This window comes from Agromyces chromiiresistens, from assembly GCF_029167465.1.
Classification (GTDB): Bacteria; Actinomycetota; Actinomycetes; order Actinomycetales; family Microbacteriaceae; genus Agromyces; species Agromyces chromiiresistens.
The window spans coordinates 283877-341547 of record NZ_JARFNL010000001.1; the positions used below are offsets into that span (position 1 = coordinate 283877).

Annotated in this window: 49 protein-coding genes (1 of these 49 cut by a window edge); 27 read left to right on the top strand and 22 right to left on the bottom strand. The window is 72.7% G+C overall.

Features of this window, described 5'->3' with window-relative positions; all coding sequences use genetic code 11:
* Nucleotides 1–40: 40 nt before the first annotated feature.
* On the bottom strand, nt 41–1264 hold the full coding sequence (locus PX701_RS01275) for a sensor histidine kinase (protein ID WP_275505243.1): 1224 nt from the start codon (nt 1262–1264) through the stop codon (nt 41–43).
* A complete protein-coding gene (locus tag PX701_RS01280) occupies nt 1261–1917 on the bottom strand; it encodes a response regulator transcription factor (RefSeq protein WP_231429754.1) in 657 nt (218 codons plus the stop codon). The genes PX701_RS01275 and PX701_RS01280 overlap by 4 nt, the downstream gene beginning before the upstream one ends.
* Nucleotides 1918–2045: 128 nt before the next feature.
* Here PX701_RS01280 and PX701_RS01285 point away from each other — a divergent pair, with 128 nt between their 5' ends.
* The 5 genes from PX701_RS01285 to PX701_RS01305 are packed head-to-tail and all read left to right on the top strand — an operon-like array spanning nt 2046 to nt 6173.
* Nucleotides 2046–2582, top strand: a complete 537-nt coding sequence (locus PX701_RS01285) for a hypothetical protein (RefSeq protein WP_231429755.1) — start codon at nt 2046–2048, stop codon at nt 2580–2582.
* 24 nt (nt 2583–2606) lie between these two features.
* Nucleotides 2607–3197, top strand: a complete 591-nt coding sequence (locus tag PX701_RS01290) for a hypothetical protein (RefSeq protein ID WP_231429756.1) — start codon at nt 2607–2609, stop codon at nt 3195–3197.
* A complete protein-coding gene (locus PX701_RS01295; protein ID WP_275505244.1) occupies nt 3194–4255 on the top strand; it encodes a peptidoglycan-binding protein in 1062 nt (353 codons plus the stop codon). The genes PX701_RS01290 and PX701_RS01295 overlap by 4 nt, the downstream gene beginning before the upstream one ends.
* On the top strand, nt 4252–4911 hold the full coding sequence (locus PX701_RS01300) for an ABC transporter ATP-binding protein (protein WP_231429758.1): 660 nt from the start codon (nt 4252–4254) through the stop codon (nt 4909–4911). Before PX701_RS01295 ends, PX701_RS01300 begins: the two co-directional genes overlap by 4 nt.
* Nucleotides 4908–6173 carry an ABC transporter permease gene (locus PX701_RS01305; RefSeq protein ID WP_275505245.1) on the top strand — a complete coding sequence of 422 codons (1266 nt, stop codon included), beginning with the start codon at nt 4908–4910 and terminating at the stop codon, nt 6171–6173. Before PX701_RS01300 ends, PX701_RS01305 begins: the two co-directional genes overlap by 4 nt.
* 122 nt (nt 6174–6295) lie before the next feature.
* Here the strand turns inward: PX701_RS01305 and PX701_RS01310 are convergent, their stop codons facing one another.
* Both PX701_RS01310 and PX701_RS01315 read right to left on the bottom strand, forming a co-directional pair.
* Nucleotides 6296–7132: a CPBP family intramembrane glutamic endopeptidase gene (locus PX701_RS01310; protein ID WP_275505246.1), complete on the bottom strand. Its 837-nt coding sequence runs from the start codon at nt 7130–7132 to the stop codon at nt 6296–6298.
* Complete coding sequence (locus PX701_RS01315; protein WP_275505247.1) at nt 7129–7929, bottom strand: CPBP family intramembrane glutamic endopeptidase; 801 nt, start codon at nt 7927–7929, stop codon at nt 7129–7131. Before PX701_RS01315 ends, PX701_RS01310 begins: the two co-directional genes overlap by 4 nt.
* A 98-nt stretch (nt 7930–8027) precedes the next feature.
* Between PX701_RS01315 and PX701_RS01320 the strand changes: the two genes are divergently transcribed.
* A complete protein-coding gene (locus tag PX701_RS01320; RefSeq protein ID WP_275505248.1) occupies nt 8028–10256 on the top strand; it encodes a LuxR C-terminal-related transcriptional regulator in 2229 nt (742 codons plus the stop codon).
* 130 nt (nt 10257–10386) lie between these two features.
* On the opposite strand, the gene PX701_RS01325 is transcribed toward PX701_RS01320, so the two are convergent.
* Together PX701_RS01325 and hutH are read right to left on the bottom strand one after the other, a co-directional pair.
* On the bottom strand, nt 10387–11904 hold the full coding sequence (locus tag PX701_RS01325; RefSeq protein ID WP_275505250.1) for a M23 family metallopeptidase: 1518 nt from the start codon (nt 11902–11904) through the stop codon (nt 10387–10389).
* Between the two features lie 432 nt (nt 11905–12336).
* Complete coding sequence (gene hutH / locus PX701_RS01330) at nt 12337–13899, bottom strand: histidine ammonia-lyase (RefSeq protein ID WP_231429761.1); 1563 nt, start codon at nt 13897–13899, stop codon at nt 12337–12339.
* Between the two features lie 84 nt (nt 13900–13983).
* On the opposite strand from hutH, the gene PX701_RS01335 reads away from it, so the two are divergent.
* Entirely contained in the window at nt 13984–14760 is a 777-nt protein-coding gene (locus tag PX701_RS01335; RefSeq protein WP_231429762.1) for an IclR family transcriptional regulator, read from the top strand.
* Between the two features lie 107 nt (nt 14761–14867).
* Here PX701_RS01335 and PX701_RS01340 read toward each other — a convergent pair whose 3' ends face one another.
* Nucleotides 14868–16808: a LuxR C-terminal-related transcriptional regulator gene (locus tag PX701_RS01340; protein WP_231429763.1), complete on the bottom strand. Its 1941-nt coding sequence runs from the start codon at nt 16806–16808 to the stop codon at nt 14868–14870.
* A 74-nt stretch (nt 16809–16882) separates the two neighbouring features.
* On the opposite strand from PX701_RS01340, the gene PX701_RS01345 reads away from it, so the two are divergent.
* Nucleotides 16883–20713 carry a putative Ig domain-containing protein gene (locus PX701_RS01345; RefSeq protein WP_275505252.1) on the top strand — a complete coding sequence of 1277 codons (3831 nt, stop codon included), beginning with the start codon at nt 16883–16885 and terminating at the stop codon, nt 20711–20713.
* 19 nt (nt 20714–20732) lie between these two features.
* Entirely contained in the window at nt 20733–21167 is a 435-nt protein-coding gene (locus tag PX701_RS01350) for a cupin domain-containing protein (protein ID WP_231429765.1), read from the top strand.
* 72 nt (nt 21168–21239) lie between these two features.
* Here PX701_RS01350 and PX701_RS01355 read toward each other — a convergent pair whose 3' ends face one another.
* Complete coding sequence (locus PX701_RS01355; RefSeq protein ID WP_231429766.1) at nt 21240–21845, bottom strand: antibiotic biosynthesis monooxygenase; 606 nt, start codon at nt 21843–21845, stop codon at nt 21240–21242.
* A 153-nt stretch (nt 21846–21998) separates the two neighbouring features.
* On the opposite strand from PX701_RS01355, the gene PX701_RS01360 reads away from it, so the two are divergent.
* Nucleotides 21999–23297, top strand: coding sequence for a hypothetical protein (locus tag PX701_RS01360; RefSeq protein WP_275505253.1), 1299 nt, complete (start codon nt 21999–22001; stop codon nt 23295–23297).
* Here PX701_RS01360 and PX701_RS01365 read toward each other — a convergent pair.
* On the bottom strand, nt 23270–23845 hold the full coding sequence (locus PX701_RS01365; RefSeq protein WP_231429768.1) for a helix-turn-helix domain-containing protein: 576 nt from the start codon (nt 23843–23845) through the stop codon (nt 23270–23272). The two genes, PX701_RS01360 and PX701_RS01365, sit on opposite strands and share 28 nt — an antisense overlap.
* A 94-nt stretch (nt 23846–23939) precedes the next feature.
* Here PX701_RS01365 and PX701_RS01370 point away from each other — a divergent pair, with 94 nt between their 5' ends.
* Nucleotides 23940–24656 (top strand): ABC transporter ATP-binding protein, encoded by a 717-nt coding sequence (locus tag PX701_RS01370; protein ID WP_231429769.1) that lies wholly within the window; start codon nt 23940–23942, stop codon nt 24654–24656.
* Complete coding sequence (locus tag PX701_RS01375; RefSeq protein WP_231429770.1) at nt 24653–25450, top strand: ABC transporter permease; 798 nt, start codon at nt 24653–24655, stop codon at nt 25448–25450. Before PX701_RS01370 ends, PX701_RS01375 begins: the two co-directional genes overlap by 4 nt.
* Nucleotides 25451–25486: 36 nt before the next feature.
* On the opposite strand, the gene PX701_RS01380 is transcribed toward PX701_RS01375, so the two are convergent.
* Nucleotides 25487–26398 carry a LysR family transcriptional regulator gene (locus PX701_RS01380; protein ID WP_275505254.1) on the bottom strand — a complete coding sequence of 304 codons (912 nt, stop codon included), beginning with the start codon at nt 26396–26398 and terminating at the stop codon, nt 25487–25489.
* A 107-nt stretch (nt 26399–26505) separates the two neighbouring features.
* Between PX701_RS01380 and PX701_RS01385 the strand changes: the two genes are divergently transcribed.
* Entirely contained in the window at nt 26506–27540 is a 1035-nt protein-coding gene (locus PX701_RS01385) for a YeiH family protein (protein ID WP_275505255.1), read from the top strand.
* Nucleotides 27541–27645: 105 nt separating this feature from the next.
* On the opposite strand, the gene PX701_RS01390 is transcribed toward PX701_RS01385, so the two are convergent.
* The 8 genes from PX701_RS01390 to PX701_RS01425 all read right to left on the bottom strand — a co-directional run bounded on the left by PX701_RS01390 (nt 27646) and on the right by PX701_RS01425 (nt 38004).
* Nucleotides 27646–28998 carry an acyltransferase family protein gene (locus tag PX701_RS01390; protein WP_275505256.1) on the bottom strand — a complete coding sequence of 451 codons (1353 nt, stop codon included), beginning with the start codon at nt 28996–28998 and terminating at the stop codon, nt 27646–27648.
* Between the two features lie 82 nt (nt 28999–29080).
* On the bottom strand, nt 29081–29755 hold the full coding sequence (locus tag PX701_RS01395) for a response regulator (protein ID WP_231429774.1): 675 nt from the start codon (nt 29753–29755) through the stop codon (nt 29081–29083).
* The gene (locus PX701_RS01400; protein ID WP_231429775.1) at nt 29752–31014 is read right to left on the bottom strand and encodes a sensor histidine kinase; all 1263 of its coding nucleotides are present in this window, start codon (nt 31012–31014) and stop codon (nt 29752–29754) included. Before PX701_RS01400 ends, PX701_RS01395 begins: the two co-directional genes overlap by 4 nt.
* A 148-nt stretch (nt 31015–31162) precedes the next feature.
* Complete coding sequence (locus PX701_RS01405; protein WP_231429776.1) at nt 31163–32143, bottom strand: YihY/virulence factor BrkB family protein; 981 nt, start codon at nt 32141–32143, stop codon at nt 31163–31165.
* 72 nt (nt 32144–32215) lie between these two features.
* Nucleotides 32216–33259, bottom strand: a complete 1044-nt coding sequence (locus PX701_RS01410) for an alpha/beta hydrolase (RefSeq protein WP_275505257.1) — start codon at nt 33257–33259, stop codon at nt 32216–32218.
* A 66-nt stretch (nt 33260–33325) separates the two neighbouring features.
* Nucleotides 33326–34459: a hypothetical protein gene (locus PX701_RS01415; RefSeq protein WP_275505258.1), complete on the bottom strand. Its 1134-nt coding sequence runs from the start codon at nt 34457–34459 to the stop codon at nt 33326–33328.
* Nucleotides 34460–34554: 95 nt separating this feature from the next.
* Nucleotides 34555–35064, bottom strand: a complete 510-nt coding sequence (locus PX701_RS01420) for a GNAT family N-acetyltransferase (protein WP_275505259.1) — start codon at nt 35062–35064, stop codon at nt 34555–34557.
* Nucleotides 35065–35184: 120 nt separating this feature from the next.
* Entirely contained in the window at nt 35185–38004 is a 2820-nt protein-coding gene (locus PX701_RS01425; RefSeq protein WP_275505260.1) for a M14 family zinc carboxypeptidase, read from the bottom strand.
* Between the two features lie 360 nt (nt 38005–38364).
* Here PX701_RS01425 and PX701_RS01430 point away from each other — a divergent pair, with 360 nt between their 5' ends.
* From PX701_RS01430 to PX701_RS01440, 3 genes are all read left to right on the top strand, one after another.
* Nucleotides 38365–40824, top strand: coding sequence for a DEAD/DEAH box helicase (locus PX701_RS01430; protein ID WP_275505261.1), 2460 nt, complete (start codon nt 38365–38367; stop codon nt 40822–40824).
* Between the two features lie 95 nt (nt 40825–40919).
* Nucleotides 40920–41687, top strand: coding sequence for a hypothetical protein (locus tag PX701_RS01435; RefSeq protein WP_275505262.1), 768 nt, complete (start codon nt 40920–40922; stop codon nt 41685–41687).
* A 106-nt stretch (nt 41688–41793) separates the two neighbouring features.
* On the top strand, nt 41794–42918 hold the full coding sequence (locus PX701_RS01440; protein WP_275505263.1) for a hypothetical protein: 1125 nt from the start codon (nt 41794–41796) through the stop codon (nt 42916–42918).
* A 13-nt stretch (nt 42919–42931) separates the two neighbouring features.
* On the opposite strand, the gene PX701_RS01445 is transcribed toward PX701_RS01440, so the two are convergent.
* The gene (locus tag PX701_RS01445) at nt 42932–45064 is read right to left on the bottom strand and encodes a RecQ family ATP-dependent DNA helicase (RefSeq protein WP_275505264.1); all 2133 of its coding nucleotides are present in this window, start codon (nt 45062–45064) and stop codon (nt 42932–42934) included.
* 169 nt (nt 45065–45233) lie between these two features.
* Between PX701_RS01445 and PX701_RS01450 the strand changes: the two genes are divergently transcribed.
* The 7 genes from PX701_RS01450 (at nt 45234) to PX701_RS01480 (ending at nt 52623) form a co-directional block, all read left to right on the top strand.
* Nucleotides 45234–46550 (top strand): MFS transporter, encoded by a 1317-nt coding sequence (locus tag PX701_RS01450; RefSeq protein WP_231429785.1) that lies wholly within the window; start codon nt 45234–45236, stop codon nt 46548–46550.
* Nucleotides 46551–46748: 198 nt separating this feature from the next.
* Nucleotides 46749–47942, top strand: coding sequence for an acetyl-CoA C-acyltransferase (locus tag PX701_RS01455; RefSeq protein WP_231429786.1), 1194 nt, complete (start codon nt 46749–46751; stop codon nt 47940–47942).
* A complete protein-coding gene (locus tag PX701_RS01460) occupies nt 47942–48700 on the top strand; it encodes an enoyl-CoA hydratase/isomerase family protein (protein WP_231429787.1) in 759 nt (252 codons plus the stop codon). Before PX701_RS01455 ends, PX701_RS01460 begins: the two co-directional genes overlap by 1 nt.
* Nucleotides 48697–49602 (top strand): 3-hydroxyacyl-CoA dehydrogenase family protein, encoded by a 906-nt coding sequence (locus PX701_RS01465; protein WP_420831036.1) that lies wholly within the window; start codon nt 48697–48699, stop codon nt 49600–49602. The genes PX701_RS01460 and PX701_RS01465 overlap by 4 nt, the downstream gene beginning before the upstream one ends.
* A gap of 52 nt (nt 49603–49654) precedes the next feature.
* Entirely contained in the window at nt 49655–51751 is a 2097-nt protein-coding gene (paaZ, locus tag PX701_RS01470) for a phenylacetic acid degradation bifunctional protein PaaZ (protein ID WP_275505265.1), read from the top strand.
* A 103-nt stretch (nt 51752–51854) separates the two neighbouring features.
* A complete protein-coding gene (locus PX701_RS01475) occupies nt 51855–52304 on the top strand; it encodes a DUF2871 domain-containing protein (RefSeq protein ID WP_275505266.1) in 450 nt (149 codons plus the stop codon).
* Nucleotides 52305–52395: 91 nt separating this feature from the next.
* Entirely contained in the window at nt 52396–52623 is a 228-nt protein-coding gene (locus tag PX701_RS01480) for a hypothetical protein (RefSeq protein WP_231429790.1), read from the top strand.
* Between the two features lie 38 nt (nt 52624–52661).
* Here PX701_RS01480 and PX701_RS01485 read toward each other — a convergent pair whose 3' ends face one another.
* The 3 genes from PX701_RS01485 to paaI form a co-directional block, all read right to left on the bottom strand.
* A complete protein-coding gene (locus PX701_RS01485; protein ID WP_231429791.1) occupies nt 52662–53291 on the bottom strand; it encodes a TetR/AcrR family transcriptional regulator in 630 nt (209 codons plus the stop codon).
* Nucleotides 53292–53361: 70 nt separating this feature from the next.
* Nucleotides 53362–54711 (bottom strand): phenylacetate--CoA ligase PaaK, encoded by a 1350-nt coding sequence (gene paaK / locus PX701_RS01490; RefSeq protein WP_374201087.1) that lies wholly within the window; start codon nt 54709–54711, stop codon nt 53362–53364.
* 20 nt (nt 54712–54731) lie between these two features.
* The gene (gene paaI / locus PX701_RS01495; RefSeq protein ID WP_231429792.1) at nt 54732–55145 is read right to left on the bottom strand and encodes a hydroxyphenylacetyl-CoA thioesterase PaaI; all 414 of its coding nucleotides are present in this window, start codon (nt 55143–55145) and stop codon (nt 54732–54734) included.
* A 149-nt stretch (nt 55146–55294) separates the two neighbouring features.
* On the opposite strand from paaI, the gene paaA reads away from it, so the two are divergent.
* The 4 genes in view from paaA to paaD are tightly spaced (each overlapping or abutting the next) and all read left to right on the top strand, a layout consistent with a single transcriptional unit that may run on beyond the window.
* Nucleotides 55295–56278: a 1,2-phenylacetyl-CoA epoxidase subunit PaaA gene (gene paaA, locus PX701_RS01500; RefSeq protein ID WP_231429793.1), complete on the top strand. Its 984-nt coding sequence runs from the start codon at nt 55295–55297 to the stop codon at nt 56276–56278.
* Nucleotides 56278–56583, top strand: a complete 306-nt coding sequence (gene paaB / locus PX701_RS01505; RefSeq protein WP_275505267.1) for a 1,2-phenylacetyl-CoA epoxidase subunit PaaB — start codon at nt 56278–56280, stop codon at nt 56581–56583. The genes paaA and paaB overlap by 1 nt, the downstream gene beginning before the upstream one ends.
* Complete coding sequence (gene paaC, locus PX701_RS01510) at nt 56580–57428, top strand: 1,2-phenylacetyl-CoA epoxidase subunit PaaC (protein ID WP_275505268.1); 849 nt, start codon at nt 56580–56582, stop codon at nt 57426–57428. The genes paaB and paaC overlap by 4 nt, the downstream gene beginning before the upstream one ends.
* On the top strand, nt 57425–57671 hold the beginning of the coding sequence (gene paaD, locus PX701_RS01515) for a 1,2-phenylacetyl-CoA epoxidase subunit PaaD (protein WP_420831042.1). Its footprint extends 302 nt past the window's final position; 247 of the gene's 549 nt are visible here — the first part of the coding sequence; its start codon is at nt 57425–57427; the stop codon falls past the right edge of the window. Before paaC ends, paaD begins: the two co-directional genes overlap by 4 nt.

Sequence of the window (57671 nt, forward strand, 5' to 3'; positions counted from 1 at the left end):
GACAACGGATGCCGCGGGGCGGGCGTCTGGGATCCCAGAACTAGCCCGTGGTGGCGTACGACTCGCCGGGAAGGCGCACGGTCACGACGAGCCCGCCGCCCGGCCGGGTCACGAGGGCGAGTTCGCCGTCGTGGGCCTCGACGATCGCCCGCACGATCGAGAGGCCGAGCCCGGCGCCCGAGCCGTTGCCCGTGCGCTCGCCGTCGAGCCGGCGGAAGGGCTCGACCAGGCGGTCGAGCTCGTACGGGGCGATCGGCCGGCCGGTGTTCGTCACCTCGAGCAGGGCCCTGCCCGAGGCATCCGTGCGCGTCGTCACCCGCACCCACCCGTCGGCGGCGAGGTTGTGCCGCACCGCGTTGTCGACGAGGTTGCGCACGAGCTGCTCGAGCAGCACCGGGTCGCCCGCCGTCGGGGCCTCGTCGGCGATGAGCTCGATCGGCGGGGCCGCGGGGTCGCCCGTCGTGCGAGCCCGCGCCTCGTCGACCACGTGCTCGGCGACGTCGGCGAGATCGACGAACCGCCGTTCGCCGAGCTCGCGCTCGGAGCGGGCGAGCAGCAGCAGCCCGTCGATGAGCCGTTCGTGCCGCGCGTTCACCTCGAGCAGGGTCTCGCCGAGGAGCTTCAGGTCGGGCGAGGCGTCGGGCCGCTCGGCGGCGACCTCGATGAGGGCCCGATTGAGGGTCAGCGGCGTGCGCAGCTCGTGCGAGGCGTTCGCGATGAACCGCCGCTGCGCGTCGAACGCGGTGTCGAGGCGCGCGAGCATGCCGTCGAACGTCTCGGCGAGCTCGGTGACCTCGTCGCGCGGACCCGTGAGGTTGATGCGCTCGTGCATGCGGCGGTCGGCGTCGGGCGCGTCGGCGATGCGGCGCGCGGTCTCGGTGATCGTCGAGAGCGGGCGCAGCATGCGCCCGGCGACGAGCCAGCCCATCCATGCCGCGATCGCGCCGACCACGACGACCGCGATCGCGCCCTGGGTGATGAGGGCGCCGAGCGCCTCGTCGCGCGCCGCGCCCACGATCTTCACCGTGTACAGGTAGTTCTGCTCGGCGCCGGCGGGCGGCGTCGGCGCGGCCGGGTCGAACGAGGGCGCCTCCTCGCCCGGTGCGGTGCAGCAGTAGGAACTGCTCACGATCGACGCGTCGCCGATGAGCCGTTGCTGCACGAGCGCCCAGGTGAGCACGAGCATCACGAGGCCCGCGACGAGGAACAGCAGGCCGTAGACGACCGTCAGCCGGGCGCGCAGGGTGAGCCGGAACCGTCTCATCGGATGCGATACCCCACGCCGGCCTCGGTCTCGATGATCGAGGCATCGCCGAGCTTGCGGCGCAGCTTCAGGATGGTGATGCGCACGACGCCCGTGAACGGGTCGATGTTCTCGTCCCACGCCTTCTCGAGCAGCTGCTCGGCGGACACGTATGCGCCGTCGGCGCGCAGCAGCTCGACGAGCACCGCGAACTCCTTCTTCGACAGTGGCACGTACCGGCCGTGGCACACGACCTCGCGGTGGTGGGTGTCGACCCGCACGCCGGCGCGCTCGAGCACGGGCGGCGCGGCGGGTCGCGAACGCCGGCCGAGCGCCTCGACGCGCGCGCCGAGCTCGGCGAACGCGAACGGCTTCGGCAGGTAGTCGTCGGCGCCCATCGCGAGGCCCGCCACCCGGTCGTCGACCGTGCCGGCCGCGGTGAGCATGAGCACGCGCGTCGGCATCTCGGCGGCGGCGATGTGGCGGCACACGTCGTCGCCGTGCACGACGGGCAGGTCGCGGTCGAGCACGACGAGGTCGTAGTCGTTGACGTCGACCCGTTCGAGCGCGCTGCCGCCGTCGCCGACCACGTCGACCGCGTGCGCCGCGTTCCGCAGCCACTCGGCGACGGCACCGGCGAGCAGCGGCTCGTCCTCCGCGACCAGGATGCGCATCTGCCCATTGTCGCCGGTCGGCGCGTTACCGGGGCGTTAGCGCGCACGGTCACGACCGGGAAACGGCGGCTGGGGTGTGCTGGGCAGACCCGGGGCCGCGGCGGCCCCGCTCGACGGAAGGACCTCGGATGCCTCGCCCCAGCCGGCTCGCGACCCCGATGCTCGGCGTGCTCGTCGTCACCGCGGCACTCCTGCTCGCCGGGTGCACGGCCGACGCGCCGCCGTCGGTCGCGTCGCTCGACGACCCGGATGCCCCGGGCATCGCCGGCCTCGCGTCGACGACCGAACCGGCGCTCGATCTCGACGGCGACCCACGCGGCCTCAGCGAGTGCATGGCCGAGCAGGGGGTGCCGATCCCGATGCCGACGCAGGACGGACATTCGTTCACGTACCGGTACCCCGAGGGCGTGCCCATCGAGGAGGTCGACGAGGCGCTCGCCGCCTGCGCCCGCTTCATGCCGGGCGCCGGCGCCCCGCCCGAGCACGACCCCGAGCAGCTCGCACGGCTGCGGGAGCTCGCCGAGTGCATGCGCGAGCACGGGGTCGACGACTACCCAGATCCGCGTCCCGACGGCGTCATCGACATCCCGCCCGGGAGCCCGATCGATCCGACCGCCCCCGACTACCTCGCCGCCCAGGCGGCCTGCGTGCACAGCGACCGCTGACACGCCCACACGAAAGGACTCGACATGTTCCGCACACATCGGCGGGAGGCATCCCTCTCGGTCGTCATCGCCCTCGCGGCCGCGCTGGCACTGGCCGGCTGCACACCCGCGGCGTCGGGGGTCGCCTCGCTCGACGGCGACCCGCAGGCGCAGCAGTCGTCGCCACCGGGCGGCGACGACGGTGACGGCGGCGGCGGGGGCGACGGCGACCAGGTGGCGTTCGCCGAGTGCATGCGCGAGCACGGCATCGACATGCCCGACCCCGACACCGAGGACGGCGGGTTCGCGATCGCGATCCCCGAGGGATCCGATCCCGACGAGGTCGACGCGGCGATGGAGGCCTGCAAGGAGTTCATGCCGAACGGCGGCGAGATGCCGAAGCCGAACGCCGAGCAGCTCGCCCAGATGCGCGAGTTCTCCGAGTGCATGCGCGACGAGGGCATCGAGGGATTCCCCGACCCGAGCGCCGACGGCGGCCTCCGGATCGACTCGGACATGGGTTTCGACCCCGAGAGCGACGAGTTCCGCGAAGCCCAGGAGAAGTGCGGCGAGTCGATGCCGAAGCCCAAGGGCGAAGACGGCGGGCCGGCGACGAGCGAAGGCGGCGAGTCGTGAGCACGCGGGCACGACTCGGCTGGATCGGGCTCGGCCTGCTCGCCGTGGCGGGCGTGGGAGTGACCGCGGCGGCCGCGAGCGGGTTCGGGTTCGCCCCGGCCGCCGCGACGCCCGCGCCGGCCGCCCCCGAGACGGGCGAGGTCACGCGGGGCGACCTCATCGCGACGACGACGGAATCGGGCGAGCTCGCGAACGCGGGCGAGACCGTGCTGCGCGCCGACGGCGGCACCCTCACGTGGCTGCCCGCGGCCGGCGCCGTCGTCGAGCGCGGCGGTCAGCTCTACCGGGTCGACGACGCACCCGTCGTGCTGCTCGTCGGGGCGATGCCCGCCTACCGGGTGCTCGCGCCGGGAACCTCGGGCGCCGACGTGCGCCAGTTCGAGGAGAACCTCGCCGCGCTCGGCTACACGGGCTTCGACGTCGACGACGACTACACGTGGGCCACCGCCGACGCGGTCGAGGACTGGCAGGAGGCGCTCGGCGTCGACGAGACCGGCACGGTCGAGCCGTCGCGCATCCACTACGCGGGCGGATCGGTGCAGGTGACCTCGGTCGCGGCCGCCGTCGGCGACGCGGCCGCAGGCGAGGTGCTCACGACCGCGAGCACCGACCGCGTCGTGCAGGTCGACCTCGACGAGACGGATGCCGCGTACGCAGTCGTCGGCGCGGTCGTCGAGGTCGCGCTGCCCGACGGAACGACGTTCCCCGCCACGGTCACCTCGGTCGAGACCGTCGTGATCCCCGGTGAGGACCCGCCCATGGGCAACGGCGACACGACCGTGCTCCGGGTCACCGCGACCCCCGACGACCCGGCCGCCGTCGGTGCGGCCGGCGGGTCTACCGCCGAGGTGGCCTTCACCGCCGAGACCCGCGAGGGCGTGCTCAGCGTGCCCGTGACGGCGCTGCTCGCGCTCGCCGAGGGCGGCTACGCCGTCGAGGTCGTGCGCGGCGACGGCACCGAGCTCGTCGGCGTCGAGACGGGGCTGTTCGCCGACGGGCGGGTCGAGGTCGCCGGCGCCGGCATCGCCGAGGGCGACACGGTGGTGGTGGCGTCGTGAGCGCGATCGTCGAGCTCCAGGCCGTCGGCAAGTCGTACGACGGCGTCACCGCGCTCCGTGGCGCGAGCCTCTCGATCGACGCGGGCGAGTTCACGGCGATCGTCGGGCCCTCGGGGTCGGGCAAGTCGACCCTGCTGCAACTCATCGGCACGCTCGACCGCCCGACCGAGGGCGTCGTGCGGGTCGACGGCCACGACACCGCGCAACTCACCGACCGGCAGCTGTCGGGCCTGCGGGCGCACCGCATCGGGTTCGTCTTCCAGCAGTTCCACCTGGCGGCCGGCGTGCCCGCGATCGACAACGTCGCCGAGGGCCTGCTCTACCAGGGCGTCGGCACCGCGAAGCGGCGTGAGCTGGCGGGGGAGGCGCTCGAACGCGTCGGCCTCGGGCACCGGCTGCGCCATCGTCCGCACGAGCTGTCGGGCGGTGAGCGCCAGCGCGTGGCGGTCGCCCGTGCGATCGCGGGGCGCCCTGGCATCGTGCTCGCCGACGAGCCGACGGGCAATCTCGACTCGGCCTCCGGCGGCGAGGTGATGGGCCTGCTCGAGGGACTCAACCGCGAGGGCACGACCGTCGTCGTGATCACGCACGACCACGACATCGCGGCCCGGGCGCGGCGACGCATCGCCCTGCGCGACGGGGAGGTGCAGCCGTGAGCCGGCGTGCGCCCGAGGCATCCGGCCGGAAGGTGCCGCCCGCACCCGCGGAACCGCGGTCACCCGCGGAGCTGCCCGCACCCGCGCGCCTGCGCGCGGGCGACGTGCTCCGCGTCGGCGGCGCGGGGCTGCGGGCACGGCCCCTGCGGGTCGTGCTGTCGGCCCTCGGCATCGCGATCGGCATCGCCGCGATGATCGCGGTCGTCGGCATCTCGAGCTCGAGCCGCGCCGAGCTCGAGCGGCAGCTCGACCGGCTCGGCACCAACCTCCTGGCCGTGGCGCCGGGCAACGACCTCTTCGGCGAGGCCGCCACGCTGCCCGACGAGGCGCCCGCGATGATCGAGCGCATCGGACCGGTGACCGACGTCTCGGCGCTCGGAACCGTCGAGGCGAAGGTGTACCGCAACGAGTTCATCGACCCGAACGAGTCGGGCGGCATCGCCACCTACGCCGTCGACCTCGACATGCCCGAGACCGTCGGCGCCGAACTGGCCGACGGCGACTGGCTCAACGCCGCGACCGAGCGCCATCCGGTCGTCGTGCTCGGGTCGGCCGCCGCCGAGCTGCTCGGCATCGACCGGGCCGGCGCCGACGTGCGGGTGCTCATCGGCGGCGAGTGGTTCACGGTCGCGGGAATCCTCGCGCCCGTGCCGCTCGCGACCGAGCTCGACACCGCGGCGCTCATCGGCTGGCCGGTCGCCGAGGCGCTGCTCGACTTCGACGGGCACCCGACGGCCGTCACGGTGCGCACCGACGAGGACGCCGTCGACGCCGTGCGCGACGTGCTCGCCGCGACCGCGAACCCGACGAGTCCCAACGAGGTGCAGGTCTCGCGCCCCTCCGATGCGCTCGTGGCGCGGGCGGCGGCCGACCAGGCGTTCACGGGGCTGCTCGTCGGGCTCGGGGCGGTGGCCCTGCTCGTCGGCGGCGTCGGCGTCGCGAACACGATGGTGATCTCGGTGCTCGAACGCCGTGGTGAGATCGGCCTGCGCCGATCGCTCGGTGCGACGCGCGGGCACATCCGCGCGCAGTTCCTCACCGAGTCGCTGCTGCTCGCGCTCGTCGGCGGGGCGGCCGGGGTGATCGTCGGCGTCGTCGCGACGACCGTGTGCTCGCTGCTGCAGGGCTGGCCGACGCTCGTGCCGATCTGGGCCTCGGTCGGCGGGTTGCTCGCGACCGTCGTCGTCGGCGTGGTCGCGGGGCTCTACCCGGCCATCCGGGCGTCTCGGCTCTCGCCGACGGAGGCGCTCGCGACGGCGTGAAGGCCTCGCCGTCGGCGGGGGCCGGCGTGCGGGATGGGAACAGCCCCCGGGCCTGGTCGGCCCGGGGGCTGTTCGGTGGTGCGGGATGCCGGGGGCGGAGCGGTGCGGCTGCCCGATGCGGCTCAGCGGGGAACGGCGGCGCCCGGCTCGACGAGTCCCGGGCCGGCCGCGTTCTCGCCGACCCTGCCCCGGATGAAGATCAGCAGCACGAGGCCGGTGATGATCACGCCGACGTTGCCCAGGCCGGCGATGCCGGTCAGTGCGCCCTCGGCCGGGTAGGCGGTCTGCAGGAAGATCGACGGGTCGGTCGAGGCGTGCAGCAGGATCGGCCAGATCAGGTGGCCCGTCACGCGCAGGGCGAGGTACATGCACAGCCCGAACGCGAACGTGTAGACGAGCTGCAGCAGGGTCGCGAAGGGCGACTGGCCCGACAGCAGGTTGCCCGCGTGCAGCGCGGCGAAGAGCGCCGCCGAGACGACCGCGACCGAGATCTCGCGATAGCCGTGCCTGCGCATGAGGTTCACCACGAAGCCCCGCGTCAGCGTCTCCTCGGCGAAACCGATGAACAGGCCCGCGACCAGCCACGTAATCACCATGGCGGCGCCGGCCTCGGCGTAGTCGACGGTCGCGAACCGCAGCACGTTGAAGAGCAGCACGACCCCGACCGCGATCCACATCCAGCCTCGCCCGCGGATCGGCTGCGGACCGAACAGCTCGCGCAGCCACCCCAGCGAGACGGCGAACACGACGAGGATGACGCCGCCGAGCGCGATCGGCAGCGCGGTGCCGACGAAGACGGCCATCGCCGGGTCGTCGATGCCGGCCAGCAGCGGGCCGAAGAGGAACGAGCCGCCCTGGTAAAGCGTGTAGTACGCGACGACGGCGAGCAGCGACCGCCACCAGCCGCCGCGCTCCCAGAACCGCCTCCACGGGGTCCAGGTGGTCTCCGCGGCGGTCATGCGAGGCTCGCAGCCGCGCGCGGCGACTCGATGCGCTCGTCGGCGCCGCGGATCACGAAGGCGACGACGATGAGGCCGAGCACGCCGGCGACGAGGTCGACGGTGCCGCCGAGGGCGGCGAGCGGGCCAGCGGTGCCGTGACCGACCGCGAAGGTCGAGAAGTCCCACAGGCCGTGCAGCACCATCGCCCAGATGAGCGTGCCCGTCGTGCGGCGCAGGATGTAGAACACCGTGCCGCCGAGGAACGCCATGCCCACCTGCGTCGTCGTGAGCCCGAGATCTTGGCCCGAGAGCGCGTTCGTGAAGTGCATCAGCGCGAACGCGGCCGAGCTGATGAACCACACCCAACCCTCGGCGAGACGGCTCCGGAGGCCGACGAGCAGCAGGCCGCGGGTCGCCATCTCCTCGGTGAAGCCGACGAGCAGGAGCACGACGGACGCGGCGAAGAAGCCGAGGTCGTAAGAGCCCCAGTCGGTGCTCGCGAGGTTCATGACGAGGGCGACCGCCATGATCGCGGGCACGAAGATCGGCCAGCGCGCGCTGTGCTTGCGATCGAACAGGGCGGGATGCCACCATCCGAGCAGGCTCGTCGTGATCGCGAGCAGTACCGCACCGATGATGAGCGAGATTCCCGCGCCGAGGAAGAGCGTGCCGGCATCGCGGCCGAAGTCGGTGTACGGAATGCCGCTCAGCTGTTGCACGATGAAGACGAGCACGGCATATGCGGCCCAGATCACGAGGCCGATCCAGACGCGAGGTCGAACGCGGAGGACCGGTGCCGGCTGCAGGGATGTCATGGTTCGAAGGTATTGGATCGAGAGGTTCCTCGAGCAGCCGTCGCGGGGCGGTGTCGCGTAATTCACCTGGGTGATTCTCTGAGCGAGAATATGAGGCGATGTTCCCGGCCACGAAGTTCCGCCCGCCGACGCCAGGGCCCAACGTGATCGCGCGACCTGAGCTGTTCGATCAGCGGAGCGGAGCGCGCCCCGCGGTCGTCGTCGTGCGTGCGCCAGCCGGGTACGGCAAGACGACCGCGGCAGCCCTGTGGGCGGAAGGTGGCTCACTGGCCGACGGTGACCCACGTGCGCACGGCTTCGGGGGCCACCGGCCCGCCCGGTGCATCTGGGTGAGTCTCGACGTCGACGATGACGACCCGGCCGGGCTCTGGGCGGCGATCACGGCTGCGGCCGCAGGCGCCGGCCTGTGGAGCGGGCGCGTACCGGAGGCATCCGGGGTCGGCGGAGCACGCGCGGGCGCGATCGTGCCGTTGATCGACGCGTTCGCGGCGACGGATGCCGACTGGGTGCTCGTGCTCGACGATGCTCACCGGCTCACGCACGAGGACACTGTCGCGAGCCTCGATTGGTTCGTCGGCCGTGCGCCCGAGAACCTCACCACGATCGTGGCGACGCGGACGCCGCTCGCGCTGCCCGCCGTCGACCGCTTTCTGGCGCGCGGCCGGGCGATCGAGGTCGGCGTGGAGGAACTGCGGCTCGACGACCGGCAGGCCGCCGTGCTGCTGCGCGACGCGCACGGGCTCGAGCTCACCGCCTCCGACGTCGCGCACGTCGTCGAGGTCACCGGCGGTTGGCCCGCCGCCGTATCGCTCGTGGGATCGGCCCTTGCGCGGGGCGTGCCGCTCGCGGGCATCGGTGCGCACCGCCCCGACGACGGGGGCCTCGACGCCCTCGTGCGCGAAGGGCTCGCCGGGAGCTCGCGACAGGATCATGCGCTGCTGCTCAGCCTCTCGGTGTTCGAACGGTTCGACGCCGTGACGGTGCAAGAGGTGGTGCAGGACGATCGCGCCTGGCCGCTCGCCATGGAGGTCGCCGCCCGCACGGGGCTCGTCGCGACGCTCGACGACGAGGGGCGGTGGTGGCGGCTGCACCATCTCGTGCGCGACCGTCTCGCCGCCGAGCTCCAGCGCGAGGATCCGCTCCTGCGCCGCGAGCTGCATCGCCGGGCCTTCGCGGTTTTCGAGCGTGAGCACGACCTCGTCGCCACCATCCACCATCTGCTCGGTGCCGATGACTACGACACCATCGCCGACATCCTCGCGAACGTGCGCAGCACGACGATCGTGCCGCGGCAGTCGCTCGGGCTCAGCTGGCTTGACCGTATCCCCGAGTCGGCGCTCGACCGCGACCCCCGGCTCGCCTTCTACGAAGCCTGGGCGACGTCGACCGCCGGCGATGCGACGCGGAGGGACCGCGCACTCGCGCGCGGTCGGCTCGCGGCCGTCGGCCGGGCGGTAGAGGGCTTTCGCAACTGGGACGACGTCGAGGACTTCGTGCACTCGATGGCGTGCTTCGGCGATGTCGGCACGGCCCACCGTGCTGGCCAGCGATTCCTCGCCTCGTACGACGCATCGAGCCCGCTCATGCCGCTCGTCGCGATGCGTACGGCCTCGATGCGGTATCTCGAAGGACGGTGCACCGAGGCCCTCGAACTGCTGGACGACGTCGAACGCGCGGGGCCCCTCGCGCGTCCCCTGCGGCTGTTCGTCCCGGCCTACCGCGCCCTCTGCCTGTTCGAGCTCGATGATCGTGTCGCGGCCGCCGAGCAGGTGGAGCGGAGCGTGCGGGCGCGCGCCGCGTACAAGATCGGTCCCGATCCTGTCTACCTGCCCGCCGAGCAGGCGCTGGCCAGGCATCGTACCGAGTCGGGCGACGCCGTCGCAGGGCGCGCGATCGCCGCCGGCGCGCTCGAGACCGCGCGCCAGCAGGGCGATTCGGTGCTCGTCGTGCCGCACCTGCTCATCGAGCTCGCGCGCGCGGAGCTCGCACTCGGCCGCGCCGCCGAGGCCGTCGTGTCGCTCAACCGTGCCGAGGAGCTGTGCGTCGGGTTCTCCGACCCCGGTGCCCTCCCGGCGCGCATCCGGCAGGTCCGCGAGCGTTCGAAGACCCGTCGTAGTGCCGCGGGGAACCGCGAGGCGTTGAGCCGTCGCGAGCTCGAGGTACTGACCCTGCTGCCAAGTGCGCTGAGTGCCGCGGAGATTGGGTCGGAGCTGTTCGTCTCGACCAACACCGTGCGGAGCCACGTGAAGTCGATCCACCGCAAGCTGGGCGTGACCACGCGCACCGAGGCGGTCGCCGCCGCACGTCGAGCCGGCCTCATCGCCTGAGGCAGCGCGCGGGTCGACCTCGCGTCAACCGGGCGACCGCGCCACGACCGAGGCGGCACGCGGGTGCCGCGGCCGCAGCGGCACACCGGTGCCGCCTCGCAGGCGGACGATCGTCGACGGGACCCGAGGATCAGCCGAGTTCGATGCCGCGTGCGGCCATGAACGGGATCGCGTCGACCGCGCTGCCGTCGATGCGCACCTCGAAGTGCAGGTGGCAACCGGTCGATGCGCCGGTCGAGCCGACGGCACCGATGAGCTCGCCTGCTTCGACCTTCTGGCCGGGGGTCACGAGGATGCCGCCGTCGATGAGGTGCGCGTACCCGGTCGAGATGCCCGACCCGTGGTCGATGAGCACCCAGTTGCCGTACGTGCCGTTCGCGCGGGCCTCGACGACCGTGCCGCTCGTCGCCGCGTAGACGGGGTTGCGGCAGCCCGTCGCGAGGTCGGTGCCGCGGTGGAAGTCGTTGACGCCCGCCAACGGCTTGTCGGGGCGGGGGCCGAACCCGTCGGTGAGGTTGCCCGTGACCGGCAGCGACCAGCCCTGGTCGCTCAGCTGGCCCGAGTCCGTCGGCAGCGTCTCGATGAACGCGACGCTCGATGACGCGACGCGCGTCTTCAGGCCGGAGAGCGCGGCTCGCGCAGCGGTGACGGCGTCTTGCGCCCGCTCGACCTTGCGCTCGGCCGCCTCGACGTCGATCGCCTCGACGTCGGCCCAGGCCTCGTCGGCGCGTTCCTGCGCGGCATCGGCTTCGGCGTCGCGCTTCGCGGTGATCTCGAGCAGCTGTTCGGTGTCGCCGGCGATCTCGCTGACGCGGGCGACGCCGCCGAGCCCGGCGAGCAGGTCGTGCCCCGAGCCGAACGCGGCCTCCATGGAGTTCAGCGAGGCGTTGCCGCCCTTCGACGCCGCGACGTATACGGCCGCCGCGGCGTCGGCCTTCTCGCGCGCCTGCTCGGCGAGCGACTGCATGTGCTCGGCGATGCCGCGCGCGACCTCGCGCGTGGAGCGGACCGCGGCGAGGTCGGCCTCTGCGTCGCGGAGCGCGGCGACCGCCCGGTCGAGCTTCGCCCGTGCCTGCAGCATCGGACCGACGCTCGAGTCGACCCCGCTCGAGATGCGGGCGAACGGTCCGTCGCCGATGAGCACGACGGGCGCGCGCGGCGACGTCGTCGGGGCGCCGGTCGTGGGAGTCGTCGGCGTGCCGGTTGGCGTCGGCGTGTCGGTCGGAGTGGGCGTCGGCGTCGGAGTCGGCGTGGGAGTCGGAGTCGGCGTGGGAGTCGGAGTCGGAGTCGGAGTCGGAGTCGGAGTGGGCGTCGGCGTCGGCGTCGGGGTGGGCGTCGGCTCGGGGGTCGGCGTCGGCGTGGGAGTGGGCGTGGTGGTCGGGTCGTCCGTCGGCGTTCCCTCGCCGTCGGTCGCCCCGGTGTCGCCCCCGCTCGTGCCGTCGCCGGTCTCGGTCGTGCCGCCATCGGCCGGCGCGGGATCGCTCGCCGGGTCGCCCTCCGCCGCGGTCGTGTCGGTCGTCGCCTCGACCGTGCTCGTCGCGTCGGCGGTACCGGTCGCGTCGGTGCCCGTGGCGTCGGTGCCCGTCGCGTCGGTGGTCGTGCTGGTCGCCTCGACCGGAGCCGCCTCTTCGGCGATCGCCGGGGTCATGCCCCCGACCCCGATCAGCACCGCCACCGCGGCGGCCGCGATCGCAGTACCGCTGGGGCGCGTACGTCGCGCGCGAAGCGGGTCGTGCTGGATCAAGGCGAAGCGGTGGGGCATCAGGGTTCCGTCCGGTCGTCGGTTTCGGGGCCGACGAACCCCAGTCTCGCATCCGTCCGGGTGGGGCACAACCGGTCAGTTCACAGGCTTCGTGCCCTCTTCGGGGGAGACTTCGCACCCTTCTCAGGGCGGAGCGCGGGCGCGGGCGACGTTTTCATCCCCTCCTTGCAGCGGTGACGGCGCGTCGCCGCACCGGTCCTGAACCGACGAGGGCCGCCTGAAGGGCCGGGCATGCGGGCGAACGCAGAACGGGCCGACGCGGCTGCATCCGGAACTGATGCGACCGCGCCGGCCCTCCGGCGTCGGCGGGGACTCCGGTCAGTCGAGGTGACCGGCGACCGACGCCGCCTCGGCCGCGACGCGGCCGCTCGCCACCGCGGCGGCGATGGCTTCGATCTCGGGCGAGAGGAAGCGGTCGGGGCCCGGGCCCGCACCGAGCGACTCGGTGAGCGCGATGACCGCGCCGGTCGGGGCGCCCGGCTCGAGCGGAGCGCGCAGGGCGAGTCCGCGGGCGGCCGTCATGACCTCGATCGCGAGCACGCGGGCGAGGCCGTCGACGGCGCGGCGCAGCTTGCGAGCCGCTGCCCAGCCCATCGACACATGGTCCTCCTGCATGGCCGACGAGGGGATCGAGTCGACCGAGCTCGGCACCGCGAGGCGCTTCATCTCCGAGACGATGCCCGCCGCGGTGTACTGCGCGATCATGAGGCCCGAGTCGACGCCGACCTCGTGCGCGAGGAAGGGCGGCAGCCCCTGGTTGCGCGCCCGGTCGAGGAAGCGGTCGGTGCGGCGCTCCGACATCGACGCGACATCCGCCGCGGCGATCGCGAGGAAGTCGAGCACGTAGGCGACGGGGGCGCCGTGGAAGTTGCCGTTCGACTCGACCCGGCCGTCCTTCGTGAGCACGGGGTTGTCGACGGCGCTCGCGAGCTCGGCCTCGGCGACGCCGACCGCGTGCGCGACGGTGTCGCGTGCGGCGCCGTGCACGATCGGGGCGCAGCGCAGCGAGTAGGCGTCCTGCACGCGGCCGTCTTCGGGACCCTTGTGCGAGTGCACGATCGGCGAGTCGGCGAGGAGCTTGCGGAAGTTCGACGCCGAGATCGCCTGGCCGCGCTGCGGGCGGAGGGCCTGCAGGTCGGCCGCGAACACGGCGTCGGTGCCCATGAGGCCCTCGACGCTCATCGAAGCTGAGATGTCGGCCGTGGTGAGGAGCATCTTGAGGTCGGTGATGGCGAGGGCGAGCATGCCGAGCATGCCGTCGGTGCCGTTGATGAGGGCGAGGCCCTCCTTCTCGCCGAGGTGGAGGGGGGCGATGCCCGCCGCCGAGAGCGCTGCCGAGGCATCCACGAGCTCGCCCGACGCGTCGCGCACGTCGCCCTCGCCCATCGCGACGAGCGCGCAGTGGGCGAGCGGGGCGAGGTCGCCCGAGCAGCCGAGCGAGCCGTACTCCCGCACGACCGGGGTGATGCCCGCGTTGAGGATCGCCGCGTACGTCTCCGCGGTCTCGCGGCGCACGCCCGTGCGGCCGGTCATGAGGGTCGAGAGGCGGAGCAGCATGAGGGCGCGCACGACCTCGCGCTCGACCTCGGCGCCCGAGCCCGCGGCGTGCGAGCGCACGAGGCTCGCCTGCAGCTGGGCGCGGCGGTCGGCGGCGATGAAGGTCGTGGCGAGCGCACCGAAGCCCGTCGAGATGCCGTAGTGCGGGTTCGGGTCGGCGGCGAGGCCGTCGATGATCTCGCGGCTCGCGGCCACCTCGGCGAGGGCGGCCGGGTCGAGCACGACGGGGGCACCGTGGCGGGCGACCGCGACGACGTCGTCGATGCTCAGGCCGGCGATGCCGACGGTGACGGCGGTGGGGGTCGAGGACGCGTTGCTGCTCATGCTCATATTCCACAACGGGGACGACGCGCGCGGGAGGCCCGATCGAGGGTGGCTGTCTGGCATCCCGGACGATACGCTGGGCGCATGGCGACTTCGAAGGTGCCGGCCGCCGACCAGACGCTCGCGATCCTCGCCCATCTGGCGTCGCAACGCGGCCCGGTGCCCGCCGCGACCATCGCCCAGGCGCTCGAACTGCCGCGCTCGACCGTCTACCACCTGCTCGCCGTCATGCAGGAGCGCGGCTTCGTCGTGCACCTGCCCGAGGAGCGGCGCTACGGCCTCGGCATCGCCGCGTTCGAGCTGTCGAGCGGCTTCAGCCGGCAGCAGCCGCTCGCCCGGCTCGGCGGCCCGCTCGTCGCGTCGCTCGTCGACCGCATCGGCGAGAGCGGGCACCTCGCCGTGCTGCACGGGCGCGACGTGCTCTACCTGGTCGAGGAGCGGGCGCCCCGTCGCCCCTCGCTCGTCACCGACGTGGGCGTGCGCCTCCCGGCGCACCTCACCGCGACCGGCCGCGCGATGCTCGCGGCGCTGCCGCCGGCGCAGTTGCGCGCGCTCTACCCCGACCGGGCGGCGTTCGCGTGGCGCGGCGACCCCGAGGCATCCGGCACGTGGCGGTACTCGCTGCTCAAGCAGGTGCTGCACGGCGTGCGCGAGGCGGGGTTCGCCGGCGAGGACGGCGAGGTCACCGAGGGCCTCGCCTCGGTGGGCGTGGCCGTGCTCGACCACGTCGGCTGGCCGGCCGCGGCGATCGCGGTCACCTACCGGGCCGACTCGGATGCCGCGGCGCGAGCCGAGGAGATCACCGGCGCCGTCCGTGCGGCCGCGGGGGAGCTGTCGCGCCGCATCGGCGCGGCCCGCTGAGCCGGCCGTTCGACCGCCGACCTCCGCGAGTCGCCGGAAAGTGTCGGAAACCGCGGCGCGAAGCGCATCTTCTGGCAACTGGGGCTGGCGAGTGACGGGGCGGGCCGTCAGATGAGCCCGGCCCGGCGTCCCCACGCGACGGCCTCGCCACGCCCGCGCACCCCGAGGCGCCGGTAGATGTTCGAGGTGTGGTGCATCGTCGTCTTCGGCGCGACGACGAGCCGCTCGGAGATCTCTTTGTTGCTCATGCCGGCGGCGAGCAGTACGAGGATCTCGAACTGTCGCGGCGTGAGCAGGGTCTGCTCGGGCGGCTGCGGGTTCGCCGTCGCGTCGGCGAAGTCCAGGGACTCCTTCGTGATGCGCGCCCAGCTCCACGCCGCCCCCTCGCCGCAGGCGCGGGCGAACGCTTCGTCGCCGAGTACGGCGCGCACCTGTTCGATCGTGGCGTCGTAGAGCGCGCGATTGGCGCCGATGATCGCCCGCCGCACCAGCTCGGCGTGATCCGCGATCGCCCCGTGCAGCCGGGCGGCGAGCTGCGGTTCACCGCCGACCGCCGCGATCACGACGGTGGTCATCACGCCGATGCCGAGGCCTGCGGGCAGCCCGATCGCCGCTGCGGCGCGCAGGCCCGCGGCCGTGGTCCGCGCCGCCGTCGCCGGGTCGTGCTCGAGGAGGCATTGCGCCGCGACGCCGTAGGCGGGGCCGAGCAGCGATCGACGGCGCGGCAACCGGTCGACGAGGAGCGCGAGATCCTGCGCCGAGGGCCGGATCGCCGGCACGTTCGCCGTGCCGGCGGGCAATTGATGGAACATGAGCGCCGACTGTACGGCCGGCAGGAGCAGGTCGTGGCGACGGGCCACGCTGTACGCGCGCGCGGCGAGCCGCCCAGCCTCGTCGAAACGGCCCTCGACGTGCGCGATCATCGCCGCGAGGAGCTCGAAATGGGCGAGCGCGATCGGGCGGCCGTGCCGTGTCGCGAGCGCGATCGCCTGGTCGGCGTGTGCCCGGGCCTGGTCGAGATGACCGATCGTCCTCGCCGAACCGATCGACTGCGACAGGCATTCGAGACTGACGTCGACATCGCCGAGCTCGGCGGCGGCGTCGACGAGCGCCCGCAGGTCGGCGGCGATCGCGTCGGCGTCGGTTCCGGGATCGACCGACTCGAAGCGACGGCGGAGCCGATACGCCTCGAGGAGCAGCAGCAGTCGCGCGGGAGCGCCCGTGGCGCCGAGCGCGTCCCAGTCCATTCCCTCGACGACCAGATCGAGCAGCCCGCCGTCGGCGTTCAGGCCTCCGTACTCGGCACCGTGCATCGACAGGGCGAGCACCAGCTCACCGGCTCCCGTCGCCGGGTCGGCAGCGGTCGTCGCCTCGGCGCCGTCACCGGCGAGTCGCCATGCGGCCGCGCGGAGATCGCGCTCGCGGCGGGCGAGGACCGCGTGCCAGTGCTCGGCAGACGCGTCGTCGGCGAGGCCGATCAGGAGCGCGGCGGACGCATCGCGCGCGCAGGCGCGCAGCGCGGCGAGATGGTCGGCGCCCGGGCCTGCGCCGCGTTCCTCGAGCAGTTCGCGATGCGGTCGGCGCAGGCGGAAGAGCGTCTCGGGGGCAGCCCGGTCGGCATCGACGAGGTCGCGATCGACGAGACCCGGGAGGCCGCCGACGACTCTGGCAGGGACCGCGTCGGAGAGCTCGGCGAGCGTGCACCAGTCCACGAACCCGGCCAAGCGCTCGGCGAGGCCGAGCTCGGTCGCGCTCAGGCCGTCGAGGCTGTGGACGACGTCTGCGCGGACGGTCGCCCGGTCTGGATCGCGCCCGGGCGCGTCGAGCACCTCTGCCACCGGGCGGTCGCGCAGGGCGCCGATGAGGTCGGGCAGCGACAGTGCGGCCGTGCGGTGGGCGGCGAGCTCGATCGCGGGGGGCCAGTACTCGAGCAGCTCGCACAGCGTGGCGATGTCGGCGGCGTCCGCATCGGCATCGAACGCGCGACCGCTCGCGGTCGCAGTCGTGACGAAGAGCGCCGCTGCGGCGTCGCCGGTCAGTCGAGGCATCCTCAGCACCCCTGACCCAAAGATAGGGCAAACGCCCGATTGCCGGACAGGTACCGGAGCAGTTGCGTTGGGGCATGAGCCCCAAGCATCGTCTTCTCGCGATCGTCGCGGCGGTCGCCCTCCTCGCCGGCGTCGGCCTCGCGCCCGCCTCGATCGCGTCGGCGATGCCGCCGCAGGCCAGTGACCTGGTGCCGCCGATCATCGCCAACACCGAGAGCGGCATCCTGCGGGACCTGCCGACGAAGTACTACCAGGCCGTCGAGGACTTCGAGAACCAGGCGATCGCCGACGTGCTGGAGACCCATTCGCTGCCCGACGGCGATGCGAACGCCGTGCGCGCGTGGGGTCGCGACGCCGTGCGCGCGCAGGAGTTCATGAACCTGCTGGGCATCATCGCGAAGCCGGCCGCCGAGCGGACGGCGGGCGAGGCGCTCGTCCACGAATGGTTCCAGGGCGTCTACCAGCAGCAGCTCGTCGCGCAGGCCCAGGCCGCGCTCGACCAGTACCTCGAGTGGTCGGGCCTGACGCTCGAGACGATCTCGCTCGACCCCGTGCCGCTCCTGCCCGACGGCGGCGGGTACTGCGACTTCCACCCGCCGAAAGCGCTCGAGGAGGGCACCGGCGAGTTCGGCGGCGTCTATGACCCGAGCCTGCTGCCGCAGTGCCAGGACTCGAGCGGCACCACGGTCGCCTGCCAGCTCGGGCCCACCGGATGCCCCGTGCCGTGGCCGACGGTCGAGCAGTTCGAGCAATGGGGTCGCTACCTCTCGCAGGAGGACCTGTGGGAGGACCCGGTGTTCCCGAACCTCGCGCTGGAGTCGTCGGTCGGCGTCGGTCTCGCCGCGGGGATGGTGGCGACCGGAGCGACGACGGCCGCCGCACGCGCCTACATGGCGGCGACCGAGAGCTCCACCAATTTGTTCGCCAAGGTGTTCCCATACGCCGGGCGAGCGGGTCTCAAGGCGACCACGGAAGGGCTCAAGCAGGTGCCCAAGTTCGCGACGACGGCGGCTCGCACCTCAGCGGGAGTGATCCGCGCCGGCGGGGTGGCGTTCGTCGTCGGCACGATCATCACCGCCCTCATCACGATCGCACTCGAGTCGTACACGATCTACGAGCACCAGCAGATCCCGATCACGCTCAAGAAGTCGCTCGCCGATGCGAAGGCGACCCCGCCCGACCTCGCCGCCGTGGCCTCGAAGGAGTCCGGCGTCGGCGCGCTGATGACGACGTTCCTCTCGACCACGCAGATCGACGTCGACTTCGACTGCCAGCTCGAGAACGACTGGAACCCCTACTCGGCCTTCCCGTGTGCGAACGCCCCGGATCCGGCGCCGCCCGCAGAGGACGATGCCGCCTTCTGGGTCTCGACCGAGGCCGACGGGGTGACCTCGGGCCGCTTCGCCGACATGATCTACACGGTGAACCCCCTCGACTCGCAGGACTCGTTCACGCTCAACGAGCGGTCGAGGGCGTCGGGGGAGGGCTGGTTCGTGGTGACGAAGTACGACGGCAGCCTGCCCGAGAACGTCGACGCGCCGACGACTCCCGGAGCGACGCTGCAGACCCTGCGGCTCTACTACCGCGACTGGGACGGCGCAGGCAAGGTCGCCGAGCGGGTCGTGGTGGACGGCGCCCCCATGTTCGCGATCTCCTCGCTCGACAGCGCGGACGTCGGCGGGTGCACGACCGCACCGGCCGACGGAGGGACGCCCCTCTGCCTGACCGACACGCTCCGGTACGTGCAGCCCGACGGCGCCAAGGTCTCGGCGCGCATCGTCGCCGCCGGTGCGGCCGGGCCGAAGGTGAGCGCGGTCGTGCCCGCCCGGGTGATCGCCGGTGAGCTGTTCGCCCTGTCGGCCACCGCCGAGGCCACGTTCGGCACGCCGCCCTTCACCTACAGATGGGTCGTCGCCGGCAGTCAGCGCCTCGGACCCGCGGTGTCGGTCTCTTCGCAGTACGCGGGCAATGTGGCAGTCTACCTCGAGGTGGCCGACGCGCAGGGCAACACGACCGCACAGACCTATCCCGTGCTCGCGGCGCAGAAGACGACCGTGACCGTGAAGACGTGGCCGGCCGGCGACGTTCCCTACGGCGGCACCCGGCAGGTGTGGGCCGCGATCAGTCCGCTCAAGGCGCAGGGCACGCAGTGCACGTGGAACCAGCAGACCGGTGAGCTCGGGTGCACCAGTCCCGCCGGTGCGGTGCAGTTCTACGTCGACGGGCGTCCCCTCGGCGACCCGGTGCAGGTCACGCAGAACTACCTCGAACCGTGCTTCACCGGCGGCGGGTGCCCGTGGACGTGGGGCGACAACGTCGCCTACGCCCCGGCCATCGCGCTCCCGACGACCGGCATGGCGACGGGAAGCACCCACGAGGTGACCGCCGTCTATTACGGCGACGAGAAATTCGTCGGCGCGACGAGCCAGACGCTCGATCTCGCGATCGTGAAGGCGACGCCGGTCGTGACGCTGACCTCGGGATCGACGTACCCGAGCCCCGACACGCCCGTGACGCTGACCGCGAAGGTGCAGGCGGCCGACGGCTCCCGGGGCGTGCCGACCGGCACGGTGCAGTTCCTCGAGGGGAACTCGCTCGCCCCGCTTGCGCCGCCCGTGACGGTCGACTCGGCCGGCAACGCGACCCTGACCGACTTCGAGCTGAAGTTCGTCAACTCGCTCGCCGTGCGGTACCTCGGCGACCAGAACTTCGCTGAGGCCGTGAGCGGCGTGACGCCGATCCGCTTCCCCGTCGCGACGAGCGCGACCGTCGACCCGGCCTCGAGCACGGTCCTCGCCGGGTCGCAGGTCGACCTGTCGGTCACCCTCCTCGATGAGCTCGGCGATCCGTTCGCCGGTGCCCCCGTCACGGTGTCGCCCGGCGGGCACACCGTGACGACCGACGCACACGGCGTCGCGAGCGTCTCGGTCACGTCCGACGAGATCGGGGAGGTCACGTACACGGTCGACTCCGGGTCCGCCACCGGGCTGGGCTCGGCGACGGTGCTCTACGGCAGCATCCCGATGGTCGATGACGCGGATGCCGCGGCCGAGGTCGGGGTGCCCTTCACTCGCGCGCTGAGCGCCGAGGGCGTGCCCGCCCCGACCATCTCGGTCGGCACCCTGCCCGACGGGCTGTCGTTCGACGCCTCGACGGGCGAGGTGACCGGCACGCCGACCGGGGCGGGAACGACCGAGTCGCCGATGACGGCGACGAACGCGCTCGGCTCCGCGAACGCGACGCTGTCGCTCACCGTGCACCCGGCCGTGGCGATCACCACGACCGCCCTGCCGGGCGGCACCGCGACGCTGCCGTACGAGGCGCTCGCCGAGGCCGGCGGGGGGCTCGCCCCGTTCGCCTGGTCGGCCGATGGACTGCCCGACGGCCTTGTGCTCGACGCCTCGACCGGCGCGATCACCGGATCGACGACGGCGGAGGGCGCGACCGAGGTCGTGCTGCACGTCACCGACGCGCTCGGGGGCACCGACTCGATCGCGCTCGAGCTCGTCCTCGCGCCGAAGCCGCGGCCCGACCTCGAGGTCGGCCTCTCGGTCGGCCGCCTCGTCACGGGGGAGACGGCGCGGTACGCCGTCGCCGTCGAGAATGCGGGCAACGCTGTGGCGAAGGCGCCCGTCGTGGTCAGGACGACCCTCGACCGCGGGCTCCGGTTCGTCGGCCTCGCGAGCAGCGGCTGGAGCTGCACGAGCGCGCGCCAGGTCGTGACCTGCACCCGCCAGGGCGACGTCGCGGCCGGCGCGGTCGCGACGCTCGAGCTCGACGTGCGGGTCATCACGAGACCGGGCTCGGTCACGACGGACGTCACGGCGGTGCCCGTCGCCGACGAGATCGACACCGTCGACAACCTGACCGCCCTCACCTCGGAGGTCGTGAAGCGGCGTGGCTGAACCTCGGTAGCGTGGCGGTATGACGGCATACGAGGTACTGGAGATCGGCGCGCTCGACGAATGGCGCTCGCATTACGGCGGATTCCGCCCCGACAGCTCGCGCGACGGGCGCCGGGTCGTCGACCACGACCTCGAGATGCAGTACATCGGGCTCACGGCGAACGCCCTCGAGCCCGGCGAGGAGGCCGGCTACTGGCACACGCACGCGCGCATCGAGGAGCTCTACGTCTTCCTCTCGGGGCGCGGGCAGATGGGTCTCGACGACGAGGTCGTCGAGGTCGGCCCCGGCACGGTCGTGCGCGTCGGCCAGGACGTCGCCCGCACGTGGCGCTGCGCGCCCGACGGCACCGAGCAGCTGCGCTGGCTGTGCATCCGCGCCGGTGGCTCCGAACTGCCGCACCTGCCCGACGACTCGGCGCGGCTGCCCGAGAAGCCGATGCCCTGGGGCGACTGACCCGGCCGTCGGTCGAGTGGCGGAGCGCATCGGGACCACGGACGTGCCGATGGTCTCGATGCGCGCTTCGGGCTACTCGGTCGACGGGCGCTGCCGGTGCAGCCAGCGGTGCAGCATGCGGGTGACCCACGGCAGCACCCAGTACGTCATGATCGGCGTCAGGATGAGCGTCGACACGAGCGATCGGAGCCAGATCGGCAACCCGTCGAAGCCCGGCAGGGGTGCGACGAGGTACGAGAAGACGAGGTTCACCGGGAAGAAGCCGACCCAGATGGCGACGGCCTGCTTCCAGCGCGGCGGTGCGAACGGCACGGCGGCCTCGAGGTCGATGCCGCCCGAGGCATCCGTCGCGGGAATCGAGCCGGTGGCCGGATCGTCGAACCAGCCCTCGATGCCCGTGCGGCGCTTCGACCGCTCGCTGCGCACGAAGCCCTCGCCCATCGAGAGCCACCACGCGCGTTCGTCCGAGCGCTCCCACGACTCGAGGGTCTCCTCGCTCGCGAAGCGGTAGAGCATGTGCCAGACCTGCGACGACTCGCCGGCGCGCACCCATCCGGAACCGAGGAAGCCCGGGTACTTGTTCGCGAGGTTCACGCCGGTCTGCACCCAGGCGGTCGCCTCCGAGATGCGCGACGGGTCGACCTCGCGCCGGATCGACACGGTGATGGGTTCGGACATGCTGCTGGTTCCTCGCGGGCTTCTGGCCGGGGTGGGATGGGTCGGTCGGCGACGACGGGGTGCGGTCGCGCCGGTAGTCGAGTGTAGTTCGAGGATGTTTCGAGATCGTGTCGTGCGCCGCGCGGGCGGTCCACCCGCCGATAGCGTGGTCGCGTGATCCGACTCCTCTGCTTCGCACTGCTCGGCGCCGTGATCGCCAGCGCCGCCGCATGGGCCCTCTCGGCCGACGAAGCATGGGTCGGCATGTTCGTGCCGTGCGTCGTCGCGCTCAGCGTCCTCGGCCCGATCGTGCTCGTCGTGCGCAGCCTCGCGGGCGCGGGACTCGGGGGCGCGCTCGCCGGCCCCCTGAGCGCCGAAGAGCTGCAGCGCGCCGACTCGGAGGGGCGGCTCGCCCTCGCGCGCGTCCGGTCGATCCGGCGCACGGGCACGATGATCAACGACCAGCCGATCTGCGACCTCGACCTCGTCGTCGTGCCGCGGTTCGGCGCTCCGTTCGAGGTGCGCACCCGCCGGCTGGTCGATCTCGTCGAGATCCCGCGCCTGCAGCCCGAGTGCGTCGTGGTCGTCGTGATGCAGGAGGCCGCGCCGTCGCCGGTCTCGATCGTCTTGGACCCGCCCGACGAGTGGGTGCAGCTCGCGCAACGCGACGAGCGGGTGCGCTCGACGCGGACCGCCGCGCCCTTCACGCCGGCGCCCGCTGCGGCGGGGAAGGCCGCGGGCGGGCTGCGTCGCATCCATCCGGCCTTCTACGTCGTCGCGGTGCTCGTCGGCGCGGCGCTCGCGCTCATCCCGGCGTATCCGACGATCGCTGCGATCGCGTCGGGCGAGACGACGCTCGGCGAGGTCCGCTACGCGAACTCGTGGGAGGGGCGGATGGCCGCCGACGAGCAGGCGCGGGCCGACGCCGAGGCCGCCGAAGCCGAGGCCGCGGCGGCGGCGAGCATGTTCGTCGGCGACAACGCGGCGAGAGCCGTCGACGCGCTCGTCGACGCGATCGGCGCCGGGCAGGTCGTGCAGCTCTCGTTCTGGGGCGAGCACCTCTCGGCGATCGCGCCGAGCGGCCCCGGTGCGGCGACGCTCGACAGCTGGGACGTCGTCGCCGGCGAGGTGACGAACAGCGGTCCGGCGGGCAGCCAGCCCGACCCCGCCGCGCTCGAGCTGCAGCTCTTCGACGCGAGGTCGGTCGACACCTCGCTGATGCCCGATCTCATCGCGCAGGCGAAGGAGCTCAGCGGCCTGTCTGAGCCCGACCCGACGCGCACCGACCAGTGGGTGTACGTCTCGCGCTCGGGGTCATCGGACAGCGGGCCGCCGCCCGTCGTCCTCGACGTGCCGGTCTACGGCGAGTACTACGACGCCTGGATCACGTTCTCCCTCGAGGGCGAGGTCGTCTCGATGCGCGGCGGGGCGCCGGGGTCGGCGAGCTACGAGGCGGAGAACGGCGCGGGCTGATCGGCCGGATCGGGCATGAGCACCGTCGAGAGCATCACCGTGCGCCGGCCGCTCGCCCCGCCCTGCTCGTCATCGACCTGCGGAGCCAGGTAGGGGGCGAGCAGCTCGCCGAGGCCGGCCTGGATGCGCGACAGGTCGTCGGTTCCGACGTGCAGCCGAACCTGTCCGAATCCGAGGAACTCGCGGAAGTCGGCACCGGCTGACGCGCGGTCGAAGTCCTCGCCGAGGTGGGCGAGGAAGGTGAGGAACGACTGCTGCAGCTCGCGTTCGCCCATCTCGCGAAGCTCGTCGTGGTCGACGTGGGCCATGCGATCGCCGAGCGCGAAGGTGCGCTCGACGGCACCGCGGACCCGGCGTTCGTCGACGACGGCGACGATCCCGGCGTCGACGAGCGCGGCGATGTGGCGGTAGAGCGTCGCCTGCGCGACGTCGGGCAGTGCGTCCCGGAGGTCGGAGGTCGTGACCCGTCGGCCCTCGCCGAGCTGCTGGACGATCCGCAGCCGAACCGGGTGCATGACGACGTCGGCGATCGGCGAGGTCTTGCGCATCGCTGACTCCTTCCATTATTCTCAGCGTGCGAACATTCGCACTAGTAGAACATTCTCAAACTCCCAACGAAGTATCCCACCGAAGGATGTCCACATGAACTCCCATGCGATCGAGGTCACGGGGCTGTCGAAGCGGTTCGGCGAGGTCGAGGCGGTCCGAGCCGCGAGCTTCAGGGCCGAGCCGGGCCGGGTCACCGGCTTCCTCGGCCCGAACGGCGCCGGCAAGTCGACGACGCTCGCGATGGTGCTCGGTCTCAGCCGGCCCGACGCGGGAACGGCCCGCATCGGCGGAGCCGCCTATCGCGATCTCGACGACCCGACCGGGACGGTCGGCGCGGTCCTCGATTCGACCGGCGCGCACCCCTCGATGACCGGCCGCGGCCACCTGCGGGCCTACGCCGAGCTCGGCGGGCATGCGCGCCGTCGGGTCGACGACGTCGCCCTCACCACCGGCATCACCGAGTACCTCGATCGACGCATCCGCGGCTACTCGACCGGCATGCGCCGGCGGCTCGCGCTCGCGACGGCCCTGCTCGGCGAGCCCTCGGTGCTCGTGCTCGACGAACCGTCGAACGGCCTCGATCCGGCCGGCATCGTGTGGCTGCGCGAGTTCCTCCGCGCCTTCGCCGGCCGCGGCGGCACCGTGCTGCTCTCGAGCCACGTCCTCACCGAGCTGCAGCACAGCATCGACGACCTCGTCCTCATCGACCGGGGACGCGTCGCCTGGTCGGGTCCGCTCGACGAATTCACCGGTGCCGCCTCGAGCCTCGAGTCGGCCTTCCTCGCCCACACCATGGAGGTGCACCCGTGATCGCACTCGTTCGAGGCGAACTCGCCAAACTGCTCGCGACCCGCCTGCCGGTCGCGACCCTGCTCACGGCGCTCGGCTGCGGTCTCGGGTTCACCGCACTGCTCGCGCTCGCCGGGCCGGGCAACTCGACCCCGCCCCTGCCCGGAATCGAGACGCCGGAGGGCGTGAGCCTCGTCGTCGGCATGGGCGGCCTGCTGCTGTTCGTGCCCGCACTGATCGGCACCATCGCCGTCACGGGCGAGTACCGGCACCGTTCGATCGGCACGACGTTCCTGACCGTCCCGCGCCGAGGCCGCGCGCTCGTCGCCAAGCTCGTCGTGTTCGGCGGGCTGGGCTTCGCGTACGGCGCCGTCGCCGCCGTCGGAACCGCGGTCGCGCTCGTCGGGAGCGCCGCGCTCCGCGGCGTCGCGCTCGGCGTGCCCGCCGGTGCGCTCGTCGCGATGCTCGCCCAGCTCGCCCTCGCGGCCGCGGTCTACGCGGTGCTCGGTGTCGCGATCGGGGCGCTGGCGCGGCAGCAGCTCGTCGCCGTCGGCATCGTGCTCGGGTACTTCTACTTCCTCGAGCACGTGCTGCTCCTCATTCCCGGGGTGAACGTCATCCACCCCTTCCTCCCGGGCGGTGCGACGGCCGCGCTGACCGACTTCACCTTCCTGAGCGACGCGATCGGCGCGCAGCTCCCGATCTCGATGCCCGTCGCGATCTCGCCGATCGGCGGTGCGCTCGTGCTGCTCGGATACGCGGCGATCGCCGCCGTCGTCGCGGTGGCGGTGCCGCTCCGTCGCGATGTGAGGTGATCCCGGCACCGGGCCCGCGTCGTCGCGACGCGGGCCCTACCCCTGCAGCTCGCCGAGCAGCGCGGCCGCGGGGGCGGCGAGCGGCTCGCCGCCCCGCCACACGGCTCGCAGCCGCCGTCGGAGGTCGAGCCCCTCGACGGGGACTTCGACGAGTTCGCCGCGGGCGACCCACGGGCGCACCGCGAGCTCGCTCAGCACGGCTGGCCCGGCGCCCGAGGCCGCCGAGATGAGCACGGCGGCATTGCTCGAGACGACCATCGCGGGCCGCGAGAGCTCCGGGACGCCCGCGCCGCCGACGCCGCCCGCGCCGAGCGCCTCGGCGAGGGTCGAGCGTGTGCCCGAGCCCGGCTCGCGGCTGACGAGCGGGGTGGTCGCGAGCTCGTGCGCGGTGACGTGGGTCCGCCGGGTCCACGGATGCGACGGCGCCACGACGACGACGAGCCGGTCGCGCGCGACGGCGCGGCTGTGCAGGCCGCGCGGCACCGAGGGCGACTCGACGAAGCCGAGGTCGATCGCCCGGTCTGCGAGCAGGTCGAAGACCTGCGTCGAGTTCTCGACCCGCACCCGCACGTCGAGCTCGGGGTGCGCGTGCCGGAGGCCGGCGATCCAGGCGGGCAGCAGGTACTCGGCGACGGTGAGGCTCGCCGCCAGGTCGAGCCGGGCCTCGTGGCGCTCGCGAAGCGCGCGGCTCGTGGCGAGCAACTCGCCGGCCCCGTCGACGAGTCGGGCGGCCAGCTCGGCCACCACGACGCCGTCGGCGGTCAGTCGCGAGCCGCGCGGGTGGCGCTCGACGAGCGAGAGCCCGAGGTTTCGCTCGAGGGTCGCGATCGCGCGGCTCGCGTTGGGCTGCGCCATCCCGACCGCGCGTGCCGCCGCACCGAGACTGCCGTGCTCGCCGATCGCCGAGAGCAGTTCGAGCACCGCGAGGTCGGGCCAGCGAGTCGGCATATCGGAATGATATGCCTCGATGCCGGAATCACGGCTACCGCGCCGCCGGTCCGCCTGCGACCGTGGAGGAGATGTACCGCCCCACCCCCGCTCCCCGGTCAGCCCCCATGCCCCGTCGCCGCCTCGCCGGCCGCTTCGGCGCCCGGGTCGCGACGCTCGCGCCCGGCCTCGCGCTCTGCGCCGTCGTCGCCGGCCTCGCGCTCGCCGTCACCCTCGTGGTGCCAACGATCAGCGCCCTGCTCGTCGCCATCGTCGTGGGCGTCGTCGTGCGGAACACGATGCGCCTGCCCAGGCGCCTCGAGCCCGGCATCGCGTTCGCGGCGAAGCCGCTGCTGCGCCTCGGGATCGTGCTGCTCGGCCTGCAGCTCGTCGTCGGAGACATCCTCGCCCTGGGCCCCGGCATGGTCGTCGTCGTCATCGCGATCGTCGTCGGCGGCATCGCCGCGACGCTCCTCATCGGCCGGTGGCTCGGCATCGGCTCGACGCAGCGACTGCTCGTCGCGTGCGGCTTCTCGATCTGCGGTGCGGCGGCGGTCGCCGCGGTCGACGGCGTCGTCGAGGCCGAGGAGGAGGAGGTCGTCACCGCCGTCGCGCTCGTCGTGATCTTCGGCACCCTCATGATCCCGATCGTGCCGTTCGTCGCGGGGCTCATCGGCCTCGACGCCGACGAGGCGGGGATGTGGGCCGGCGGGTCGGTGCACGAGGTCGCGCAGGTGGTCGCGATCGGCGGGGCCCTCGGCGGCACCGCGCTCGGCGTCGCGGTCGTCGTGAAGCTCGCGCGCGTGCTCATGCTCGCCCCGGTCATGGCGGTCATCGGCCTGCAGCGCCGCCGTGCGCTCGCGAAGGCGGGCGAGGATGCCTCGGGCGCACGCGGCGGCAAGCTGCCGCCGCTCGTCCCCCTGTTCGTCGTCGGCTTCGTGGCCATGGTGGCGATCCGGTCCCTCGGCGTCGTGCCGCCCCAGGTGGTCGCGGGCGCCGGCGTCGCGCAGACCGTGCTGCTCGCCGCGGCCATGTTCGCGCTCGGCACGGGCGTGCGGTTCAGCATGTTCCGCCGGGTCGGCGTGAAGCCCTTCGTACTCGCCGGAGCGTCGACCCTCGTCGTCTCGGCCATCGCGCTCGGTGGCGTTCTGCTCGTCGGCTGAGTCTTCGGTCTTCGGTCTTCGGTCCTCGGTCGGCGGCCGCGACCACATGACCACTCGACCACATCGTCGGCAGCGGGACCGCCGCCCGCACGAGAGGCTCGGCGCCTACGGAATCGCCCGTGACACGCGGACCGCCGGGCGGCGCACGGGCCGCGACGGAGCCCGTCTCGCGAACCACAGCAGCACGAGTGAGAGGAACGCCGGCAGCGGGCCGAATCCGGCGACGAGCAGCACCGCGACCCCCGCGACGGCGCTGACCGCCGCGATCGCGGTCGCCCCGTTGCCGGGCGCAGCGCCACGAGTGCTCCGCCCGCCGGCCCGCGGCCGGCTCGTCCGCTCGAAGCGGGAGAACACGAGCACGACGATCGCGACGACCGCCGCGGCGACGACGAGCCAGAGCGGCCGGCTCGCCCACCAGCCGAAGCTCAGCGGCTCGGGCAGCGGCAGCCCGACCGCGGCGTTCGCGATGAGGGCGAGGCCCGCGAGCCCGACGAGCACCGGCATGTGCCACAGGTACACGGTCATGGCCCGCTCCCCGACGAACGAGATCGGCCGCGCGGCATCCCGCCGTTCGACCCACGCGCGGATGCGCGGGCGTGCGAGCTGGAAGAGGGCGAGCTGCGCGACGCCGAGCACGACGAGGCAGACGGTCGGCGGGTTGAGGTTCACGAGCATGTCGACCGGGTAGGGGCCGGCCACGGTGAGCACCGCGAGCAGCGCGAGCGAGGCGCCCGCGATGCCCGCGAGCGTCGGCCGGGCCAGCCGGTCGAGGGCGCCGTCGGCGAGGTGGAATCCGAGCTGCTGCACGAGCAGCCACACGAGCAGCAGGTTGACGAAGCCGATCGCGTCGACACCGGTCGAGAGCCGCACGACGTCGACCGCGACGACGCCGGCGAACAGGGCGAGGGGCGCCAGCACGGGGGCGCGCTCATGCGCCCGCACCATGGCCGGCACGAGCGCCGACACCGCGAGGTACACGCCGAGGAACCACAGCGGCTGGCCGATGCGGAACCCCGCGATGCCGACGAGCTCGGCGGGCATGCCCGCGAGCGAGAGCGCGACGAGCGAGCCCGAGACGACCGCCACGAGCGCGACGGCCGGGCGGACCAGCCGTTCGATCCGGGCGACCACGTACTCGGCGGGCGTCGCGCCGCGGGCGCGCATCGACCGCCAATGGGTGAGGCTCGAGAATCCGCCGACGATGAAGAAGAGCGGCATGATCTGCACCACCCAGCTGACCGGGCCGAACCACGCCTGGTGCTCGAGGGCGTTCTCGAGCACCGGTCCGTCGGGGCCGACGCCGACGCCGACCATCATCGCGTGCAGCACGAACACCATGCCGAGCAGCACCACCCGGATCGCGTCGACGCTCGCATCGCGCCGCACCCCGGTGCGCGGCCTCGTGGATGCCTCGGGGCGGATCGATCTCGCGTGCTGGCGTTCGAGCGTGTCGGTCATGTGCCGCAGGCTATGAACGCGGTCGGCGCCGGGGCATCACCCCGCGGAGCGGTTCGCGGGCCCTACCGGGGTACGGCGGGGCTCAGCCTGCCGAGGGGGTGACCAGGCCGGTGTCGTAGGCGAGCACGACGGCGTGCACGCGGTCGCGCAGGCCGAGCTTCTGCAGGATCTTCGAGACGTGCGTCTTCACGGTCTGCTCGGCGATGAAGAGCGCCGCCGCGATCTCGGTGTTCGACATGCCCCGCCCCACGAGCGTGAGCACCTCGAGCTCGCGCTCGGTCAGCGCGGCGAGCCGGTTGCCGGCGGGCTTCGGCGGCGGGCCCGAGCGGGCGAAGTCCTCGATCAGCCGACGGGTGACGCTCGGTGCGAGCAGTGCATCGCCGCCGGCGACGACGCGCACGGCGGCGACGAGCTCTTCGGGCGTCGCGTCCTTCAGCAGGAATCCGCTCGCGCCCGCCCGCAGCGCGTCGTAGACGTACTCGTCGATGTCGAACGTCGTGAGCATGAGCACCTTCGGAACGTAGTCGGAGCTCCGCGGCGGCGACTGCAGCGCGCGCGTGGCCTCGATGCCGTTCTGCTGCGGCATCCGTACGTCCATGACGACGACGTCGGGTCGCAGCTCGTGCGCGAGCGCCACCGCCTCACGGCCGTCGGCGGCCTGGCCGACGACCTCGATTCCGTGCTGGGCGCCGAGCACCGCGGCGAATCCGGCGCGCACCATCGCCTGGTCGTCGGCGATGAGCACCGAGATCGTCACCACGGGCCTCCGTCCGACCCGAGCGGAAGGGTCGCGAGTACACGGTAGCCGCCGCCCGGGCGCGGTCCGTGCTCGGCACGCCCGCCGAGCAGGGCGGCGCGCTCGTCGATGCCGACGAGGCCGTGCCCGCCGTGAGCGCCCGCGCCCGCGGAATCGGCTTCGGAGCCGGCGTCGGATCCGGGGCCCGCGGTCGGCGACGCGGCGGGCGGCGCCTCGTTCTCGACGCCGACGACGAGTTCGTCGGCGAGCACCTCGATGGAGACATGGGTCGACGCCCCCGGCGCGTGGCGGACGACGTTGCTCAGCGCCTCCTGCACGATGCGGAAGGCGGCCGTCGCGGCGAGCCCGCCTTCGGGCAGTCGGTCGCCGAGCTCGAGGGTCACCGGCACCCCGCCGCGTTCGACCGAGGCGACGAGGGCGGGCAGGTCGTCGAGACCCGGTTGCGGTGCCGTCTCGGCGGTCGAGTCCGAGCTGCGCAGCACGCCGAGCAGCTGCCGCATCTCGGTCATGGCGACGCGAGCCGACTCGGCGATCTCGGCGAACTCGGCGCGGGCCGCGTCGCTCAGCCCGTCGACGCGGTACGGCGCGCTCGTCGCCTGCACATGGATGATCGAGAGCCCGTGCGCCACGACATCGTGGAGCTCCCGGGCGATGCGGTTGCGCTCCTCGACGAGCACCCGCCGCTCCTGCTCGGCGGCCGACACGGCGCGCTCGCGGAACAGCTCGCCCGCGATCACCCGTCGCTGCGCGATGAGGAGCGCGATCGGCAGCGCGACCGCCGTGAGGCTCGCCGCGGCGATCTCGTTCGCGGTCGCGCCGGCGTCGACGAACGCGAACGGCACCGTCACGACCACGCCGGCGAGCCAGACCACGAACATGCCGAACCAGCTCATGCCGTTCATGCCGAGCACGAGCAGCAGGGCGGTCTGGCCGATGATCGTCGTCACCGGCCACGGCCATGGAGCACCCTCCGACCCGGCCGAGAGCAGGGCGAACATCAGGATGCCCCAGGTCGCGACGACCGCGGCGGTCCTCGGGAACCGCATCGCGAGGGGCAGCGCCCCCGCGAGCGCGAGGCAGGTCGCGAAGGCGCCGAGCAGGTGCACCCCGTAGATGGTCGCGGCGAGCGGCACCGAGACCGCGAACAGCACGAGGGCGAGCGCGGATGTCGCGAGCCACGCCCAAGCGCGGAGGCGCCGATCGGCGTCGGTCGGCGCGGGCGCGCCGCCGGACCGGGTGGTGGACAGCGAGAGGTTCATGGTGCCAGCCAGCCTGTCACGGCCGGTCGGGGTGCACATCCCTCGGCGGAGGGGTCTCAGGGCGATACTCCGGTAGGGGGCGGTGACTTCCGCTGGCATGGCCGCGCCGTCGACGGGTGCCCGAGCACCGGCCTCGTCGGGCGCCCGCTCAATCGAGCCGCAGGTGCCGCGACGCCCGCATGTCGTTCAGCCGCTCCTCGCGGTTCTTCGCGATGAGGCGGTCGTCGCGCAGCGGCAGCTGCACCTGCTCCTCGGCGACGACGCCGGCTCGCAGCTGCCGGGCGCGCTCGACCTCGGTGTCGAGCACCCCGCCGAAGAGCAGGGCGAGATTCGACAGCCACACCCAGAGCAGGAAGGCGATCGCACCGCCCAGCGCACCGTAGGTGCGCGAGTACGAGCCGACGCCGAAGACGTACATGGCGAACAATGCGCTCACCGCGACCCAGACGAGGAGCGCCCCGACTGCGCCGACGCTGAACCAGCGCAGGTGGCGTCGTCGCACGTTCGGCGCCGCCCAGCAGAGCAGGGCGATCGCGACGATGCCGATCGCGGCGAGCAGCGGCAGCTTGCCGAGGTCCCACCAGAAGGCGACGCCCTCGTCGAACCCCAGCGCCCGTGCCGTCGCGGTCGCGATCGGGCCGGTGATGACGAGGCCGACCACGGCGAGGGCCGCGAGCAGCAGGAGGGCCGCCGAGACGGCGAGCATCGCCGGGCGCATCGCCCAGAACGGGCGGCCTTCTTCGACCCCGTAGATGCGGTTCAGTCCTCGCCCGAGCGAGCCGACGTAGCCCGACGTCGCCCACAGCGCACCGAGCAGGCCCGTCACGAGCGCGAGGCCCGCGTGCGAGGCATCCAGGAGCTGCTCGAGCGGGGTGCGCACGGCGTCGACCGTCTCGGCGCCCCCGAGCTCCTCGACGACGCGGAGTGCGAGCGCGACGACCGCCTCCGCACTGCCGAACACCCCGATCGCGGCGAGTGCGGCGAGCAGGGCCGGCAGCGCTGCGAGCACTGCGTAGAAGGTGAGCGCGGCGGCGATGTCCTGCACCTGGTTGATGCGGTACTCATGCGCGGTGCGCGTGAGGATGACGCGCCAGTCGTCGCGCGAGAGCTGCACGGGGGAGTCGGGCATGCGGCCTCCGATCGGATCCGAGCCTACGGCGCGGTCGGTCGCGGAGGGAGGGGGTTGCGCGCGGCGCTCGGCTCAGCCCAGGTGCGCGTGCAGGAACGCCGCGACCCGCACCCGCAGCGCCTCGTCGAGGATGCCGATCGAGTGCTCGCCGCCCGGCACGACCGCGAGCTCGACGGGCACGCCGGCGGCCTCGAGCACGGCGGCGAACCGCGTCGACTGCCCGAGCGGCACGATCTCGTGCTCGGAGTGCCCGATGAACACGGGCGGGTCGCTCGGGTCGACGTGCATCGCCGGCGAGGCATCCATCGCCTGCGGGCAGTGCGCGTCGGCGGCGCGAGGTTCGCACCCCAGGTAGTCGGCGACGATGCCCCGCAACCAGTCGGATGCCCCGTCGGCGTCGAGCGCGGCCGAGCCGAGTCCGACCGGGCCCGAGAGCTCGGCGACCGCGGCGACGCGGGACCCCGCGTCGAGCGCGCCGTCGCCGGTCGTGCCGAGGAGCGCGGCGAGGTTGCCGCCCGCCGAACCGCCGAACGCGCCGATGCGAGCCGGGTCGATGCCGAACCGCTCGACCTGTTCGGGTGCGCGCAGCCACTCGACGGCGAGGGCGACATCGTCGATCGCCCCGGGGAAGACGGTGTCGGGCACCAGCCGGTAGTTCACCGAGACGGCGACGAAGCCCTCGCTGGCGAGCCACATGCAGACGTTGCGCCAGTCGGTGTTCGCCTTGTCGCCGCGGGTCCAGCTGCCGCCGTGGATCGAGACGACGGCCGGGAGCAGCGACGTCGCCGTCGTGGCGGGCGCCTGCTCGGGTCCTTCGACCGGGGCGGCCGGCCGGCACACGTCGAGCGTCAGCAGCGTGCCGTCCTCGCGGACGCCGTACTCGAGGTCGGCGTCGACCTGCAGCCCCTCGGGCGGCGTGAACGTGCGGATGCCGATGATCTCGTCACCGACGACCTCGCTCGCGGCATCGGGGCCGGGCGGGTCGATCTCGCGCAGCTGCTGGTGGAAGCCGGAGAGCGCGACGATGCCCACGATCGCGGCCGTCACGGCCGCTGCGGCCACCGCGACCCGCTTGCGGCGGACGCCGGAGCCGCCTGTGCGTCGGGTCGAGGTCACACCGGGCTCCGGGATTCAGGGGTGGAGCGATGCTAACCCACGATCGGCCGATCTGGAAACGCTTGCTCACGACCGTGAGACCACCGCTCCCGTCGTCGCGTCGAACGTCACGGACGCGTCCTCGTACGCGGAGTCGAGGAGGACCATCGCCTGCACCGGCCGGCTGCCCGACTCGTCGGCGACCCCGGCCCGCTGGAACCGCACGATCACCGACTCGGGGTCGGCGATGCCGCTCTCGTGCTGCGCCGCCGCGATGAGCTCCCGGACCTGCGTGAAGTCGACGGCGGTGACGTCGAACAGCTCGGCGGCCGGATCATCGGGCTGGATGAGCTCGGGCCCCTGGTGCTCGGTGCGGTCGTACCGGTACTGGTAGTCGTCGATCGTGAGCGCACCGGGTGTCGACGGCGCGGTCGCGAGGGCGTAGCCGTCGTAGAAGCCGACGCTCGTGAACTGCGGTCCGCCGACCTCGCGCACGAGCGCGTCGACGATCTCGTCGTGCCGGTCGCCCTCGACGACTCCGGCGGCGGCCGGGTCGCCTGCCGCGATCGCCGTGATCGATCGGCCGATCGTGCCGTACGCGGGCACGAGCGTCGCCGCGGCGGCGATGACGAGCACGAGCGCGAAGACGACGGCGTGCAACGGATTCGACGTCGCCTTCGGAACGCCGAGCAGGGTCTCGGGCTCGCTCGGCCAGGCCTGCGCGGTGGCGGCGAGCGGGATGGTGCGATCGGCGCCGGCGCGCAGCCGCTCGGCCTCCCGCAGCCGCTCCCAGTCGTCGGGCGGGTCCATCACGAGCACGACGTTCGCCTTCGACTCGACCGGCCGGCGCACCACGACCACGCAGCCCGGCTGCAGGCGCGGCAGCGCGACGAGGTCGACGATCTCGCGGTGCACGGTCGTATAGGCCGCGCGGTGACGAGGCGCCACGGTGAGCACGAGCTCGCACTGCGGCTGGTCGTTGATCGTCATGCCGGTCCGGCGGATGCGTTCGACCCGGGCGAGGGCGAGCTCGCCCGTCGGGTCGGTCGCGGCGGCGACCGCACGGCGGCTCGTCGTGAAGACCGACGCGGTGCCGGCGAGCAGCCCGATCGTGAGGGCGATGCCCCAGAACATCGAGTAGCGCGGGTCGCCGGTCGCGATCCAGCCGATCAGGCCGCCGGCGGCGGCGCCGAGTCCGATGGCGGAGAGGAGGCGGAGCATGGTGCGGGTCCTTTCGCGGGTTCGGCTCCCACGATGGCCCGGCGCGCCTCGAGCGCGGATGGGTAGCGATTGCTCATTCGCCCGCGGCGCGATGCTCAGGCCGGGGTGAGCTCCTTCGCCATGCACACGCTGAACTCCTCGCCGATGTACTGGCCGAACTGCTCGATCCGCCGGTACCCGTGCTTCTCGTAGAGGGCGAGCGCGGGCAGGTGCCGCGGCCCCGTCTCGAGCACGATCTCGCCGAGGCCGCGGGAGGCCGCGTCGGCCTCGATTCGCGTGAGCAGGGCGCCCGCGATGCCGAGTCCGCGTCCGGCCGGATCGACGAACATGCGCTTCAGCTCGCCGCGCCTGCCCGCGGCATCGCCCGGCGTCTCGTCGACGAGTGCCGCGATGCCGACGGCGGCGCCGAGCGCGTCGCGCGCGACGTACAGCCGCACCTCGGGTCGCTCGAGCTGGGCGACGTCGAGCAGGAAGCACGCCTCAGGCGGGTACAGGCTGCGCGAATACTCGGTGCTGCCCTCGAGCAGGCGCTCCACCTCGGGCTGTCGGGGCGGCTCGATCGAGATCGCGACGGATGCTTCGGTGCTGGGTCGTTCGGCCGGCATGCGACGAGCGTACGGACCGCGCGTTTCGCGCAGGTTTCACGGCGGACGCCCGGCTGCACGGCGTCGGCCCCGCGATACCGGATCGCGGAGCCGACGCCGTCCGAACAGGCGGCTGCGGCCTCAGCCGACGATCGCCTGGGGGGTGACGCCCGCGTCGTGGATGCGCTGCACGAGCTCGCGCAGGAAGGGGTGCTCGTCGGCGCTCAGCCCGTCGGGGTTCGCGATCGTGAACACCGTGCTGCCCCCGGCGGTCGCCCTGGTCGCGTCGTCGGCGTACTCCGCGACGAGCGCGGTGACCTTCTTCGCGTCGTTCGGCGCCACCGTGATCGAGATCGGGCGCCACTCGCCGCCGAGGTCGGCTGCGACCGGTGCCGCCTGCGCGGCCTCACGGGCGGCGGTCGCCCGGTTCGACGACGCCGCGGTCTCGCCCGCCGGCATGAGCAGCGCGTTCGCGACGAGCTGCATGCCCGAGTCGTTGTACGCGCGGAACAGCGGATTGAAGGCGTAGAGCACCGCGTGCCCCGACCCGACCGGCTCGTCGACGACCGCGGTCGAACCGCGGAGCGCGTCGGCGCCGACCGAGTAGCCGTTCGTCCAGAACGTGTCGCCCGTCGGGTAGGTCACCACGTTCGTGCCCGTCGTCGACGGCTCGAGGATCGGGTCGCCGTTGTTGAACGCGAAGTCCTCGTCGGGGCGTCCGAGGCCGATCGCGCTCGAGGCATCCGTGTCGACCCGGAAGTGCGAGCCGACGACCTGGTAGCCCGCCGGCTTCGCCCGCTCGGTCGTGCTCGTGAGCCCCGCCGAACGCGCCACGCGGGTGCCCTCGTTGCGGAAGCCCAGGTAGACGCCGCCGTCCTCGACCCAGGCCTTGAGGTTCGCCTGACCGGTCGCGGTGAGCCCGCCCGTCGCGTTCGAGCCGTCGGGCACGACGAGCACGTCGCGGTCGGTGAACGCCGCCGTGTTGTCGTTGATGTCGGCCGTCGTCACCGGCGCGAGGTCGAGCCCCCAGCGCTCGCCGAGCACGAACCGCGTCTCGCCGTGCGATCCCGCCGTGAGCGAGATGCCGGTGCCGCCGAACAGGCCGACGTCGGGCAGGCCGAGCGGCGAGGCATCCGTCGGCGCCGTCGTGTTCGTGAGGCTGATGCCGAACGATCGCGCCAGACGGTCGAGGTCGACCGAGCGCATCGCCGACGGCGGCACGACGACGAGCCCGTCGGCCGTGCGCTGCAGCTCGGCGCCCTCGCCCAGCAGGGCGAACGTCAGGTCGGCCGCCTTCGAGGAGTCGAGCGGGTAGGCGTACGCCTCGCCCTTCTTCGCCGTGTTCGCGATGCCGCCCGAGGTGTCGGTCACGCGCTTCGCCTTGGGCGTGACCTCGTCGCCGGTCGAGAGGGCGTTCATGCCCGCCAGCAGCGGGTTGCTCCACGACGAGACGTCGTAGAAGTACGGGAACGGCACGTACGGGTCCTCACCCAGCGTCGCCTGGATCCAGTGCTTCTGCGGCTGGGCCATGGGGATCCAGTAGGAGCCGGCCGGCACCGTCACCTCGGAGGCGTCGCGGCCGCCGAACAGGCGCGCGGAGTCGAGGGTCAGGGGCTTCTGGACCTCGTAGACCTCGACGTCCATGCGGCGCAGCCGGTCGACGAGCTCGCGCACGTCGCCGAGCTGCCGGTCGGGCAGCAGGAAATAGCTGCGCACCGTCAGGTCGGGCACCGGGAACTGCACGGTGTTCGTCGGCTGCACGACCTCGTTGGGCTCGAGCGTGCCGGCCTCGCCCTCGGCGAGCGCGGTCTTCCAGATCTGGTACCAGCTCGACAGGATCTCGTGCCGGTTGTCGGCAGCCCAACCGGTCGTCGCCCACTGCGTGAGGAACTGCTGCTGCACCCGGTCCTCGGTCGCCGACGCCGACCCCTTCTCATAGGTCATGCCGGCCGCACCGAACCCGGTCGCGGGCACCGTGTCGCCGTACCCCATGTAGAACATGTCGTACGAGCGGTAGTTGAAGTAGCACTCGGTCGTGACCGTGTCGGTGCAGATGCCGTTGTAGTTCTCCGTGAACGTCTCGGCGTTCTCGGCGCCGATGCGGTTGATCCAGTCGACCGGCTGGTCGGCGATCTCGTGGTGGATCGGGTCGGCGTTCGGCGGGAAGAAGTACTGGCGGCCGCCCATCTCGTGGGCGTCGATGAAGACCTGCGGCGGGAAGGCCCGCAGCAGCTCGAGCTTGGCGTCGGTCTCGACCTGGGTGCGCGCGAACCAGTCGCGGTTGAGGTCGAAGCCGAAGTCGTTCTGGCGGCGGTTCGCGTTGCGACCGTCGGGGTTCTGCGTCGGCATGATGACCGTGATCAGGTTGTCGAGCCGGTTCTCGACGTCGCACGACAGGCCCGACGACAGCTCGTAGAGCGTCTTGAGCGCAGCATCGGCGCCCGACTTCTCGCCGCCGTGCACGTTGCCGGCGATCCACGCGATCGCGGGCAGCTCGTCGGCGTACTCGGCCGCCTTCGCGTCGTTCAGCGCACGCGGATCGCGCAGTTCGCGGATCTGCCTGGCGATCTTGTCGAGCGCCGGCTTCGTGACGTTCGCCGACTTCGACACGATCGCGTAGGGCATCTCCTCGCCCCCGTTGCTCGTCGCGACGGTGCCCGAGACGACCCGGTCGCTGGCGGCGTCGATCGCGGCGACGTACGCCTGGATCTGGTCGACCGTGACCGGCTCGGCCTGGCCGAGGCCGAGCGGCGTGCCGAGCGCGTCCTCCGGCGACGGGACGGAATCGAGCCGGGCGTTCGGGTCGGCCGAGCAGTCGGCCGTCGCGGATGCCGCGGCGAAGGCGGAGGTCTGCGGCGAGGCCGCTGCGGCCGCCGCTGGGACCACCGCGACGGCGGGGATCAGCAGGGCGCTCGCGAACAGCGCGGTCGCGCGTGTCAGACGGAGTTCGGTGTGCTTCATTGGACAGTTCCCTCCAGAACAGGCCACGGGGGGCGGCCCGTGGCCGAGTCTGCCAGCGCCCCCGTTCGGGGGATAGTCCTCCTTTCGGCCCACTGGCGAAGGCGGAACCGGTGGTCGATCCCGGTTTCGCGCGCTGCACGGAGGTTTCCCAGCCGGATTCCGGTATTCTCGACGGGTCGGTTCTTGACACCGCGTTCGCGCGGATGGGTTTGTGAGTCAAAAGGGCCGGTTCCGGGGCGACTGGTCTCGGATAGTCACCGTATGTGAACGGCCCCGGTCGACGATGTTCCGGGTTCTCGGCGTGCTGCGCTCGCAGCTGCGCCGCCATGTACCTCTCGTACAACCCAGGAAGTCATCACCATGCCCAAGAACAAGAAGCCCAAGGGCGGCCGTCCCGCCGCCAACTTCGACCCGTCGTACGCGAAGGGCGGCAAGGGTCGCGGAACGCAGAAGGCCGGATCGCGCAGCCCCGGCCACCGTGGCTACCGTCCCGAGGAGGAGGCGCCCCGCAAGGAGCGCTGGTCGCGCGACGAGCGCGTCGCCTCGGGCCGCTCACCGCACCGTGCCGACCGCGAGGGCCGCGCCGATTCCTCGGCCGGTCGGGGAGCCGAGCGCAGCGGTGCGTCCCGGGACCCGCGCTCGCGCGACGACCGTCGATACGGCGACCGCCCCGCGCGCCCCCACTACCGCGAGGACCGTCCGGCCCGTTCGTACGATCGTGACGATCGCGCTCCGCGTTCGTTCGACCGGAACGACCGGAACGACCGTCCGGCTCGTTCGTACGATCGTGACGAGCGCGCTCCGCGTTCGTTCGACCGGAACGACCGGAACGACCGTCCGGCTCGTTCGTACGATCGTGACGAGCGCGCTCCGCGTTCGTTCGACCGGAACGACCGGAATGACCGTCCGGCTCGTTCGTACGATCGTGACGACCGCGCTCCGCGTTCGTTCGACCGGAACGACCGGAATGACCGTCCGGCCCGTTCGTACGATCGCGACGACCGCGCCCCGCGTTCGTTCGACCGGAACGACCGCAACGACCGTCCGGCCCGCTCCTACGATCGTGACGACCGCGCTCCGCGTTCGTTCGACCGCAACGACCGCAACGACCGTCCGGCCCGCTCCTACGATCGGGACGATCGGGCTCCGCGCCGCTTCGATCGCGACGACCGTGCGCCGCGCTCGCATGACCGCAACGACCGCGCCCCGCGTTCGTACGACCGCAACGACCGCCCGGCCCGCTCGCACGATCGCGACGATCGTGCACCGCGCCGCTTCGACCGCGACGACCGCCCCGCGCGCGCCCATGGCCGCGACGATCGCGGCCAGCGTCGCGAGTTCGACCGGCCCGGCTTCCGCGACTCCGGTCGCCGGCCCTCGAACTTCTTCCCCGCTCGCGACGCGGCGCCGCGCTTCTCGTCGAACGACGACGTCGTGCTCGAGCGCCTCGAGGCCGAGGCCATCCAGGCCGACGCCGTCGAGGGTGTGGACTTCGCCGATCTCGGCCTCGGCGGCAACGTCGTCCGCGCGCTCCGCGAGCTCGGGGCGGAGTCGCCCTTCCCGATCCAGGCCGCGACGATCCCCGTCGTGCTCGAGGGCCGCGACGTGCTCGGCCGGGGCAAGACCGGCTCGGGCAAGACGATCGCGTTCGGCGCCCCCGCGGTCGAGCGGCTCATGCAGCTCTGGACCGAGTCGGGCAAGGCCGGCGGACGCCGCCAGATGGGCCGCAAGCCCCGCGCCCTCATCCTCGCCCCGACCCGCGAGCTCGCGCTGCAGATCGACCGCACCGTGCAGCCGATCGCGCAGAGTGTCGGCCTCTTCACGACCCAGATCTACGGCGGCGTGCCGCAGGGGCGCCAGGTCGGTGCGCTGCAGCGCGGCGTCGACATCGTGATCGGCACCCCCGGTCGCATCGAGGACCTGATCGAGCAGGGCCGCCTCGACCTCTCGGAGGTCGTCATCACGGTGCTCGACGAGGCCGACCACATGTGCGACCTCGGGTTCCTCGAGCCGGTGCAGCGCATCATCCGTCGTACCGCCCCCGGCGGCCAGAAGCTGCTGTTCTCGGCGACCCTCGACAAGGGCGTCGCCGCCCTCGTCGACGAATTCCTCGTCGAGCCGGCCGTGCACGAGGTCGCCGGTGAAGACCAGGCCTCGTCGACGATCGATCACCGCGTGTTCGTCATCGACAACCGCGACAAGCGCGACATCGTCGCCCAGCTCGCGCAGCGCGAGGGCAAGACCCTCGTGTTCAGCCGCACCCGCGCCTTCGCGGAGGACCTGACCGACCACCTCGAGGACTACGGAATCCGCGCGGTCGCCCTCCACGGCGACCTCAACCAGGCCAAGCGCACGCGCAACCTGCACCAGCTCACGAGCGGTCGCGTCGACGTGCTCGTCGCGACGGATGTCGCGGCACGAGGCATCCACGTCGACGACATCGACCTCGTGATCCAGGCCGACGCGCCCGACGAGTACAAGACCTACCTGCACCGTGCGGGCCGTACCGGCCGCGCCGGCAAGGAGGGTCGCGTCGTCACCCTCATCCCGCGCAACCGTCAGCGTCGCATGAGCGAGTTGCTCGGTCGCGCCGAGATCGACGTCGACTTCGTCGACGTGCGCCTCGGCGACGACCTGCACGGCGAGCTCGAGCGCGGTGCCGCCGCGGTCGAGGTCGAGAGGGTCGAGGTCGAGACGGTCGAGGTCGAGACGGTCGAGGTCGAGACGGTCGAGGTCGAGACGGTCGAGGTCGTCGAGGTCGAGTCGTCCGATGTGACCGCGTCAGTGGCCGACACGACTGACGTCGAGCCCGCCTCCTGAGCCCGCGGGAGTCGCGGCGCTAGCATGAGCGCGACGCGACTCCCCGGCGCGGCCGCCCGGGCTCGGGCGGGAGCGCGCTGGGGAGGCGCAACCGCATGACCGACGAACCGACCTCGACCCCTGCTCCGTCCGAGGGTGGTGCGCCACCGGCCGGCGCGCCCGCCGGTGCCGCGACTGCGGCTCCACCCGCGGCCGCGACGCGTTCGATGCTCATCTGGTTCGGCGTCGTCATCGTCGTGCTGTCGTTCGTCGCGGCGTTCCTCGGCTCGTGGCTCGCTCGATCCGGTGACTCGACGGCCGCGGCTCCCAGCCCGACGCCGACGGCGACGGTCGACGAGGCCGCCTACGAAGAGGCGCTCGAGGAGATCCTGCCCGCGGGATCGGCCGTTCGCGCCGGCAGCGGCGTGCCCGAGGCCGGCAAGGGCTACGAGGGCGACGTCTACATCGACATCACCACCTCCGACGTGTACCTCTTCGAGAACGGCGAGTGGACGCTCGTCGGCAACATCCGCGAGTCGGCCGCCGAGAACCTGACGGGCGCCACCGGAAAGACGGGTGCGACCGGCGCGCAGGGCGAACAGGGCGAACAGGGCGAACAGGGCGAACAGGGAGCGCAAGGCGAAGCCGGCACTCCGGGGACCCAGGTCCTGCTCGGCGTCGGCGCTCCGGCGGCCGACACGTGCACGACGAACGGCGACGTCTACATCGACACCTCGACCGTGCAGTTCTACGAATGCGCCGCCGGATCGTGGCGGCTCTTCGGGCCGCCGAGCACGCCGACTCCGACCGAGGCGCCCGTCCCGACCGAGGAGCCCGCTCCGACGGAGACGCCCGCCGCCCCTGAGGACTCCACCGGGGAGTGAGCCGTCGCGGACGGCGGGAAGACGGGGCGGGTGAGGGCAGGATGCCGCGCCCGTCACCGTGCACACCCTGATCCGCCGACCCCACCGGCGCGCTATGTTCGGACCCATGCGCTCATCGGGTCTCGAACTGTTCGCCGGAGTCGTCGCGACCGCCGTCCTCGTCGCCGGCCTCGCCGGATGCACCCCCGAGCCGGCACCCGCGGCTTCTCCCGACCCGACGGCCGCCGCGTCTCCCGAGCCCGTCGCGACGCCGCTCGAGTGCGACGACCTCGTCGCGCCCGAGCTCGTCGCGGCGACCCTCGAGGGCGGCGACGGCACCCCGGTCGAGCCCGTCGCCGCGGCGTACGAGCACGACGTCTTCACCGGCCTCTTGCTCGAGGGCGTCGGCGGCCTGCCCTGTTCGTGGCGGGTCGGCAGCGGGATGCCGGAGTACGGCAACGGCTCCGACTGGGCGTACCTGCGCGTCGACGTGCTCCCCGGGGCGGCCGGCGAGTGGCAACCCGAGTGGGCCGGTGACGCCCCGTCGACCGATACCCGTGACGTGGCCGGGATCACCGCATCGATCGCCGCCGGTGACAGCGGGTGGCGGCTGTCGGCTCCGGTGGGCGACGCGTGGGTGCGGCTGAGCATCAGCGCCGCCGGACTGACCGGTGCGGGATCGCGCTTCCTCGGCGTGCCCGGTGGCGACATGCTCGACCGCCTCGCCGCCGCAGCAGAGCCGGTCTTCACGAGCATCGCGGGCGCGTCGCCCGAGCAGCTCGCCTGGCCGGCGATGCCGTCGCGCGAGGGCGAGGCCGCCTGCACCGGAGGGCTCGACGAGCAGGGCATCGTCGCGGCCGAGCAGCTTCCCGACGGCAGCGCCGTCGAATACACGGCGGTCGACGCGACGACCGCGCCGGTCGAGGGCTTCACGGGCGCCGTCGAGGCGGCGGCCCGTGCCTTCGACTGCGACGTCGTCGTGGATGGCGGAGCCGTGCCGCTCGTCTCGATCACGACCGCCCGCGGATTCGGGCCGCTCTTCGAGCGCCTGCGCGAGCCCGACGGCGACGTGGCGTTCGAGCCGATCGAGCTCGCCGACGTACCCGCGGGGTCGACGGCGGAGGCGGTCGTCCGTGGATACGACGACGGACCGTCGTCGCCCGCCTACCTCGTCGTGGGTGACAGCCTCTACCGGATCCAGGGCGACGGCGCGTCCGCCGTCGCGCAGGCGATCGTGCACCAGACGTACTGACGCAGCGCGCCCGCTACCCTCGCACCGCCAGCGCGAAAGGCAGCACCTCGGTCGCCCCGGCTGCGCGGAGTTCGCGTGCGGCGACCGTCAGGGTCCATCGGCTGTCGACCTGGTCGTCGACGAGCAGCACCGGCCCAGCCGGCACACCGAGCCCGCCGGCGCTGAAGCGATGCCACACGCCCGCCAGCCGGAACGCGCTGTTGCCGCCCGGCTGGCCGGTCGGGCCGCCGTCGACGAGTTCGAGCGCACCGAGGTAGGGCAGCCGCCCCACCTCGGCGAGGCCGCGCGCGAGTGAATCGACCAGCTGCGGCTTCGAGCGCGACGGCATCGCGACCACGGCCACCGGGCGCTCGGCCCAACCCCACTCGGCGAGCACCCGCACGCAGCCGTCGAGCACGCGGGGCGGCACCGGTGCATCGGGGGCGCCGGCCGCGAACAGCTCGCGCAGCGTGCCGCCCCAGCCGAGGTCGGTGAGCCGGGCCAGCGCCCGCCCCTCGGCGGCTCGCGCCTCGGGCGCGATGCGGCCCTTCACCGGTACGCCCAGGCGGTCGGCGCCGGTGGGCCACTGCGCACGCGGCTCGATCGGAACGCCCACCCGGTCGAGCGCTCCCCGGGCGGCGGCGGATGCCTCGCCGCCGACGCTCGTCGGGTACCAGGCGCCCGCGCAGTTGTCGCACCGGCCGCACGGGGTCGCCGTGTCGTCGTCGAGCGAGCGCTGCAGGAACTCCATGCGGCAGCCGTCGGTCGTCTCGTACTCGAGCATGTGCTGCTGCTCGGCGAGGCGCTCTGCGGCGATGCGGCGGTATCGGTCGGCGTCGTAGACCCATGGCGCACCGGTCGCGACCCAGCCGCCCTGCACCCGGCGCACCGCCCCATCGACGTCGAGCACCTTGAGCAGGAGCTCGAGCGGGGTCCGCCGGATGTCGACCATGGCCTCGAGCGACGGCGTCGAGGTCGGGGCGTCGGAGGAGAGGGCCGAGATCACGCGGCTCGCGCGCTCTTCATCGGGCATCGACGCGGTGGCGAAGTAGTGCCAGATGTCGGGATCTTCGGTGCCGGGCATGAGCAGCACGTCGGCCGACTCGGTCGCCCGCCCCGCGCGGCCGACCTGCTGGTAGTAGGCGACGGGTGACGATGGAGCGCCGAGGTGCAGCACGAAACCGAGGTCGGGCTTGTCGAAGCCCATGCCGAGCGCGCTCGTCGCGATGAGCGCCTTGACCTCGTTGCGCTTCAGCATCGTCTCGGACTCGGCGCGTTCGTCGGGGTCGGTCTGGCCCGTGTAGGCGCGCACGGCGTGGCCGTGCTCGCGCAGCAGGCGTGCGGTGTCGTTCGCCGCGGCGACCGTGAGGGTGTAGATGATGCCGGAGCCCGGCAGGTCGTCGAGGTGGTTCAGCAGCCACGCCAGCCGGCTCGGCGAGTCGGGCAGCCGCAGCACGCCGAGCCTCAGTGAGGCGCGGGCGAGCGGACCGCGGATGGTGAGCACGCCGGCCGCGGCATCCGCATCAGGGCGGGAGGCGGGCGCCGGACCGCCCGTCGTCGCCCCCAGCTGTTCGGCCACGTCGGCGACGACGCGGCTGTTCGCGGTCGCCGTGGTCGCGAGCACGGGCACGTCGGCCGGCATCCGGGCGATGAGCTCGCGGAGCCGGCGGTAGTCGGGACGGAAGTCGTGCCCCCAGTCGCTGATGCAGTGCGCTTCGTCGACGACGAGCAGGCCGATGCGCTCGACGAGCGCCGGCAGCTGCGTCTCGCGGAACGCCGGGTTGTTGAGGCGCTCGGGGGAGACGAGCAGCACGTCGACCTCGTCGGCCGCGAGCTGCTGCTCGACGTCGCGCCACTCGTGCGCGTTCGTCGAGTTGATGGCCACTGCGCGCACGCCTGCTCGCTCGGCGGCGGCGATCTGGTCGCGCATGAGCGCGATGAGCGGGGAGACGAGCAGGGTGGGGCCGGCGCCGGCGCGCCGCTGCAGGAGCGTCGCGACGAAGTAGACCGCCGACTTGCCCCAGCCGGTGCGCTGCACCACGAGGGCGCGACGCCGCCCCTCGACGAGCGCCTGGATCGCCTCGAACTGGCCGTCGTGGAAGACGGCGTCGTCGCGGCCGACGAGCTCGCGCAGGGCTTCGAGGGCGGACGGACGCAGGTCGCTCATGCCCTCAAGCCTGCCCGATGCCGCTGACAGCCTTCCGCACGGGCGGCCGGATGCGATACGCTCTGGATTCCCTACCGAACAATCGGTCAGGAAATAGGTCTCCGGCGCGACGCGTCCCGGTCGCGCCGGCCGGCCTGTCCCCGCCCGCCCCCTGAACAACGGAGTTCGCATGACCGCTGTCACCGACCGCCCCCGGGCCGGAAGCACCACGGCCGAAGAACGCAAGGTCCTCGCCGGCACCCTCGTCGGCACCTCGATCGAGTGGTACGACTTCTTCATCTACGCGCAGGCCGCCGGCCTCGTGCTCGCGCCGCTCTTCCTCGCCCCCGTCGCCGAGTCGAACCCGGGCCTCGCCCAGGTGCTCTCGTTCGCGACGATCGGCATCTCGTTCCTGTTCCGCCCGCTCGGCGCCGTCGTCGCCGGTCGCCTCGGCGACAAGCTCGGCCGCAAGAAGATGCTCGTCTTCACGCTCGTCATGATGGGCCTGTCGACCGCGCTCATCGGCGTGCTGCCGACCTACGCCGCGATCGGCATCGCGGCGCCCGTCCTGCTCATCCTGCTGCGCATCCTGCAGGGCTTCTCGGCGGGCGGCGAGTGGGGCGGCGCCGCACTCATGGCCGTCGAGCACGCGCCGAACGGCAAGCGAGGGTTCTTCGGCGCCTTCCCGCAGATCGGCGTGCCGATCGGCATGATCCTCGCGACCTTCACGCTGTGGGTGCTCACGAGCTCGATGTCGCCCGAGGCGTTCATGGCGTGGGGATGGCGCATCCCGTTCCTGCTCTCGATCGTGCTGATCATCGTCGGCTACGTCATCCGCAAGGCCGTCGAGGAGAGCCCGGTGTTCGAGGAGCTGCTGCGCCGCCGCAAGGAGGCCTCGGCCCCGCTCGGCCAGCTGTTCCGCAAGAACACGAAGCAGGTCGTGCTCACGGCGGTCATCTTCATCGCGAACAACGCGGCCGGCTACCTGCTGATCGCGTACTTCGCGACCTACGCGGTCACGGCGCTCGGCATGGACCGCCCGACGGTGCTGCTCGCGACGACCCTCGCCTCGTTCGGCTGGCTGATCTTCACCCTCTGGGGCGGCCGGGTCTCCGACCGGCTGGGTCGCGTGCGCACGTTCCAGATCGGCTACGTCTTCCTCGCGCTCTGGGCCGTGCCGATGTGGTTCCTCATCGACACGGGCGAGATCCTCTGGTACTTCGTCGCGCTGTTCGTGATGACGTTCGGGCTGGGCCTCTCGTACGGGCCGCAGGCGGCGCTCTACGCCGAGATGTTCCCGGCGAACGTGCGGTACTCGGGCGTCTCGATCGGGTACGCGCTCGGCGCGATCCTCGGCGGCGCGTTCGCCCCGATGATCGCCGAGGCGCTCATGAACCAGTTCCACGCCTCGTGGACGATCGGCGTCTACATCGCGATCGCCGCCGTCATCTCGCTCGTGGGCGTCTCGCTCGTGAAGGAGACGAAGGACGTCGACCTGCTCGACTGAACCGTCGACGAGCACGGATGCCTCGGGGCGATCGCCGCCCCGAGGCATCCGTCGTCTTCGAGGCTCGCCGGAGCGGTGGCGAGGTCGCGGCGGATGCCGCGACGTGACATAATTACTTCCCGAACGCTCGGTCAGGAATTCGACCGGGCGATACCGTGCTCACGGTGCCCCGTCGGACAACGCAGTCAGGAGAGCCGCATGGCCGAGGCCTATCTCGTCGGAGGGGCGCGCACGCCCGTCGGTCGCTACGGCGGCGCCCTCGCGACGGTACGTCCCGACGACCTCGCCGCACTCGTCGTCGGCGAGGCGGTGCGCCGTTCGGGCCTCGCACCCGGTGAGGCGGCCGAGATCGACGAGGTGATCCTCGGCGCCGCCAACCAGGCCGGCGAGGACAACCGCAACGTCGCCCGCATGGCCGTGCTCCTCGCCGGCCTGCCCGACGAGGTGCCGGGCGTCACCGTCAACCGGCTCTGCGCCTCGGGCATGTCGGCCATCACGATGGCCGCGCAGGCGATCCGTGCCGGCGACGCCGACCTCATCGTGGCCGGCGGCGTCGAGTCGATGACCCGCGCGCCCTGGGTGCAGCAGAAGCCGAGCTCGGCGTGGGCGAAGCCCGGCGCGGCGTACGACACGTCGATCGGCTGGCGGTTCCCGAACCCCGAACTCGTCGCCCGCGACAAGGCGACCTACTCGATGCCCGAGACGGCCGAAGAGGTCGCGCGCGTCGACGGCATCACCCGTGCAGAGGCCGACGCCTTCGCGCTGCGCTCGCAGCATCGGGCCGCCGCGGCGATCGCCGCCGGCCGGTTCGAGGCCGAGATCGTCGGCGTGCCCACGCATCGCGGCGACGTGCTCGTCGACGAGGGACCGCGGCCCGACTCCACGCTCGAGGCTCTGGCGCGGTTGCGCCCGGTCGTGCCGGGCGGCGAGGTCGTGACGGCCGGCAACTCGAGCTCGCTCAACGACGGCGCCTCGGCGATCGTCGTCGCGAGCGCCGCCGCGGTCGAGCGCTACGGGCTCACCCCGCGGGCCCGCATCGTGGTCGGCGCGAGCGCGGGCATCGCCCCCGAGATCATGGGGCTCGGACCGGTGCCGGCCACCGAGAAGGCGCTCGAGCGGGCCGGCATCGACCTCGACGAGATCGGCTCGATCGAGCTCAACGAGGCGTTCGCGACGCAGTCGATCGCCTGCATCCGCCGGCTCGGGCTCGATGACGAGCTCGTCAATGCCGACGGGGGCGCCATCGCGCTCGGGCACCCGCTCGGGTCGAGCGGGTCGCGTCTCGTGGTGACCCTGCTCGGCCGCATGGAACGCGAGGGCGCTCGCTACGGCCTCGCGACCATGTGCGTCGGCGTCGGCCAGGGCTCGGCCCTCATCGTGGAGCGCGTGTGATGGGCGACTCGACGAACGGCGTCGCCGAGGGGCCGCTCCGCGTCGAGCGGTCGGCCGATCGCGTCGTCGCCACGCTCGACCGGCCCGAGAAGCGCAACGCGATCGACCAGGCCACGATCGACGCCCTGCACGCGCTGTGCGCCGAGCTCGAGGCCGAGCCGCGCATCCTCGTCATCACCGGTGCCGGCGGCGTCTTCGCCTCGGGCGCCGACATCGCCCAGCTCCGCGATCGTCGCGCGCACGACGCCCGCCGCGGCATCAACGCGAACGCCTTCATCCGCATCGCCGACCTGCCGATGCCGGTCATCGCCGCCCTCGACGGGTATGCCCTCGGCGGCGGCGCCGAGCTCGCGTACGCCGCCGACATCCGCATCGCGACCCCGTCGCTCAAGATCGGCAATCCCGAGACCGGGCTCGGCATCATCGCCGCGGCCGGCGCCAGCTGGCGCCTCAAGGAGATCGTCGGCGACGCCCGCGCGGCCGAGCTGCTGCTGACGGGGCGCACGATCGACGCGGCCGAGGCGCTCTCGATCGGGCTCGTCTCGTCGGTGCACCCGGCCGGCGACCTGCTCGCGGCCGCGCACGAGGTCGCCGACCGCATCGCCCGCAACGACCGGGCCGCGACGATGGCGACGAAGCGCGTCTTCCGCGCTCCGCGCTCGGCGCACCCCGCGGTCGACCTCGACGAGCAGGCCGTGCTCTTCGAGAGCCCCGAGAAGATGCGGCGCATGACCGAGTTCCTGGAGAGGAAGCAGTGAACGACGAGTCCCGCGGTCCCGAGACGACTCCCTCGTCGAGCACCGCCTCTGGTGCCCCCGGCCGTGTCGGCGTGCTCGGCGGCGGTCGCATGGGCGCCGGCATCGCCCACGCCTTCCTGCTCGCGGGCTCGCGGGTCACCGTCGTCGAGCGCGACGCCGATGCCGCGGCGGCCGCCGCGACCCGTGTGCTCGAGTCGGTCGACGCCTCGATCGCGCGCGGCACCGCCGACGAGGATGTCGCAGCGTACGCCGCCCGTTTCGCGACGAGCACCGCCGTCGACGCCTTCGCCGGTTGCGATCTCGTCGTCGAGGCGGTGCCGGAGGACCTCGAGCTCAAGATCGACGCCCTCACCCGGGTCGAGGCGGTGCTCGCACCGGGCGCCGCCCTCGCGTCGAACACGTCGTCGATCTCGATCGACCAGCTCGCCGCCCTGCTCGAGCGCCCGCACCGGTTCGTCGGCCTGCACTTCTTCAACCCCGTGCCGGCCTCGACCCTCGTCGAGATCGTGCGCGGCGAGGCATCCGACCCCTCGCTCGTCGACGACGCGCGCGACTGGGTGCGTGCGATCGGAAAGACGCCGATCGTCGTCGCCGACGCCCCGGGCTTCGCCTCGTCGCGCCTGGGCGTCGCGCTCGGGCTCGAGGCGATCCGCATGCTCGAGGCGGGGGTCGCGAGCGCCGAGGACATCGACGCCGCGATGACGCTCGGCTACAAGCACCCGGTCGGGCCGTTGCGGCTCACCGACCTCGTCGGACTCGACGTGCGGCTCGGCATCGCCGAGTACCTCGCCGAGACGCTCGGCGACCGATTCGAACCGCCCGCCCTGCTGCGCCGCCTGGTCGCCGAGGGCAAGCTCGGCCGCAAGGCCGGCGAGGGCTTCTACCGATGGGATGCCTCGTGAGCGGTCTCGACACGCTCCATCGTCGCTCCCCGACCCCCGAGAGGATTCACTGATGACCGAGATCCTGCCGAGCTACGTCCGCGGCGAGTGGTGGACGCCCGACGCCGATGCCGCGGCCGGCGCGACCGAGGTGCGCGACGCCTCGACGGGCGAGGTCGTCGCCCGGGTCTCGACCGAGGGCCTCGACCTCGGCGCCGCGCTCGACTACGCGCGCACGGTGGGGCAGGCGAGCCTCGGCGAGCTGACCTTCCACCAGCGGGCGGTGCTGCTCAAGCAGATGGCGCTCGCGCTCACCGAGCGCAAGGCCGAGCTCTACGAGATCTCGAGCCGCACCGGCGCCACGAAGCAGGACTCGTGGGTCGACATCGACGGCGGCATCGGCGTGCTCTTCACCTACTCGGGCAAGGGCCGCCGCGAGATGCCGAACGCGAAGGTCTACGTCGACGGCGCGGTCGAGCCGCTCTCGAAGGACGGCTCATTCCTCGGCCGGCACATCTACACCCGCCTGCCGGGTGTCGCCGTGCAGATCAACGCCTTCAACTTCCCGGTCTGGGGGTCGCTCGAGAAGTTCGCCCCGGCGTTCCTCGCCGGCATGCCGACGGTCGTGAAGCCCGCGACGCCCACCGGCTACCTCGCCGAGCACATGGTGCGCATCCTCGTCGAGTCGGGCCTCCTGCCCGACGGCTCGCTGCAGCTGGTGTCGGGCAGCGTGCCCACCCTGTTCGACGAGCTGCGCCTCGGCGACCTCGTCGGCTTCACCGGTTCGGCGTCGACCGCCGAGCGGCTGAGGGCGCACGATTCCGTGCAGACCGGCGGGGTGCGCTTCACGAGCGAGACCGACTCGATCAACGCCTCGGTGCTCGGCACCGACGCCGTCGCCGGCACCCCCGAGTTCGACGCGTACGTCAAGCAGCTCGTCGTCGAGATGACGACGAAGGCCGGGCAGAAGTGCACGGCCATCCGCCGGGCGATCGTGCCCGAGGCATCCATCGACGCCGTCATCGACGCGGTGCGCGCGCGCATCGCGGAGCGCGTCGTCGTCGGCGACCCGCGCACCGAGGGCGTCACCATGGGCCCGCTCGCGTCGCTCGCCCAGCGCGACGAGGTGCTGCGCCAGGTGGGCCGCCTCGAGCAGGCCGGCGGCGAGGTCGTCGTCGGGTCGACGGGCACACCCACCGTCACCCTCGCCGACGGCACGCGCGGCGAGGCATCCGACGGCGCCTTCGTCTCGCCGGTGCTGCTGCGGTTCGCGGATGCCTCGAGCCCGGCGCTGCACGAGGTCGAGGCCTTCGGCCCGGTGTCGTCGATCGTCGGCTACGACTCGCTCGACGAGGCGGTCGCGCTCGTGGCGAGGGGCGGCGGATCCCTCGTGACGAGCGTCGCGACGCACGACCCCGACGTCGCCGTCGCGCTCGCGTCGGGCATCGCCGCCTACAACGGGCGCGTGCTCTTCCTCGACCGCGACGACGCGCGCAGCTCGACCGGTCACGGGTCGCCGTTGCCGAACCTCGTGCACGGCGGGCCCGGGCGGGCCGGCGGCGGCGAGGAGCTCGGCGGCATCCGCGCCGTGCTGCACCACATGCAGCGCACCGCGGTGCAGGGTTCGCCCGAGATGCTGACCGCGCTCACCGGCGTGTGGCACGCGGGCGCCGCGGCCCGGCCGTACGAGGCGAGCGGTGAGCCGCACCCGTTCCGCAAGTCGCTCGCCGAGCTGCGCATCGGCGACCAGGTCGCGTCGGCGCCGCGCGTCGTGACCCTCGACGACATCGAGACCTTCGCGAACTTCACGGGCGACACGTTCTACGCCCACATGAACGAGGAGGCGGCGGCTGCGAACCCGTTCTTCCCCGGCCGGGTCGCCCACGGGTACCTGCTCGTGTCGTGGGCCGCCGGCCTCTTCGTCGACCCCGAGCCGGGCCCGGTGCTCGCGAACTACGGCCTCGAGAACCTGCGCTTCATCACGCCCGTGTCGCCAGGCGACGAGATCCGTGTCGAACTCACGGCCAAGCAGATCTCGCCGCGCGAGACCGACGAGTACGGCGAGGTGCGCTGGGACGCGGTGCTGAAGAACCAGAACGACGAGCTCGTCGCGACCTACGACGTGCTGACGCTCGTCGCGAAGGAGCGGACGGAGCCGCAGCCCGCGTAGGTCGCGCGACCGGTTCGAACCTTCGGACGATGCGGCGGACGGCGCGCCTGCGCCAGACTGGGCGCGAACGCGCCGACCGGGCGCGACCGAAGGAGCGACATCCATGAACCGTCTCTTCACCGCCGCCGTCGTCTACGTCGTGCTCGGGCTCGGATCGGGCCTGTACTACCGCGAGTTCACGAAGGCGAACGACTTCCTCGAGGGCGCCCCGACGCAGCTCTCCGTCGTGCACACGCACCTGCTCGCCCTCGGGCTGCTCGTGATGCTCATCGTGCTCGCGCTCGAGAAGTCGTTCACCCTCAGCGCGAGCCCGCTGTTCGGCTGGTTCTTCTGGGTCTACAACGCGGGCGTGCTGCTGACGAGCGCGATGATGGTCTGGCACGGTTCGCTCACCGTGCTCGGCGAGGAGTCGAACGCCGCGATCGCCGGCGTCGCGGGCCTCGGGCACATCATCGTCACCGCGGGACTCATCCTGCTGATGATGGCGCTGCGCAAGGGCATCACGGCCGCGAAGAAGGCCGAGACCGAGGCATCCGCCCCCGTCGCGGGCTGACGGCGGGCGAGGGCGGGCACCTCAGTGCCCGCCCTCGCCGAAGTTAGGGCGATGTCCTGATGTCGCGCCCCCACCTCAGGGCGGAGGCTGGGTGTCGATCGAAGGAGTCGACACCATGTACATCTCGGAGACCGCATTCCCGCACCTCGCCGCCGAAGCCGACGCGCGCCTCGCTCGCGAGCTCGAGCGGCGTCGCGTGATCGCCGAGCGCCTCGCCGAAACGGGCGAGCACTCCCGCCGCCTCGGGCGGGGCACCCGGCGGGCGTGGTTCCAGCGTTCGGCCGTGCCCGCGCACTCGCCGCTCGCCGCGACGGCGTGAGCCGGTCGGCGGCGATCACCGCCGATGGATGCCTCGGGTCAGCCCAGCAGCTCTTCGACCCGGTTCTCGGTCGGCATGCGCAGGCCGTCGAGCGCGATCGCGATGACGTCGTCGGCCAGGCGGTCGGCGTTCTCGCGGCCGCCCGGGCGGTACCACTCGACGATCGAGTTGATCATGCCGAACGCGAGGCGCGAGACGACGCTCGCGTCGATGTCGCTGCGCAGGGTGCCCTCGGCCTGGGCCTCGGCGACGATCGCGGTCACGCGCTTGTCGAAGTCGCGCCGTCGGGCGAGGGCTCGGCGCTCGACGTCGGTGTTGCCGCGCACGCGCAGGAGCAGCGTGACCGACGGCAATTCGTCGACGAGCACGTGCACGGCACCGCGCAGCACCCGGTCGAGCCGGTCGGCCGCGCGGCCGCCCGCCGCGTCGTTCTCGTCGACGACGCCCTCGAGCCCGCCGAGCGCGGCCTCGAGCGCCTGGTCGAGGATCTCGTCCTTCGAGGCGAAGTGGTGGTAGATCGCCGACTTCGACAGTCCGAGCCGTTCGGCGAGCACGCCCATCGAGGTCGCGTCGTACCCGAACTCGTTGAACGCCGCCACGGCGACGTCGAGGATGCCCTGCCGGTCGTAGCCGGGGCGGCCCCGTCGCAGGCTTCCGTTCTCGCTCATCGCCCCCATCCTCGCACCTCGGGTTCCGAGACGCGTGCTCCTTCGCCGCGCGCTCCCCGACCCGCCGACGTCACCCGTTGCGCAGGTCGTAGACCCGCTTGTACTTGCCCTCGCTGCGCGGCAGTGCCCCCGGCTCTTCGAGCTGCACGACCACCGTCGAGCCGACGTGCACCTTGATGCGCTGGGCGAGCACGACCGCTGCGGCCTCGCACGTCTCGACCGAGAGGTCGGGATGGCGCTCGATGCGCACCGTGAGCGCGTCCATGCGCCCCTCCTTCGTCAGCTCGAGGACGAAGTGCGGCGTGAGCTGCTCGATGCCGAGCACGAGCTCCTCGATCTGCGTCGGGAAGAGGTTGACCCCGCGCAGGATGATCATGTCGTCGTTGCGCCCGGTGATCTTCTCCATGCGGCGCATGCCGGGGCGCGCGGTGCCGGGCAGCAGGCGCGTGAGATCGCGGGTGCGGTACCGGATGACCGGGAACGCCTCCTTGGTGAGCGAGGTGAACACGAGCTCGCCCATCTCGCCGTCGGCGAGCACCGCGCCCGTGTCGCCGTCGATGATCTCGGGCAGGAAGTGGTCCTCCCAGAGGTGCGGGCCGTCCTTCGTCTCGAGGCACTCGTTGCCGACGCCCGGGCCCATGACCTCGCTGAGCCCGTAGATGTCGAGCGCGTCGAGCCCGAGGCGCTGCTCGAGCTCGTGGCGCATCTCGTTCGTCCACGGCTCGGCGCCGAGCACGGCGACCTTGAGCGACGTCGAGCGCGGGTCGATGCCCTGCTCGGCCATCGCGTCGGCGATCGTCAGCAGGTAGCTCGGCGTGCAGAGGATCGCGTCGGGCTCGAAGTCCATGATCAGCTGCACCTGCCGAGCGGTCTGCCCGCCCGACATCGGGATGACGGTCGCGCCGAGGGCCTCGATGCCGGCGTGGGCGCCGAGCCCGCCGGTGAACAGGCCGTAGCCGTAGGCGTTGTGCACCTTCATGCCGGCGCGGATGCCGCTCGCCCGGAGCGACCGGGCGACGAGCGACGCCCAGCGCTCCAGGTCGCCCTTCGTGTAGCCGACCACCGTCGGCCGGCCGGTCGTGCCGCTCGAGGCGTGGATGCGCGCCACCTCGGACATCGGCACGGCGAACATGCCGAACGGGTAGGTCTCGCGCAGGTCGGCCTTGGTCGTGAACGGCAGCCTCGCGACGTCGGCGAGCGACCGGATGTCTCGCGGGTGCACTCCCGCCTCGTCGAACTTGCGGGTGTAGAGGGGCACGTGCTCGTACGCGTGCGCCACGGTCTGCTGCAGCCGTTCGAGCTGCAGCGTCTCGATCTCGGCGCGGCTCAGCCGCTCCTCGGGGTCGAGCTCGTCGAGCGCCGGCGGCTGCAGGCCCGAGACGGAGACGCTGGTGGTGGGGGCGTTGGTCGTCGTCGACACGGTGGCTCCTGTGCGGGGGATCAGAAGGTGCGGTTGGTGGAGATCGAGCGGCCGCGGAACTCGGCGACCGCGTCGCCGTCTTCGTCGACGACCGACACGTCGTAGAGGCCGGTGCGGCCCGAACGGGTTCGTCGCACGGCGGTGGCGGTGAGAGTTTGGCCGGCATGCGTCGACTTGAGGAACGTGATGTCGGCGCCGGCGGCGACGGTGACCCGGTCGTCCTCGTTGCACGAGATCGCGAAGGCGGTGTCGGCGAGGGCGAACACCAGGCCGCCGTGGGTGATGCCGAAGCCGTTCGTCATCTCCTCGCGCACGACCATGCTCACGACGGCGTGGCCGGGGTCGTCGCGCTCGACGACGAGGCCGAGCCAGGCCGAGGCGCGGTCGCGCTGCATCATCGCGCGGTTGAGGGTGTCGGCGTCGGCATCGGTCATCTCGCACTCCTCATCGAGTCGGCGGCGCCGTTGCTGCGGCGCCGAGATCGAATATATACTAACTGAACGATCGGTTGGTAATATCGGGATGCCCCGGCACGCGCCGCGGCCCGATCGGCGCCGACCGCCGCAGAACCCAGGAGTCGATGATGACCGCACCAGCAGACCTCCGCCCGGTGACCGGGGAGGCATCCGATGCCGACGGCCAGGCCGCGTTCGACGCGATCATCGCCGCCGACTCGCGCATCGAACCCCGCGACTGGATGCCGGAGGCCTACCGCAAGACGCTCATCCGCCAGATCTCGCAGCACGCGCACTCCGAGATCATCGGCATGCAGCCCGAGTCGAACTGGATCACGCGGGCGCCGAGCCTCAAGCGCAAGGCGATCCTCATGGCGAAGGTGCAGGACGAGGCGGGCCACGGCCTGTACCTCTACTCGGCGGCGCAGACGCTCGGCATCTCGCGTGAGGAGATGATGCAGCAGCTCATCGAGGGGCGCGCTCGCTACTCGTCGATCTTCAACTACACGACGCCGACGTGGGCCGACATGGGGGCCATCGGCTGGCTCGTCGACGGTGCCGCGATCTGCAACCAGGTGCCGCTGTGCCGCGCTTCGTACGGCCCGTACGGGCGGGCGATGGTGCGCATCTGCAAAGAGGAGTCGTTCCACCAGCGGCAGGGGTTCGAGATCCTGCTCGAGCTCATGCAGGGCACCGAGGCGCAGCGCGAGATGGCGCAGGAGTCCGTGAACCGCTGGTACTGGCCGAGCCTGCAGATGTTCGGCCCGCCCGACGACCAGTCGCCGAACTCGGCGCAGTCGATGGCGTGGAACATCAAGCGGTTCTCGAACGACGAGCTGCGCCAGCGCTTCGTCGGCATGCTCGTGCCGCAGGCCGAGGTGCTCGGGGTCACCCTCCCCGACCCGAACCTCGCCTGGAACGAGGAGAAGCAGGCCTACGACATGAGCGAGATCGACTGGACCGAGTTCAACGAGGTGCTCGGCGGTCGCGGTCCCGCGAACGCCGAGCGGCTGCGCCGGCGCCGCGAGGCCCACGAGGAGGGCGCCTGGGTGCGCGAGGCCGCCGCCGAGTACGCACGCAAGCAGGCGCTGAAGCAGAAGGCGGTGGCGTGATGTCGACTCCCGGTGAGACCGCAACCGAGGCCTGGCCCCTGTGGGAGGTCTTCGTGCGCGCCAACCGCGGCCTGAGCCACGTGCACGTCGGCTCGCTGCACGCGCCCGACGCCGACATGGCCGTGCGCAACGCGCGCGACCTCTACACGCGCCGCAACGAGGGCGTGTCGATCTGGGTGGTTCCGGCCGTGGCGATCACGACGAGCGACCCCGATGCGAAGGGCGCCTTCTTCGAGAGCCCCGCTGGCAAGAACTACCGCCACGCGGTCTACTACACGAAGAGCGAGGGGGTGAAGCACCTGTGAGCGACACCGCCCATGGCGACGTCACCGTCGATCGGCTCGCGCTCGCCGACGAGCTCGCCGGATCGGCGGCCGACGGCATCGCCCGCGTCGCCTCGCCCGAGGTCGCCGAGTACGCCCTGCGCCTCGGCGACGACGCACTCGTCAACGCCCAGCAGCTCGGCATGTGGATCACCCGTGCGCCCGAGCTCGAAGAAGATGTCGCGCTCGGGAACATCGGGCTCGACCTGCTCGGGCACGCCCGCTCGCTGCTGCACTACGCGGGCACCGCGTCGGGCCGCAGCGAGGACGACCTCGCCTACTGGCGCGACGAGCCCGAGTGGCGCAACGCCTGGCTCTTCGAACAGCCGAACGGCGACTTCGCCTGCACGATCGCGCGGCAGCTCGTGGCATCCCTGTACTGGTTCGAACTGTACGGCGCGCTCACCGAGTCGACCGACCCGACCCTCGCCGCGATCGCCGCGAAGGCCGTGAAGGAGGTCGACTACCACCGCGACCACGCCGTGCAGTGGACCCTGCGCCTCGCGGGCGGCACCGACGAGTCGCGCCGCCGCATGATCGAGGGCGTCACCGTCACGTGGCCGTACGTCGACGAGCTCTTCGCCGACGACGACCTCGTCGAGCGCCTCGCCGCCGACGGCGTCGCCGTGCTGCCCTCGTCGCTGCGACCCGCGTTCGAGGCGGCGATCGACGCCGTGTTCGCCGAGGCAGAGCTCGAACGGCCGAGCGGGCGCACGGCGTACACCGCGTCGGGCGGCGGGCGCGGCGGATCGCACACCGAACGACTCGGGCCGCTGCTCGCCGAGATGCAGGTGCTCGCCCGGCAGCATCGGGGTGCGTCGTGGTGACTGCGGCTGTCACCGATGGTCTCGATACGCGTCCTCCTACGTCGGGCGCCACTCGCTCGACCGAGAACCACGCCTGGTCGGTCGCCGCGACGGTGACCGACCCCGAGATCCCCGTGCTCACGATCGAGGACCTCGGCGTGCTGCGCTCGGTCGAGGTGGGCGACGACGGTGCGGTGCGCGTGCAGATCACCCCCACCTACAGCGGATGCCCCGCGATGGACGCCATCCGCGACGACGTGCTGA

Coding starts and splice junctions, on each gene's coding strand:
- PX701_RS01370 (WP_231429769.1), top strand. CDS start 23,940: ATGAACTCCCATGCGATCGAGGTCACGGGGCTGTCGAAGCGGTTCGGC.
- PX701_RS01280 (WP_231429754.1), bottom strand. CDS start 1,917: ATGCGCATCCTGGTCGCGGAGGACGAGCCGCTGCTCGCCGGTGCCGTC.
- PX701_RS01400 (WP_231429775.1), bottom strand. CDS start 31,014: ATGAACCTCTCGCTGTCCACCACCCGGTCCGGCGGCGCGCCCGCGCCG.
- PX701_RS01285 (WP_231429755.1), top strand. CDS start 2,046: ATGCCTCGCCCCAGCCGGCTCGCGACCCCGATGCTCGGCGTGCTCGTC.
- PX701_RS01405 (WP_231429776.1), bottom strand. CDS start 32,143: ATGCCCGACTCCCCCGTGCAGCTCTCGCGCGACGACTGGCGCGTCATC.
- PX701_RS01335 (WP_231429762.1), top strand. CDS start 13,984: ATGGCGACTTCGAAGGTGCCGGCCGCCGACCAGACGCTCGCGATCCTC.
- hutH (WP_231429761.1), bottom strand. CDS start 13,899: ATGAGCAGCAACGCGTCCTCGACCCCCACCGCCGTCACCGTCGGCATC.
- paaB (WP_275505267.1), top strand. CDS start 56,278: ATGTCGACTCCCGGTGAGACCGCAACCGAGGCCTGGCCCCTGTGGGAG.
- PX701_RS01460 (WP_231429787.1), top strand. CDS start 47,942: ATGGGCGACTCGACGAACGGCGTCGCCGAGGGGCCGCTCCGCGTCGAG.
- PX701_RS01390 (WP_275505256.1), bottom strand. CDS start 28,998: ATGACCGACACGCTCGAACGCCAGCACGCGAGATCGATCCGCCCCGAG.
- PX701_RS01340 (WP_231429763.1), bottom strand. CDS start 16,808: ATGCCTCGACTGACCGGCGACGCCGCAGCGGCGCTCTTCGTCACGACT.
- PX701_RS01310 (WP_275505246.1), bottom strand. CDS start 7,132: ATGACCGCCGCGGAGACCACCTGGACCCCGTGGAGGCGGTTCTGGGAG.
- PX701_RS01475 (WP_275505266.1), top strand. CDS start 51,855: ATGAACCGTCTCTTCACCGCCGCCGTCGTCTACGTCGTGCTCGGGCTC.
- PX701_RS01290 (WP_231429756.1), top strand. CDS start 2,607: ATGTTCCGCACACATCGGCGGGAGGCATCCCTCTCGGTCGTCATCGCC.
- paaI (WP_231429792.1), bottom strand. CDS start 55,145: ATGACCGATGCCGACGCCGACACCCTCAACCGCGCGATGATGCAGCGC.
- PX701_RS01485 (WP_231429791.1), bottom strand. CDS start 53,291: ATGAGCGAGAACGGAAGCCTGCGACGGGGCCGCCCCGGCTACGACCGG.
- PX701_RS01380 (WP_275505254.1), bottom strand. CDS start 26,398: ATGCCGACTCGCTGGCCCGACCTCGCGGTGCTCGAACTGCTCTCGGCG.
- PX701_RS01435 (WP_275505262.1), top strand. CDS start 40,920: ATGACCGACGAACCGACCTCGACCCCTGCTCCGTCCGAGGGTGGTGCG.
- PX701_RS01365 (WP_231429768.1), bottom strand. CDS start 23,845: ATGCGCAAGACCTCGCCGATCGCCGACGTCGTCATGCACCCGGTTCGG.
- paaA (WP_231429793.1), top strand. CDS start 55,295: ATGACCGCACCAGCAGACCTCCGCCCGGTGACCGGGGAGGCATCCGAT.
- PX701_RS01425 (WP_275505260.1), bottom strand. CDS start 38,004: ATGAAGCACACCGAACTCCGTCTGACACGCGCGACCGCGCTGTTCGCG.
- PX701_RS01420 (WP_275505259.1), bottom strand. CDS start 35,064: ATGCCGGCCGAACGACCCAGCACCGAAGCATCCGTCGCGATCTCGATC.
- PX701_RS01325 (WP_275505250.1), bottom strand. CDS start 11,904: ATGACCCCGGCGATCGCCGAAGAGGCGGCTCCGGTCGAGGCGACCAGC.
- PX701_RS01355 (WP_231429766.1), bottom strand. CDS start 21,845: ATGTCCGAACCCATCACCGTGTCGATCCGGCGCGAGGTCGACCCGTCG.
- PX701_RS01350 (WP_231429765.1), top strand. CDS start 20,733: ATGACGGCATACGAGGTACTGGAGATCGGCGCGCTCGACGAATGGCGC.
- PX701_RS01315 (WP_275505247.1), bottom strand. CDS start 7,929: ATGACATCCCTGCAGCCGGCACCGGTCCTCCGCGTTCGACCTCGCGTC.
- PX701_RS01275 (WP_275505243.1), bottom strand. CDS start 1,264: ATGAGACGGTTCCGGCTCACCCTGCGCGCCCGGCTGACGGTCGTCTAC.
- PX701_RS01445 (WP_275505264.1), bottom strand. CDS start 45,064: ATGAGCGACCTGCGTCCGTCCGCCCTCGAAGCCCTGCGCGAGCTCGTC.
- PX701_RS01430 (WP_275505261.1), top strand. CDS start 38,365: ATGCCCAAGAACAAGAAGCCCAAGGGCGGCCGTCCCGCCGCCAACTTC.
- PX701_RS01440 (WP_275505263.1), top strand. CDS start 41,794: ATGCGCTCATCGGGTCTCGAACTGTTCGCCGGAGTCGTCGCGACCGCC.
- PX701_RS01320 (WP_275505248.1), top strand. CDS start 8,028: ATGTTCCCGGCCACGAAGTTCCGCCCGCCGACGCCAGGGCCCAACGTG.
- PX701_RS01455 (WP_231429786.1), top strand. CDS start 46,749: ATGGCCGAGGCCTATCTCGTCGGAGGGGCGCGCACGCCCGTCGGTCGC.
- PX701_RS01385 (WP_275505255.1), top strand. CDS start 26,506: ATGCCCCGTCGCCGCCTCGCCGGCCGCTTCGGCGCCCGGGTCGCGACG.
- paaZ (WP_275505265.1), top strand. CDS start 49,655: ATGACCGAGATCCTGCCGAGCTACGTCCGCGGCGAGTGGTGGACGCCC.
- PX701_RS01345 (WP_275505252.1), top strand. CDS start 16,883: ATGAGCCCCAAGCATCGTCTTCTCGCGATCGTCGCGGCGGTCGCCCTC.
- PX701_RS01450 (WP_231429785.1), top strand. CDS start 45,234: ATGACCGCTGTCACCGACCGCCCCCGGGCCGGAAGCACCACGGCCGAA.
- PX701_RS01415 (WP_275505258.1), bottom strand. CDS start 34,459: ATGCTCCGCCTCCTCTCCGCCATCGGACTCGGCGCCGCCGCCGGCGGC.